This window comes from Neobacillus sp. 204 (assembly GCF_046562815.1).
In the GTDB taxonomy this organism is placed as follows: Bacteria; Bacillota; Bacilli; order Bacillales; family Cytobacillaceae; genus Neobacillus.
In genome coordinates, this window is sequence record NZ_JBJORY010000026.1 from 1 (window position 1) to 49006 (window position 49006).

Consider the following 49006-nt stretch of genomic DNA (forward strand, 5'->3'; position numbering starts at 1 on the left):
AATGACTATTGGGCAGTTTTTTTTATACTTTTTTTGGGTATCAGACAACATAACCTTTTAATGTTATTTATTTATTATGGACAGAGCCCGTCCTCATCTAAAACATTTTGGCGAACCTCATTTACTTATGGTACGGTTCACCATGAATAATCAAAATGAGGTATAAAAACCCTTTTTTAGATTTTTATAAACCGCCTTGGTTCATAAGTATTTCTTTAATATAGGAAGCAGGCAATCCATCTTGTAGCAGTTGCTTCATTATTTTCATGTACGGAGTAATATGTGTAAAATATTTTTTATAGGATGCGCATAAATAATTTAATCCTGGTTCATTTTGATCTGAAATGAGAAATCTATGTTTAGGACATTCCCCCTGACAAGCAAAACGAACTTGGCAGCTTCTACACACGGAGGGAAGTGTGTCCCTTTTCTTTCGGCCAAAGGCAAGCTGCGCTGGATGATTTATACTATTTAATAAGCCGTCAGTAATATTTCCTAATCGATATTCAGGATACACGTAATGATCACAGGAAAACAGCTCCCCATTGTGTTCCATCGCTACTGCTCGGCCACACTCTTCTGCAAAAATACAAATTGGTGACGGAATTCCGATCCAAGCAGCTAACGCCCATTCAAAATTCATGACAAAAACGGAACCTGCGTCCTTCAGAACCCACTCATTAAATATTTGAATGAGGAAGTCTCCATACATTTCAGGTTCTACCGTCCAAGGAGTGACTGTTTGTATTGCTTCTTCTACTAAAAAAGAAGGCGGGGCCGCATGTCTTAGAGACAGCTCTGCCGTTCCTTCATTCACTTCTCTTTCTACAATAGGGATAAACTGGATATATTGAATTTCTTGCTGCTTAAAGAAATGATATATTTCCAGAGCTTTATAAGCAGAATGTCTCGTGACACAGGTTAGGACGTTAAATTCGACGTGATGTTTTTTTAACAGGGATATGCCCTTCATGACCAATTCAAACGTAGGTTTTCCCCCACGATCAATCCGGTACTTATCATGAATAGGCTCGGGTCCATCCAAGCTTATACCTACCAGAAAACGTTCGGCCGAAAAGAATTCACACCAGCGATCATTTAATAATGTTCCATTTGTTTGAATCGTATTAGTGATTGGCTTCCCGTTAGCATACTTTTTTTGCAGCGCAACTGCTTTTAGGAAGAAATCTAAGCCAATTAATGTTGGCTCCCCTCCTTGCCAGGCAAAGATAATTTCTCGTGTATCCTGTGAGTCAATATATTGTTTAATATACGACTCTAGAACATCATCAGGCATTCGGAATGAATGATTTTTCGGATAATACACTTCCTTTTCTGTGTAAAAACAGTATTTGCAATCAAGGTTACAGATTGGACCTGTCGGCTTAGCAAGAATGTGAAAACTCCCCAATTGTCTACCTCCTTTCTCTAAAGATAAGAAATTGAACCATTTATATTAATGGAGATTGGATCTCTTTTTTTCTTTTTAAAAAACATCGGGTCATTATACAGTTCAATAACCGCTTTCTGTATTTGCCCGGTAAACGGAAATTCCGGAACTGGGTAGTTAGCGCTCACAGAAGTTAATCGATCCCGGCCTATATCCATTCCCTCAATAGAAATAAGAAATGGTAATGTACGAGGCATGTACCGTGTGCCAACTTGCAGTCCACTGATAGAAAGCTTACCCGTTCCACTCGTTTCTTGACCTCGTTTAAAATCAAATCTTACAGTCGAAGACCCAGTAGGTACTTGTACGGACGATTGAATCATATAGACGGAGCCAACATAATTATATTCATAGAATAGGTAGTTATCTTTAATATATAATGTATAGCCGCTTGAATGATTTCCATGAGCAAGTAAGACTCCTTCTTCTGAAGGATTGGAACGAAAGATTGGAATGGTGATGGAATAAGAAGAAAGGGTTAGTTGTGGAGCAGCAGTTGATGGCAAATGAGCCATTCCAGGATAGAATGTGAACGTTGTTCTTCCCTCCTGCAAGCCGTAATAACCTTTTATAAACGGATTGTCATTTAAAGGAAGAACACCGTACTTCTTCGCTTCTTCCCACCAAATTGCTTGAAGCTCCTTTAATTTATCTGGATACTTATTTGCTAAATTATACTTTTGGGAAAAATCCTGGTTTACATGGTATAACTCCCATTGATCCTCCTGGAAAGGGACTCCTCTTTCATGATAGGTAACAGCCACCCATCCATTCTGCCAAATAGCACGGTGTCCGAGCATTTCAAAGTACTGAGTTTTTCTCTTTGATGGGGCAAGCGGTTCTGTAAATGTATCCAACATACTCACACCATGGAGCGGCATTTGTGGAACACCTTCGTATAGTTTAGGTGCTTCAATGTTTAGGAGTTCTAGTATAGTAGGAGTAATATCAATCGCATGATAAAATTGTGAACGAATGGAACCAGGATCTAGAATACTTTGAGGGCATTGGATGATTAGGGGAACGTGAGTCCCTCCATAAAACGTATTCTGCTTATAATATTTAAAAGGTGTATTACTAACCTGCGCCCAACCTTTAGGATAATTGGGGGTTGTGAACGGACCTCCTATTTCATTTACTTGAGTAAACATCTGATCTACACTTTCTTCAATCCCATTGAAGTAGGCAGAATCGTTAATAGAACCGTTCCAGCCTCCTTCCTGGCTTCCTCCATTATCAGAAAGTAACACAATAATGGTATCACCCATCTTGTTTTTTGAATTCAAGAAATCGAGTAATCTCCCTATTTGCTGATCTGTGTGAGTAAGAAATCCAGCATACGTCTGTTGGAATTTGGTAAACAATAATTTTTCTTTCTTTGTCAGTTCATCCCATGGCTTAATTCCTGGATTACGTTCTACGAGTTCGGTGTACGGCGGGATGATTCCCATTTGCTTTTGCACGTTGAATCTCTCTTCCCTGATTTGATCCCAGCCTTTATCGTATACCCCTTCATATTTTTCGATCAATTCCTTTGGTACCTGATGGGGCTCATGCGTGGCCCCGAAGGCTAAGTAAAGAAAGAAGGGACGGTCAGGTGTAACAGAGAGATGATCCGTCAAAAATTCGAGCGACTTATCAACCAGGTCCTCTGATAAATGGTAATTAGATTTATCAGGTTTGTCTACACGATGATTATCAAAAACTAAATCTGGCGCATACTGATCCGTATTCGCTAATAAAAAGCCATAATACCGCTCAAAGCCTTTTGAGAGCGGCCAGTTTTCAAATGGCCCGCTCGATGCAGCTTCATGACCTGGAACCAGATGCCACTTTCCAACCATATAAGTAGCCATCCCATTCCACTTTAAAATTTCAGCCAAGGTGGCAGCCGAGTTTGAAATTCTTCCTCGTTTATTAGGATATTGAGGCCCCCAATCTATATCCGTTATGATTCCCACCCCCACCGAGTGGCAGTTACGGCCTGTTAGTAGACAAGCACGGGTAGGTGAACACAAAGGGGTTACATTAAAGTTATTGTACCTTAGACCGTTTTCTGCTAATGAATTAATATTAGGTGTTTCAATCTCAGAACCATAACAGCCTAATGCTGAATAACCCACGTCATCCAGAACGATATAGATGACATTAAGATCAGATTTCTTATCTGAGCTCTCGGGCAATCTCCTCATCTCCTTCATACTGCAATATTCAAGGACTACCAAAAAATCGACAAGTATATATTAAGTACTATATTAAAGGGACAATTTAAATATGAAAAAACACTTATAAAAAGAAGCCTTTTTCGGCTCCTTAAAAAACCTCATTTACTTATGATACGGTTCCCCCCGATTAATCCGAAACGCGCGGTATACCTGTTCTACCAATATCAACCTCATCAACTGATGGGGAAAGGTCATCCGCGAAAACGACAGCTGCTCATTCGATCGTTTAATGACTTCTTCACTCAAGCCCAATGATCCGCCAATGACAAAGGCAATTTTACTTTTTCCATAGGTTGCAAGTTTATCTAATGAATCTGCTAGTTCTTCGGACGACTCTAATTTCCCTTGGATCGCTAAGGCAATGACATATGTATCTTGGCTTATCTTTGCTAAAATCCGTTCGCCTTCCTTTTGTTTCACTTGTACCATTTCCAACTCACTTAATATTTCTGGTGCCTTTTCATCAGCCACTTCAATCACATCGACCTTCGCATAGGCCGTCAGTCGTTTTAAATATTCATCAATACCCTGCTTTAAATATTTCTCTTTTAATTTACCAACCGTAATAATTGAGATATTCACAATCCACAGCCCTTTTCAACTTGATTACAAACAGTTTACAAACAAGATATCCACAGAAGTTATCCACATATTCACATTTTTTATCCACATCTTGTATGGAATCACTTGTTCGCCACAACATATGTCGCTAGATTTTGACAATATTCACAGTGTGTTGATAAGTTATCCCCATCTATTTTTGATAATACCGGAAATGTCTCAAATTCATCCACAATCTCATCTAAGGCAATATCCACATGTTCTTCACAGCTATAAATCATTTTTATCGTCAACCTTTCCTTCATTTACTATTTAATGTTATTGTTTGTTTAATAATCGACTGTCATACGAGATACCTCACCAACTTATACATAATAACATAAATAAAAAAAGGAAAGTGACATCTCACTTTCCCGTTTTTTCTGGAGCTTTATTGAGTTGTATCTCCTGTTAATGTTAAGGTAGTTTGTTTCAGTTTCCCATCACGGTAAAATTTAATTTTCATCTGTTCACCAATTTTCTTTTTCTGGTACAAATGCTTCCGGAGATCGATGACATCATTAATTTTTTCCCCATCCATCTCAACGATGACATCCAACTCTTGTAATCCTGCTTGTGCTGCCGGCGAGTTCGGAACGACTTGTCGTAAGGCTACCCCATAATTGATGTTTCGAGGTAGTTTCAGGGCCTCTTCTTGGTAGTATGCAGGAATTTCAGAGACTGATTTTAAATCAACACCCATATATGGACGTTTGACCGTGCCAAACTTTTCAAGGTCGTCAATGATTGGTCGTGCGGAGTTAATCGGAATCGATAAACCAATTCCTTCTACTGCATTTTGTGCAATCTTCATCGAGTTAATTCCAATAAGCTGACCCGCAATATTAATCAAAGCCCCGCCGCTGTTACCAGGATTGATCGCCGCATCAGTTTGCAGTACTTCCGCATTCCAGTCAATTAACCCGTCCTGATTAATATCAACGGGAATCGTCCGCTTTAGTCCAGATATAATTCCTTGTGTGACGGAACCTGAGAAGGTCGCGCCGAGCGGGTTACCAATCGCGATGACCGGTTCGCCTATTTTTAATTTATCAGAATCACCAAACTCAGCAACTTTTTTAATCTTGTCCGCATCGACCTCGAGCACAGCTAAATCAGTCCAGACATCACTGCCGAGCAGTTTAGCTGGAATCTTTGTGCCATCACTAAAGCTTACCTCTAGCTTTGCGGCTCCTTCAACCACGTGATGATTCGTCACAACATAGGCTTTATTTCCTGCTTTCTTATAAACCACTCCTGAGCCCGTTCCGGCTGCTTCTTCCCCTGAATCCGCTTCTTCGTCAGACCAAAAGCTGGTAGACTGGATATTATTGATTCCAACAACTGCATCTGCAGCCTTGTCAACCGCTTTCGTTGTATTGGTAGTCACGTCATAGGCAATCTGTTTTTGAATGACATTCTGGTTATTATTATTGGTAGTCGATTCTACGGCTTTGTTTTCATTTGTTTCAATTTGATAGGGAAGAATCCCCCGATTTGATAGGGCAGGGATGGCAATGATAACTAAAATGGCCCCAAGGATGGCACCAACGACGCTGGCAAGGAAAACCCCACCTCGATTTCCTTTCTGTTCCCTGAAGCGGTTTTGTGAATGATCATCATAGTAACCCACTTTACACCATTCCTCACTTTCCGAAAAGATTGCTATCGTTTATTTTGGCTTATAATAACAATTATACTCGCTCTGCGTTAAATTACTTAAAAATTACCTTGTATTAATAAAAACTTACGACTTTGTTCATAGTTTTTTAATATCTAAAAATGTTAACTTATTTTCATGAGGACAGAATTCCAATTCTGACGGCTGGTCTTGTCCTCATTGAGTGTCAATACCACGAAAAGTGGCATCAAAGTGTTTCCTAGTATATTTAACATCCAGTCACATATAAAAAAAGCGGAGATCTATTGAAGATCTCCACTCACTACTTTGTTTATAAACAACTATACAGCTGTTAAAGCCGTCGGTATTTTCGGGTCGGTATCATAGATTCCGAATTGTTCCCCTACAATCAGACCACGTTCTTGAAGGGTCTGGGTTACCGCCATTTTGGCTAAATCCTTCATGTTATTATCCATACTTAAATGAGCAAGGTAAATTCGTTTCGTTTGATCGCCAACCACATCACTCATCGCTAGAGCCGCGTCCTCATTAGAAACATGGCCCACATCACTTAAAATTCTTCGCTTAATGTTCCAAGGATACCTGCCCATCCGCAGCATTTGCACATCATGGTTCGATTCAAATATATACACATCGGCATTCGAAATAGTTCCCTTCATTCTGTCGCTAACATAGCCCGTATCCGTGATAAGGACAAGTTTTTTCCCTGAATGATGAAACACGTAAAACATTGGCTCGGCCGCATCATGTGAAACCCCGAATGACTCAATATCCACCGATCCAAAACTTTTCACGGTTTCCATATTAAAAACAAACTTTTGCTCGGTTGGAATAGCGCCCACTGAACTTTCCATAGCCCGCCACGTTTTTTCATTAGCATATACAGGCAAATGGTATTTACGGGCAAGAACGCCAATTCCTTTAATATGATCACTGTGTTCATGCGTGACAAATATTCCGGAAAGCTTACTAATATCACGATCAATTTGTCCAAAAAGAGCCTCCATTTGCTTGCCGCTAAACCCCGCATCAACAAGAAACGAATGCTCATCAGACTCCACATAAAGGGCGTTTCCTGTGCTCCCGCTTGCAAGAATGCTATAACTTAAAGACATACGATTTCACTCCACTTTACTTTTTTCATCGCTGTTAAATTGAATAATCTGCCCTTCAAATGCATTCACAAATAGGCTCTCCTTGCCATCGACCTCAAAGCGCCAAGTGGGCGCTAATACTTGGGAGGCAGCCAACTGAATGAGCGTAGAATAACCAAGTTCAATCGCGGTTATATTGCTCTTTGACTTCAACATTCCCTTCTGGTGCAAGGTTTCAATCGCCTTTAACGGCTTCAAAATTTCTTCCTTGTCCGTTAATTTTTCCATTTCCACCAGGTAGGTCTGATCATAGGAGACAATTTGATTCCCTTCACCAATTTTAAAGGTAATCATTCCATTAATATTTTTAAATAAAGGGACATTCCCTGAGATCTGAAAGTAAGTGATAGATTGATCCTTTTCACTTTTCTCCCCAAATTGATAATCCTCGCCAAAAAGGACATTGTCATTTAAAAAAGCAGACAGCTCGGCTGGTTCAAACTTTGCAGTGATCTTCAACGGCTTTTCTAATGTAACATGGAGCGTGGTACTTCCGGTTCCCCTTATCACCACTGACTGTCCCTTCAGCTTATCAACATCCTCCTGATTAAACACTTTCGGTTTGGCACTAAGATACTGGGCTTGAATGGGATCCTTGGGAAGGTCCACATATTTGATTTCATCTGCTTTTAACTTTTCTTCAAACGAGGCTTCCGTAATGAACTCATATTTATTAGCATCACGGATTTTCATGAATTGATATAAGAGATAAACATCTAAGATTAAGAAGGTGATAATAAAAATAGTCTTTATCTTACTCCAATCCATGCTGCGTACCTCCCAGGTCTTCCATCGTAATTTCTCCCCATGATTGATCATAGCGATAGAACCAGGTAGGTTCTAAGACGATTAGTTTATTCTCCTTTGAATCCCGTTCCATCCGATAGCCCAAGATCATTTCTTCAAGAAGGCCTGGTTTAAAATTCTTTTTGTTTTGTAAATATTTCAAGGCGTCGTGTCCTGAAGGACGGGTCACCTTTACCATCTCCGTTGTTAATGGTAGCTCTAAGGCAATATTGGGCCGAATATACTTATTGATTTCATCGCGCCCCCACACCTCACTAATCTCAGAAATGCCATTTCCATTAAAAACAGGATAGCCATCCATGCTATATAAACGAAAGGTTACAGAGTGGGTATATTCATTTTTATAAACATAGCGATAGGGATCTGTCCAACCGCCATGTTCATTGACAAAATCAATGCTTCGTTTCACTAAATCATAGGAACTGTTGACATAGTTCTCTTCTACAGTCGGATTGACATAGCGAAGGAGATTGCTTTCAAAATTGACCGTCATTTTACTAGAATCGTTTGTGTACTCTTCTCCTGAAGGAACAAAGCTTTTTTGAACAAAACTAGGGTCGCTAAAAAGGGCCTCTTTGAATTCTTCAGAATCCAGGGTAACAGGTAAATATTTATAGGTCGTCATCTCAGTGACCGTTTCCGGAAGAAAAATGGTCCGCTTATCGGATGCTTCAAAAGCAAAATGACGTGGATATTTTTCTGCCTTCATATAAAAATCACGTTTAAATTCACTTAAATTAGCTGAAGATATGTGACTAATATAAACTTGCTGGCTCTCTGTGGAAACAAAGTAAACAATTCCATTTTCCTTTGCCGAATTCTCCACATTGATAATAATCCGATTGAAGTTGAAGGAAGGTATTTTTTTGCCCTCGATCGTTAATACACTTCGATATAACTCAATCGGCACGTCACCTGGAAAAATAATTTCCGTATTGCCGCTGCCAGAGATTAATTGCTTGATATTTTTAACTTCGCTCGTATATTTTTTTACATCAAAGAAGGACCAACCGCTGATTTCCTTAATTACCTTTTCAATTTCACCTGTGTTGTTAGTCCCGTAATGCTGACCTTTCATATGGTAAAATAGCTGATCAGGTCTGACGATTTTTTGGACCTCTTGTTTTTCACTTAAAGTGACCTCTTCTACATACTTGTTACTTTCCATCGTTTCGTAGTTCGGTTGGTAGGTCCAAAGGTTCCAAGTTAACAAAATACTAACCAATACTAATACAATCAAAATCCCTGATTTAATATTTTCGTATCTCATGACCATTCATCCTCTTCAGAACGTTCATACGGGAGTGAAAAGGAGATTTTCGTTCCTTTCCCTTCCTCACTTGTTACCCAGATTGCCCCGCCATGAGCATTAACCATTTCCTTTGCAATCGCCAGACCAAGGCCTGTACCGCCTAATTTTCGAGTTCTCGCTTTATCGACACGATAAAAGCGGTCAAAAATCTTTCCAATATTCTCTTTTGGAATTCCCACCCCTTGGTCTGAAATGCTGACTATAATTTGCTCATCCTTTTCTTTCATTGAAAAAGTGACTTGTCCGCCTTCTGGTGAGTACTTTAGGGCATTGGAAATAATATTGTATAAAACCTGTGTCATTTTATCTTCATCAACTTCAACAAAGATCGCATGCTTAGGGAGCTTTCGTTTAAAGGTAACATTTTGTTCCTTAGACATTTCAAACCTGTCAATGATGCGATCGAAGAAATCAACAAAGTTAACCCACTCAATGGTAAGTCTATAATCAGTACTATCCATCTTGGAAAGTTGGAGGAGGTCATTCACCAGGCGAATCATTCGCTCTGTTTCAGTCCGCGTCACCTCTAAAAAGTTCGGGGCAATCTCCTCATCCCGCCAGGCTCCATCTGCCAAGGCCTCTAAGTAACTCCTCATCGTTGTCAGAGGTGTTCTTAGTTCATGGGATACATTGGCGACAAACTCTCTCCGTTCCGCATCAATTTTTTCTTGGTCGGTTATATCATGTAGAACGGCAATTAATCCATTGACAAAGCCTGTCTCCTTTTGAATAACAGAGAAGTTTGCGCGCAAGAAATACCGCTCTTTATTGGTACTATAATCTAAAATGATGGAATCCTTTTCTTCCAATAAATCCTCAAAGGAATTGGTATCATCTAAATCTAGTAACTCTACGATCGGCTGTGTCAGCACTGTTTCACGTGAAACATTCAGCATTTCTGCCGCTGGTTCATTGATCAAAATCACACGGCCTTTCCGGTCCGTTGCAATTACTCCATCGGTCATATAAGACAAAACAGAGGAAAGTTTTCTACGTTCCCCTTCAGTCATGGCCTGTGCTTCTTGCAGCTTCTTCGTTAAATTGTTAAATGTAATCGCCAGAGTACCAATTTCATCATTGCCATAGACCTTTACTTTTCTTGAAAAATTACCCTTGGTCATCGCTAATGCCTGCTTCTTCATATCAGCAATTGGCCTAGTGATGGTTTGAGCTAACAAAATGCCCAACAAAGCGGTAATAGATAAGGCAATCGCTGTACCCGTGGCAAAAATCCGATTGATCGTTTTCATTTGTTCAAAGACATTCTCAATTTTAGCCACCAAATAAATAGCACCGATGACCTTTTTCCCAGACTTAATCGGTGTAGAGAGGACCCATATCCGATGTCCAGTTTGTTTATCGATATTAATGACACTTTGGTCCTCTTCTAATACCATTGATTGTTTCACCTGAAGTTTCGTGGTCCGTTGGCCAACTACCCCTTGGTTACTCGGATGGGAGGTACCTAGAATTTTAAGGGACCTGTTTTCAATCACCTGAACTTCTGAAATGTCACCTGCATCAAAGTCTCTTAAGATTTTTTTGATATCTTCTTCGAGTGTTGGATCTTCAGGCGTTCTCTCCTTCTCCATTTCCTCAACAATGTTATACGCAAGCAAATCAACCCGTTGTTTTAACGATGTTTGGAAGTTTGTCCGTAATGTTTCTTCCAGTTGTTTGACAAAATAAACACCGATAATTTGCATGGCCACTAATATAAGGAGGACATAGATGATAACAAATTTTACGTGTATAGAGCGAAAGAAACCAACCTTTCTCATTCTTTTTACTCCTGTTCAGGATTGCGCAAATAGTATCCTACCCCGCGCCTTGTAACAATCCATGTTGGATGGCTAGGGCTGTCCTCAATTTTTTCCCGCAATCTTCTAACTGTAACATCCACTGTCCGTACATCGCCGTAGTAATCGTAACCCCAAACCGTTTGTAAGAGGTGTTCCCTCGTCATCACTTGACCGATATGCTTGGCCAAATAGTAAAGTAATTCAAATTCACGGTGCGTCAATTCAATCGTCTCACCGCGTTTGGAAACGATATAGGCATCTGGATGGATCGTCAGTGAGCCAACTTCAATTTCATTCGTTTCATTTTCCGCATCTGGCGGTGTCAGCACTTGTTGGTGACGGCGTAAATTAGCCTTTACGCGGGCAATTAATTCCCTAGTACTAAACGGTTTCGTCACATAATCATCAGCACCCAACTCAAGTCCTAAAACTTTGTCAATTTCAGAATCCTTCGCCGTCAGCATAATAATAGGCATTTCATACTTCTTACGAATTTCACGGCAGACTTCCATTCCGTCACGTAAGGGAAGCATAATATCTAAAAGGATTAGGTCTGGCTGTATTTCCTCAACCAACTCGATTGCTTCGTTCCCGTCATAAGCACAATAGACCACGTATCCTTCTTTCTTTAGGTTAAATTGGAGTATATCAGCAATTGGCTTTTCATCATCGACAACAAGAATTTTCTTTTCCATACCATCGCTCCTTTTCATTTTGTTGTTTCAATCTATTTAATCAAATATTACTAGAAGTCATAACTATACTATTTTACTGTATCATGTTATTCGCATAAATTCACCTATAACCATTTGGTAAGACTGGTATTACAATTTTTTCCTTTCACAAAAATAGGAAAAGTCCCTAGTCATAACTAGAGACTCACCTTTTATCTTAAATAAGAAAGTGGATTTACCAAGCTGCCGTTTTTATACACTTCAAAGTGCAAATGTACGCCTGTAGCATCTCCTGTAGCTCCCATTACTCCTATCGCGGATCCTTTTGATACCGTCTGGCCTGCTCTAACCTTAAGCGATGACATATGGCCATATAGCGTACGGAAACCATTTCGATGGTCAATCACAATTTTATTACCATAACCGCCGCCCCAGCCTGCAGAAACAATCACGCCATTATCAGCTGCCTTGATTGTTCTGTTACTTGGCCCGGCAATATCAATCCCTTTATGCATTTTGCCCCATCTAGGACCTTGCTTACTGGATACATATCCACCAACGGTTGGCCAGGCAAAGGTACCATCACCGCGCGAAGGGATTACCTTTGTTCCTTTAATAATAATCTCATTAACTGGCTGTTCAAGGATCGTTTCATTTACCTCATCCTTGTTTAAGGTTACACCATTTTGTTCAGAGATTTTATAGGTAACTGTGCGTGCTCCAATTTTACCTTCTTGTTTTACCTTTGTTTTTCCTTTTAAAAGGGATTTGTCCTCAACCACTTTCTTTTTAAAAGGAATTTCTTCTTTTTTGTTTACTTCTTTTTCAACAATCACTTCAATAAATGGTTTTGGAACGGTCATATTAATTTTTTGACCAATCTTAATTAGTTTATCCCCGGTTAGTCCAGGATTCATCGCTAAGATGTCCGCCAGCTTCATATGATGATCATGGGCAATGGTTTCGAGCACATCGCCTTTTTGAATGACATATTTCTTTTCCTCTAGCGTCCCTTTTTGTAAGAAAGTAACTGCCTCTTCAGCAGACATAATTTTTCTTGGAGCAGTATCCTCATTTGAAAATGAAACATTTTTAGATAGTCGTAGGTCTAATAAACGAGTCTCATTTTCTTTCAAGGCTGGTAATGTCGAATTACCTGAATCTTTTCTGGCCTTAAGTTCAGCTAATTGATCCTCTGGCACGTATTGATGGATCAACTTCTTCATGACTTCTTCCGCCGATGTTTGATTATCTACATAAGCGACTGATTTCCCGTCAATCATGATAGCTGTTGCCTCCGTTTGGAGCTGGAAGATATTTCTGATGGTACGAACGGTTTCTGTCTCGTCTTCAGCAATTGGAAATACTTGATAAGGAATGTTTTTCACCTGCTGAGCGATAGTAAGATCAGTGTCGCTTACTTTTTCAGCAATTATTTTATTCACTACATCCTTATCCGTAACATTGCCTATATATGTACCTTCAAGGTATACATGATAATCCTCCGCTGATTTGGTTGAATCAGCAAACGCGACAGGACCATAACTCAAGGCAATCAGCGCTGATGCCATGGTGGTCACAATGGTCGTTTTGAGTAATAACTTTTTTGTTTGTGATATCTTATCTAAAAATAACATTTTTCCTCCCTAAACCACGGTAAAACCCTCTTAATCTATGTTTATACTATTAAAGAATTTCCCAGAATTTTAGACCGTATTTACTTTACCATAATTTTTTGAAAATAGATTAATAGTCTCTATAATGTAACAAAAATGTATAATTGCTGATATTTCCCTACTTTTGCTTGAAACATTTTTCTGTTTTCATTTTAAAAACCAGGGGGGAAATCCTATTAAATCAGGGTTTTTTATAGTCCGGAAGGAGGAGCTTAATTATTACAATTTTCGACAGGAATCTATTGTTTTTTGGTAAATTGAGGATTGTTTTTTACAACAAGGTTACAAATGCATAAAAAAAAGAAACCTGCATCTGCAAGCTTCTTTTTTTTATGGCTCAGGACGGAATCGAACCGCCGACACAAGGATTTTCAGTCCTTTGCTCTACCGACTGAGCTACTGAGCCACTTTATATGGCGGTCTGGACGGGACTCGAACCCGCGACCTCCTGCGTGACAGGCAGGCATTCTAACCAACTGAACTACCAGACCAAAATTTAATTGATTGTCAGCAAGGAAACCGTCCTTGCCAGCCTTTTGCTGACAACCAAAAGCCATGACCCCTACGGGATTCGAACCCGTGTTACCTCCGTGAAAGGGAGGTGTCTTAACCACTTGACCAAGGGGCCATATATTGAAAGTTATTTTGCTAAGGCAAAAAACTATGGTGAGCCATGAAGGACTCGAACCTTCGACCCTCTGATTAAAAGTCAGATGCTCTACCAACTGAGCTAATGGCTCGTACAAAAATAATACTCTAACCTATTGCTACGCCGGATGCCCACGCCTCAGAAAGCTAATTCAAGCAGCAACTCGGCGTGTGCCCTGATGCTGTTTCAATGAAGCTTATTCGGTCGTGCTCTACCAACTGAGCTAATGGCTCGTACTTGTTGTCGTATCGTGACGACGCTTTTTATAATATCACGGACTATCAACTAAACGCAATACTTTTTTAAAAAAAGTTTCTAAAAAGTTTGAAGCCCTCAAAAATGAGGGCTTCATTTGCTAAGTTAAGCATTAAATTTGTCTCCATGGGCTGCGGACGACATTTGTTTGATTACGATCTGGTCCCACTGAGAATGTAGTTAATGGAATTCCAGTTAGTTGGGTCACACGTTCCACATAATGACGTGCATTTGCAGGCAATTCGTCTAATGTTTTAACTCCCGTAATATCTTCTGTCCAACCTGGAAGCTCTTCATAAACAGGTTCGCACTGTGCTAATACCTTCAAACTTGCAGGATATTCAGTAATTAGCTCACCGTTGTAACTATAGGCAGTACAGATTCTCAACGTTTCAATCCCTGTTAAGACATCAATCGAATTAAGCGACAGATCGGTTAACCCGCTCACACGGCGAGCATGGCGAACAACAACGCTATCAAACCAACCAACACGACGAGGACGACCTGTTGTGGTGCCATATTCACGGCCAACTTCACGGATACGATTGCCAATTTCATCATTTAATTCTGTCGGGAATGGCCCGTCACCAACACGAGAGGTGTAAGCCTTGCACACTCCAACAACATGGGTAATTTTAGATGGTCCCACCCCGGAACCAATTGTAACGCCACCAGCAACCGGATTAGACGAGGTTACAAATGGGTAGGTACCTTGGTCGATATCAAGCATGACCCCTTGTGCCCCTTCAAAAAGAACCCGTTTGCCTTCATCCAATGCATCATTTAAGACAACGGATGTATCACAAACATATTGTTTAATTTGTTGACCATATTCATAATACTCGTCGAGGATTTCTTCCTTCGTAAATCCAGTTGTTTCATAAATACGCTCAAACAAACGGTTTTTCTCTTCCAAATTACGTTCAAGCTTTTCTTCGAAGACATCGCGTTCAAGCAAGTCAGAAATTCGAATCCCAACGCGAGCTGCTTTATCCATATAAGCTGGACCAATACCTTTTTTGGTTGTCCCAATTTTATTTGCGCCCTTACTTTCTTCTTCGACCGCATCTAGTTTTAAGTGATATGGAAGGATCACATGTGCACGGTTACTAATACGAAGATTATCGGTTGTAATGCCCTTTTCATGTAAATAAGCAAGTTCTGTAACAAGTGCCTTTGGATCAACAACCATTCCATTTCCAATAACACAGATTTTTTCTTTATAAAAAATTCCAGATGGAATTAGGTGCAATTTGTACGTTTCTCCGTTGAACTGTATGGTGTGGCCTGCATTATTTCCTCCCTGATAACGGGCAATTGTCTCGGCATTTTCAGAAAGGAAATCTGTGATTTTCCCCTTACCTTCGTCTCCCCATTGCGTCCCAACAACTACTACTGATGACATATAAGGCACCTCCAAATTAAATACGTTTTTCTTTTTTCCATACACAAGTTTACCAAGTTTTATGGCTAAAAGCAAACTAAACACGAACATTTATATAAATATATAATATTATGTTCGTAAAATATTAATTTATGACTCTATCTTGTAAACTTTGATATTTTTCCATAAAATAGAATTATAGTTTCTTAAAATAATGAATAGGATGTGGAATATGCTCATTAAGCCTCGTTTAGAACCACTGAAAATTATCCTTTTGAGATCTTTAAATGCGCGAATGCATTTGACAGATAAGGACGTCAGTAATTATACAATCCTTAAAAAGGGCTTTGAAGGGGAGCAAAAGAGTGATGTATGGTTAGAAGGGCTATCAGAGGGATGGTTGGTCCTCCATGATTTATTACTGGAGTATAACAATTCTAAATTCCAAATTGATACGTTACTTATATCTCAAGATAAGATTTACCCTCTGGATGTCAAGAATTTTGAAGGCGACTACTATGTTGAAGGTGATAAATGGTATACGAGTGCTAAAAAAGATATGAAGAATCCTGTACACCAGCAGGATCGTTGTGTGATCTTACTTCGTTCATTACTCCGAGAACTTGGCTATCCTTATCCGCTTGAACCGTATCTCATCTTCAATAACCCTGAATTTCACTTATATCTAACCTCAATCAATCCATCACTTGTTTTTCACTCTCAATTGAACCGTTTTTTGAAAAAGCTAAATGCAAGGCCTGTGAATCTAAATAAAAGACACTACAAATTGGCTGAACAATTAGTTGCTATCCATAAAGTAGAGCCACCTTATCCGTACTTACCAGGCTACCATTATGAAGAACAGGAAAAAGGAATTCTATGTCCACGATGTTACTTCTTTTTTTCTGGGATGCAAGGATTGATATTGATGTGTGGCCATTGCGGATGCACAGAAGGAGTGGAGTCAGCTGTTTTGCGCAGTGTAACTGAATTGATGCTTCTATTTCCTGATCAAAAAATTACCACAAAGATCGTTCAGGATTGGTGTAAGATTATTAAGTCAGAGAAAACTATTAGGAGGATCCTTTTAAAGAACTATAAACTAAATAGGAATGGCAGGTCATCTTATTATAGTCAATCCTAAGTCGGTGATTATACTCTATTCGTTACCGATAATTCTATTTTTCGACCATGACGGGCACGATTACACTCTATTCGTTACCGGTGACTCTCTTTTTCGACCATGAACGGGCACGATTACACTCTATTCGTTACCGGCGACTCTCTTTTTCGACCATGAACGGGCACAATTAACTCTATTCGTTACCAGTGACTCTCTTTTTCGACCATGACGGGCACGATTACACTCTATTCGTTACCGGCGACTCTCTTTTTCGACCATGAACGGCACAATTAACTCTATTCGTTACCAGTGACTCTCTTTTTCGACCATGACGGGCACGATTAGCTTCTTCTATTTCATCCTCAACCCACAAAAAAAAGGCCAGCCAATTAATTTTGGCTAACCTAAATAAATCTACGCACCCGGAGCATCATTATACCGGGTCTCGAGGTTGACGAACTTATTGTATTCTTTTACGAAGGCCAACGAAACGGTTCCGGTTGGGCCATTACGCTGCTTAGCAATAATGATTTCGATAATATTCTTATTCTCGGATTCCTTATCATAGTAGTCATCACGATACAAGAAAGCAACAATATCGGCATCCTGCTCGATACTACCTGATTCACGAATATCGGACATCATCGGGCGCTTATCTTGACGCTGCTCCACACCACGGGAAAGCTGAGAAAGGGCAATAACAGGGACTTTCAGTTCACGGGCTAACTGCTTTAGGGAACGAGAAATCTCGGAAACTTCCTGCTGACGGTTCTCACCAGAACGGCCGCTTCCTAAGATTAACTGCAAGTAGTCAATTAAAATCATTCCAAGCCCATGCTCTTGCTGCAACCGACGGCATTTGGAACGGATATCACTGATGCGAACGCCAGGCGTATCGTCGATAAAAATCCCTGAATTAGAGAGACTTCCCATCGCCATGGTCAGCTTGCCCCAGTCTTCGTCGGTAAGAGAACCGGTACGAAGCCGCTGGGCATCGATGTTGCCTTCCGAACAAAGCATACGCATAACCAGCTGTTCAGCACCCATCTCGAGACTGAAAATCGCGACATTTTCACCCGTTTTTGTCGCTACATTGGCAGCGATATTTAAGGCGAAGGCCGTTTTACCCACAGAAGGACGGGCTCCGACAATGATTAAATCATTTCGCTGGAATCCCGCTGTCATGCGGTCTAGTTCAGCAAATCCAGTTGAAATCCCGGTAATGTCCCCGACGCGGTTGTGCATTTCCTCAATATTATCATACGTACGAACCAGCACATCTTTGATATTATGGAAGGCACCAGCATTCTTTCGCTGGGCTACAGCCATAATATTTTTCTCGGCTTCACTTAACAGAGCCTCAACTTCATCTTCACGGGAATACCCGTCGGAGGCAATGCTGGTTGCGGTGCGAATTAATCTTCTAAGTAATGATTTTTCTTCTACTATTCTCGCATAATACTCAATATTTGCGGCCGTCGGAACAGAGGCGGCCAATTCCCCTAAATAACTAACCCCGCCTGTATCCTCGATCAGTTTGGCAGCTGAAAGTTCCTCTGTTACCGTGACGAGGTCAACTGCTTTTCCTTGATCATTCAGATTAAGCATAACGTTAAATATTTTTTGGTGGGAAGCACGATAAAAATCCTCAGGAATTAATATTTCTGAAGCTAATACTAGAGAGGAAGGCTCTAAGAAAATAGCCCCTAAGACAGCCTGCTCAGCCTCAATATTTTGCGGCGGCATGCGATCTGCATATAAGTCATTCATATATCAAAAAACCTCCTATCATGAAGAGGATGAGTTATTATTAAGGCTCTTTTCGTAAACTTTGTTATTTTGGAGCTATATAAGAGTCATTTACTTTAGGCAATTTTCGCATATGTTCTTACGAAAAGATGGCACGATGCATCTAGTTATACGGGTTAATGAACTTATACGAAAAACAACAATCTATGCGAAAATAGCCATATTAAAGTTGTAAACTAGCATATCCAAAAAACAAAAAGAAAAAAGTGACCAGTTAAAACCGATCACATCGTGTTGATTACTTTTCTATTCTATCATGTTCCTGAACAATTCACATTGGAAAAATTTTTATTTTACTTCGGTAACAGAAACAGTTAAGGTTGCAACCACATCGTGATGAAGTTTAACCGGAACCTTCGTGTGGCCAAGCGTGCGAATCGCATCGGCTAATTCCATCTTACGTTTATCGATTTTGATTCCATGTTTCTTTTGTAATTCTTCCGCAATTTGCTTTGTCGTGATGGAGCCAAATAAGCGGCCGCCTTCACCGGCTTTAGCTGTTAATTGAACTGTGACTTGATCCAATACTTCTTTTAATTTTTTTGCTTCCGCTAATTCTTCCGCAGCTGCCTTTTCTTCTTTCTTCTTTTGGGCATCGAGCGTACTAATGTTAGCATTATTTGCTTCCTTCGCTAAACCTTGTTTAAGTAAAAAATTATGGGCATAACCGTCAGCTACATTCTTGACTTCACCCTTTTTTCCTTTACCTTTAACGTCTTTTAAGAAAATTACTTTCATTCCTTTTTCACTCCTTCAAAATAATCATCAATTGCTAGCTTTAATTTGCTTTCCGTTTCTTCCACCGATAAACCCGTAAGTTGTGTGGCTGCGTTCGTCAGGTGCCCGCCGCCTTTGAGGCTTTCCATGATGATTTGGACGTTGATGTTTCCAAGGGACCGTGCACTGATGCCAATCACCCCTTCACTGCGTGCTGAGATGACAAAGGAAGCAATCACACTATCCATCGTTAACAAGGTATCCGCTGCTTGGGCAATAATCACTTGATCGTTAAACTCATTTTCAGTTCCTTTTGCAATGGCAATCCCATCGCGGTAAAAGGTAACAGACTCAATTAACTTGGATCTCTTAATATATGTATTCACATCTTCCTTCAAAAACTTTTGAACGAGGATCGTATCTGCTCCATGCGCTCTTAGATAGGAGGCCGCATCAAACGTCCTTGAGCCTGTTCGTAATGTAAAGCTTTTGGTATCGACGATGATTCCCGCTAAGAGGGCGGTCGCCTCAATCATTTCAATTTTACCCCGTTTTGGCTGATATTCAAGAAACTCTGTCACTAGTTCTGAAGTCGACGAGGCATAAGGCTCCATGTAAACAAGGAGTGGATTGGCAATAAAGTCTTCGCCGCGGCGATGGTGATCAATGACAACCTTATTGTCAATTTTATTGAGAAGCTTTTCTTCGATGACCATGGACGGTTTATGCGTATCAACGACAACGAGCAAGGTTTTTTCAGTAGCGATTTCAAGCGCCTCTTCTGGTCCAATAAAGCGGGAAAACAATTGCTCTTGCTGGCGAATTTCCGTCATTAGCCGTTTAACAGCATTGTCAATTTCCTGTAGGTTAACAACGATATAGGCATCTTTCTGATTCATTTGTGCGACTTTATAGATACCAATGCTCGCACCAATCGAATCCATGTCTGGGTTTTTATGCCCCATGATGATCACTTTATCACTTGCCATAATTAAATCCCTTAAGGCGTGCGAAATCACTCGTGCTCTAACTCTCGTACGCTTTTCGATTGGATTAGTTTTGCCGCCATAAAACTTCACTTTGCCATTTGGCAATTTAATCGCTACTTGGTCGCCTCCTCTGCCTAAGGCTAAGTCCAAGCTCGATTGCGCTAATCCTCCCAATTCTGGCAGAGAAGTCACACCTGTTCCGACACCAATACTTAAGGTAAACGATACATTTTGCTTAGCAGTCATTTCTCTTACTTCATCAAGAATCGTAAATTTACCTTTTTCCAGCTTTTGAAGAATCCCTTCACTGAACACAGCAATAAATCGTTCCGAAGTAATTCTTTTTAAAAATATCCCATTATCCTGCGCCCATTTATTTAGGATAGAGGTCACCAAATTATTGATGCTCCCGCGCATTTGATCATCCATACCCTGGGTAAGGTCATCATAATTATCTAAAAAGATAATCGAAATAACCGTCCGGTCATTTTGGTACATTCTCTCGATTTCTTTTTGTTCGGTGACATCGAAAAAGTATAAAAGCCGTTCCTCGCGTTTATGGATGACACGAAATTTCCGGTCATGAAGGGTAATGATTTCTGTTTCTACTTCCTGTTTAATTAACGGTATCAAGGTATCGGCCACATCATACAGCGATCTCCCCACCAAGGTATCTTCATCAAAACAAGAGGCTAGAAATGGATTTGTCCATTCAATATAATACTCTTCATTAATGAGCATAATCCCGATTGGCATTTCCATCAATGCCTCTTCGCCTACTCGTTTAACGCGGTAGGAGAGGGTCGAGATGTACTCTTCCATTTCCTTTCGTTGGCGGCGATCGACCACAAACATATAGTAAATAGGAAATAGCATTAATAATAGCCCTGCTACACTTAATATCCGGTTATATAGATACAGGACAATGAGCAGTACCACTGTGACAGCAATTAACCCATAAAAAGGGTAACGAATGGACCGCTTTTCTAAAAATGCAGGCAAAATTTTCAGCTCCTAGTCGTGAATCTTACTCTTTCTTTTCAAATTGCTTTCGAAAATTAAAGCCTAAATCCGTAATGCCTAATAACATTATTATATAACGGACCAGCGGAATCATGAAAGTAAGAATTACAACAAACACACCTAGCCCCTTAGCAACGGACTTTTGGTGGAAAAGATAAAATAAAAGCGAGACACCCTGCAGGAGGATAAACGTCTCTAATATCGACCTCGCATTAATTAAAACAGAGTATATGTAGGTACCCTCTTGCGGATGAAATAAGAGCATCGCCCCTAAGGAAATTAAATAATACCATAATAGGCTTTTGGGGAGGGCAAGATTGCGAAAATGGCCCCATGGCTGAACATTGACTCCAAACCTCTTCGCAATAGGAAAACAAAGCCATTGGATAATAAAGGTAAGCATAATAGAAGCCATAATTAAGGCACTTGGCGCAAGCGTCACGATTTGCTTAAGTATGAGGGCATTTCGCTCTTTCAACCGTTCTATTTGGTCTTCTCTGCCCATTGCTTTCAGCATTTCCTCAGAGCTTTTAACTGATTCATTTAAGGCCACTGTTAGTTCATGGATAATATCTATTTTCATAAAAGCGACCACGACTGCATACATAATCACTAGTCCAGCCATAATGGTGAGCGAACTGGCAATCAATATAAAAGTTCGACTCTTGCCTTTTTGGAGCAAATAACCAATAACTACACCGGCGGATCCGTAAATAAGCATGATGCCTAAACCCATTAAAGAGCCGGCAATAAATGAAATAAATATTGCTGCTAAAACGAATGCGGCAATCAGTTTCAGACTATTTTTATAAGAAAAGATAATAAACGGAAGCGGCAATACCAGATTGACAATCGCCCCTACGATGGGTACATATATGGTTATTAATAGCAGTGCAGCAAATGCTGCCAAGAGGATCGCACCCTCCGTTAGCTTGCGTACGTCTTTCACACTTTCACCCCTATACATTTCGACACTATTCTTTATTTTATCGAGATAATCGGTTCTACACAAGTTTATGAGGATAAGAAAAAGGCAGCAGGGAGAACCCTTACTGCCTTTTCCGTCTATTTATTATTCACCTGCAACAAATGGAAGTAATGCCATTTGACGTGAACGTTTGATTGCAACTGTTAATTTACGTTGGTATTTAGCGCTAGTACCAGTTACACGACGTGGTAAAATCTTTCCACGCTCAGAGATAAATTTCTTAAGTAGATCTACATCTTTATAATCGATTTTAGTGATACCATTTGATGTGAAATAGCACACTTTACGACGTTTTGCGCGACCGCCTTTGCGTCCTCCTGCCATGAAAATTCCCTCCTTTTTTCTTATTTTTATGATCGTTCATTTAAGGTTGGTTTAGAATGGAAGGTCGTCATCGGAAATATCAATTTGACCATTACCTGCAAACGGATCTTCATCCATTCTTGTATAACCTTTATTTGAATTTTGATTTGGACGTTGATTCTGATTGCCGCCGCCATATGGAGACCCTTGTGGTTCCCTTGGAGGAGCACCGAATTGATCGTTATCGCCTCTTCCACCGCCACCACCAGATGCGTTTCTAGGTTCTAAGAACTGAACACTTTCTGCTTGAACTTCAGTAACGTATACACGCTTACCATCTTGTCCTTCATAGTTGCGGGTTTGAATGCGGCCATCTACACCTGCAAGGCTTCCCTTTTTTAAGAAGTTTGCCACATTTTCAGCTGGTTTACGCCAAACAACACAATTAATAAAGTCTGCTTCACGATCACCTGACTGACTAGAAAATGGACGGTTAACTGCTAAAGTAAAGGTAGCAACAGGGACCCCATTTGGTGTATAACGCAAATCAGGGTCTTTTGTTAAACGGCCAACAAGTACGACACGATTCATCATCAGAATCAACTCCTTTTCTTCCAGAAAATGTTTCATGTGAAACATAAACACTAGAAAAATTTATAATCTATATTATGCGTCTTCTCTAATTACTAAGTGGCGAATGATATCTTCGCTGATTTTTGCAAGACGAGAAAATTCTTGAACTGCAGCAGCTGAAGTTGTTGTTTTAGTGATTTCGTAGTATCCGTCGCGGAAATCGTTAATTTCATATGCTAAACGACGCTTACCCCAATCCTTTGTTTCAGCAGTTTCCGCTCCGTTTTCAAGAAGAATAGAATTAAAACGCTCAACAAGAGCTTTCTTAGCTTCATCTTCAATATTTGGGCGGATGATGTACATGATTTCGTACTTATTCATCACAGTCACCTCCTTTTGGTCTAAACGGCCCATTTGGGCAAGGAGCAATTATTAATTACTCACAAGTTGAAATTATAGCATAAGAATAAAAGAAATGCAATGTCATTCACAGGAATGAGTTATTTCCATTAATAAAAGCTCTGCAAACTTTGCAGAGCCGATGATTCTAGACGTTAAAACGGAAATGAATGACATCGCCGTCTTTAACTTCATATTCTTTTCCCTCTAATCGAACCTTGCCAGCTTCCTTGGCGGCAGTGTGACTGCCGGCAGCTAGTAAATCATCATAGGAAACTGTTTCCGCACGAATAAAGCCGCGTTCAAAATCAGAGTGAATAATCCCGGCACATTGTGGAGCTTTCATTCCTTTTATGAATGTCCAGGCCCGAACTTCTTGAACACCTGCAGTAAAATAAGTTGCTAATCCCAGCAAATGATAGGCCGCACGGATTAATTGATCAAGGCCTGATTCTTCAATCCCTAACTCAGACAGGAACATTTGCTTTTCTTCGCCTTCAAGTTCAGCAATTTCCTCTTCAATTTTCGCACAAATTACGATTACTTCTGCGTTATCTGCAGCGGCAAATTCGCGCACCTTTTGAACATATTCATTGTCTGATGGATCGGCAATATCATCTTCACTAACGTTAGCTACATAAAGGACAGGCTTTATCGTTAATAGATGCAATCCTTTAACAAGTTTCATTTGCTCTTCTGTAAAATCAACCGTACGAGCAGGTTTTTCAGCTTCAAAAGCATCACGAAGCATCGAGAGGACTTCGAATTCAGCCGCAGCTTCTTTATCTTTTTGCTTAGCTAATTTCTCAACACGGCCAATTCGCTTTTCTACGGATTCCATGTCAGCAAGAATTAACTCCAGGTTGATGACTTCAATATCATCGATTGGATCCACTTTCCCTGATACATGGGTGATGTTTTCATCTGCAAAGCAGCGAACTACCTGGCAAATTGCATCAACTTGGCGGATGTGTGAAAGGAATTTATTCCCCAGACCTTCCCCTTTACTTGCTCCTTTAACAATCCCAGCAATGTCAGTAAATTCAAAAGCAGTTGGGACTACCTTTTTCGGTTGAACAAGTTCAGTTAATTTTTGTAAACGGTGGTCAGGTACTTCAACGATCCCTACGTTCGGGTCAATCGTACAGAATGGGTAATTGGCTGATTCTGCCCCTGCCTGGGTAATTGCGTTAAATAAAGTAGACTTACCAACGTTCGGTAAACCTACGATACCAGCTGTTAATGCCATTAATTTCACTCCTCAAAAAATAAGATCTATATTAAATAAAAATTAGTTCTAGCTAATTAAAAAGACAAGTCTTTCACAATTATAGAGATTTATATAAAAAAAGACAACTGCCGCTTTAAAAGCGGCAGTTAGTTTATTTTTTCGATATTCACGAGACAATCATAAAGCGTACTGCCAAGACCATTATCTGATGCACGGCTTGACGTCAGGTTATTAACGGACCCGCCTAACTGCTTCCAAATTCCTTCATCGATATTAATCGTGTTCGGATGGGCAGAGGGTAAGATGGAAAGATAGCCTGCAACAAAGCCGCGGTCATTCCACACTCTGACAAAATCACCTTTTTGTAAACCAAGATTGTCAGCAATATTTTGGGCCACTTCAACCTTGAGTTGCAAATTTGCACCTAAAAGATGATAGTTCTGCGAGTGGTTGGAGCGCATTGGATGAATCGTCAGCAGACTGTATGGATATTTTTCCGCAAGCTCGGGATTGGTCCACTTTGACTCCTCTGGCACGGCTAGGGTTAACCGTTCTTGACCCAAACGTGCGGTAAATTCATATTTACCGCTTGGGGTTGTAAACTGCCGGTCCTGCCATGGGACAGCTGTGACCGGCAGTTCTAGGGCATGCTTCTCCATTAATGTTTCGAGGGATACACCCTTTTTTTCCAATGCCTGAAAGGCCATCTGCAAAAATTGTTTTCTGGTAAAATCAAAATCAGCCCCAAAACCAAGCCGTTTCGCTAATTCCGTCCAAATCCATAAGTCAGGTTTTGCCTCACCTGGTGCGGAGACCAACTTCGGACCATAATTCACATAATGATGATACATCGACGAATAATAAATATCCTCTTCCTCAAAAGCTGTGGTTGTCGGTAATACATACTCTGCAAGCTTTGCCGAATCGGTCATGAATTGGTCGATTACCACCAATGTTGGTACAGAAGAGAAGGCTTCTTCCACCACTTGGGTGTCAGGCACCTGGGTCAGCGGGTTGCCACATGTGACAACAATCATCTGAATACCCGGATCTTTTGCCTTTAGGACTTCTTCTGCCTGTTTCATAATTAAAAATTGGCGCTGCTTTTGCCTGCGATTTGGCAAGGTTAATTCTTCAAACACAAAGCTTTGCCCCACTTGAAGGTTGGCATAATTGGCACCGCCGCCTGCAATGCCGACATTTCCGCTGCTTGCCGCAAGGGCATCAATCAAGCGAATCGTATTACCGCCATTTTTATAACGTTGTAAGCCAAGTCCCATAAACGTTGAGGTTGGTTTGTCCGCGTACACCTGAGCTAAATGGGTCATCACTTCACAAGGCACTTCGGCCATCTCACTAATTTCCGCTAACGTAAGGGTACCCAGAAGTTGAACAACATCCTCAAATCCCAAGGTTGATTGCTCAATAAACGCACGATCCTCTAGCCCTAAGCGAAGCATCTCTTTGATAATTCCCGCCGCCAATAATCCGTCCATCCCAGGTTTAATCGATATATATTCATCGGCGATTTTAGCCGTGGCATTATAGATCGGATCTATGACAATCAATTTCGCCCCGCGTTTTTTCGCCTCTAGTAGTTTTTCGTAAAAGTGCATGTTGGTGCGAGCGACATTTCGTCCCCAGATGATAATATTTTTGCTATGGTAAAGATCATTGGGGTTATGGCTGTAGGCAGCGCCAAAATCCCACTTTTGTGCTTCAATGCCTGCTCCCCAACAGAGTGAACCGTAAAGTTCAGTTACACCTCCATAGCAGTTGAAAAAACGCTGGTCAAGGTTTTTCAATAACCCATTATTGGCATAGTCATGGCTGTGTAAAACGGCCGTCGACCCGTAGGTTTCTTTTATATCTATGAGCTTTTCAGCAATCTCATGCAGTGCCTGTTCCCAGGATATTTGCTCGAATTGGCCGTTTATTTTTTTTAATGGATGCAACAAACGTTGCGAGGAGTTTGTTCTTGTTTCAAGCATCCGCCCCCGTCCACAAATTTTTCCTTGTGTGATTGGATGGGAGGGGTCTCCTGCTACTTTTGTGACACGATCATTTTCGACTGTTACATGAAATCCGCAGCTATCCCAGCAATTTAACGGACATGCTGCTTGACGGATTTGTGCCTGTGTCAATATTCCCACCCCCTATGCGTAAAACTCTATATCTACTTTTCTAATAAGAATAATATAGTTTGCCACTAAAAAAAAGCATAAGGTTATTCCTCATGCTTCACCAAAATTTTCTTCATTTTCCTTGAAAATTCCCTTCTTGGAATAAGGACACTATGACCGCAGCCCTCACATTTGATCCGAACGTCCATCCCCATGCGGATGACTTTCCATCGATTTGTTCCACAAGGATGCTGTTTCTTCATCTCTACCACATCATTTAGAGCAAATTCTTTTTCTTCCATGCCATATCCTCCCCTTATTTAGGTTGTCCAGAGCCATACATGAACACTTTGGGTTCAGGAGCCTTAATGCCATTTTCATCTAACTGAAGCTTAATATCTCTCCGAATCATTCGAGAAACGCCTGCCTGCTTCATTGGTTGTGTTTCTGCGACAACGCGTAAAACGATTTCTGTTGCACCCATTGTTTGAATTCCTAATAACTCAGGGGGTTTGACTAATTCTTCATATTGAGCTGGCATATACTGAATAGCATCCTCGATCACCTTTTCTGCCCTAGCGATGTCCTCACCATAGGCGATGGCAATATCAACAACCGCAATACTATTATTAATGGAGAAGTTTGTTACTTCGATGATACTGCCATTTGGTAAAATATGCAGTTCTCCGGTCCAGCTTTTAATTTTTGTTGTTCTTAATCCTATTGTTTCGACATTCCCTTCATATTGTCCTATGCGAACATGGTCACCAACAGAAAATTGATCCTCAAAAATGATAAAAAATCCGGATATTACATCCTTCACTAAACTTTGCGCCCCGAAACCAACAGCTAAACCAACCACCCCAGCCCCGGCGATTAGTGCTTTTACATCAATTCCTAATACAGAAAGAATCATCATAAAGGCAATAAAATAAACCACGTATGAAAGAACATTATCAAGTAGCTTCGAAAGTGTCTCTTCACGTCGTTCTGATGTACTAAGCGGAGAGAGATTTCTAATTTTAAAAATATTATGGATCATTAATTTTCCAAGGCGAATCAAGATATTTGTAATGATTATGATCGCAATAATTTTTAAAAGGGCTTCGCCTAGATTCAACCATGTATCTTCATTTTGAAATTTATCAAGTAATTTTTGCATACCCTTTTGTGTAAGAGTCATTTAAACACCATCCTCTCCCTTTTTACCATTTCTATTTTAACAATTATTCTTCGCAGTTAATAGCATTATGAATTTTCCTTTTTCTGCCCGCTCGATGTATAGATTTACTGAATTTTCCGTATAATAGTAAGACTATTTACGGTTAGGGAGTGACTTAATGAATCTGAAGACCGGTTTTTTTGACAGGAGGGCTAAGACACGGATCAGCCATGATGATTTGCATGCTGCTGAAAATCTCGCTGAAGAGTTACTTGCTAGTATTCCTCATGTGACAAGCCGCCCGATTGTCTTTGTTTGTATTGGTACGGACCGCTCCACGGGAGATTCATTAGGGCCACTAGTAGGGACACTACTGGAAGAAAAGGACCTGCGTACGTTCAATGTGTACGGGACATTAGATGATCCGATTCATGCGGTTAATCTTGCTGATAAAATAAAGGAAATCCAGGCAAAACATGATGACCCCTATATTATTGGCATTGATGCTTGCTTGGGAAGAGTGAAAAATGTCGGAGTCATTCAAGTGGGGAATGGCCCTGTCAAACCAGGGGCAGGCGTAAACAAGGAGCTGCCGGCGGTCGGAGACATACATATCACTGGCATCGTCAATGTCAGCGGGTTTATGGAGTTTTTTGTTTTACAAAACACCCGCTTAAATCTGGTGATGAGGATGGCCAAAACCATTGCCAATGGCATCTATCAGGCAAGCCTGCTATATCCTAAGCAAAATTGGACGGAATTAAACTTAAACTGGCTGGAAGAAGAAAAGTCAAATTAAAAAGAGCAAACGAATTTGCTCTTTTTTTCTACGTTTATTGGATATACAAATGATAATTATAAAGAATTGTTACGATTAGTCCAGTGACAACGATACTCGGCAGGAAATTAGCTGCTTTTATTTTTACTATTCCTGTTAAATTTAAGCCAATAGCAAAAATCATGATTCCGCCTGTTGCCGTCATTTCAACAATAAACTGATCCATTAAGGCTTGCGGAACAAACCGGTCAATCTGGGTCGCAAAAAGGGCAATGCCCCCTTCATAAAGGACAACCGGAATCGCTGAAAAAATAACCCCAATCCCCAACGTCGTCGTTAAGATTAATGCGGTAAATCCATCGATTAGCGATTTGGTGTACAACACATCATGATCACCGCGGATGCCGCTATCAAGCGCACCAATAATCGCCATTGCCCCAATGACAAAGATTAATGTAGCAGTGACAAACCCTTCTGAGATACTGCCTTTTCCATTGGTAGAGCCGACTTTCTTCTCCAGCCATAATCCTAAATCATTTAATTTATCCTCTAATTTCAGCGCCTCGCCAGTCACCGCTCCAACGACCAGGCTAATGATAACAATAAGGAAATTTTCACTCTTCAAGCCCATTTGTAATCCTAATACCATTACGGATAGGCCAATGGCATACATGACCGTGACTTTCATTCCTTCTGGAATCCGATTTAACAACTTTCCAAGAAGTGTGCCGACAACAATTAACAGACCATTTACAAGCGTTCCTAATAAAAACATCTTACATCCACCTTTTTTCGACCTTCGAAATATATACCTTTTAAACTATCATATTAGTAAAAAAAAATAAACCATCGATTGATGGCTTATAAGGAGGAATCTTCTTGATGGAGCATCTCCAAAATTCGTTCTAGATCCTCTTTGGAGAAGAACTCAATTTCAATTTTTCCTTTATTCTTGTTCTGCCTAATATTGACCGTCGTCCCAAAGCGTTCACGAAGGAAATGTTCCCGCTCCTTGATAAAGACATCTTTTTTCTTTTCAGGCTTTTTTGTTTCACGTGGAACATTTTCATTTAATTGTTGAATTAATTTTTCTAACTGACGAACATTTAGTGCCTCTTTGGTTACTTTCTCGACTAAACTTGGCAGCTTTTCTTTTTGACGAAGACCTAATAAGGCTCGTCCATGTCCCATCGTTATTTTCCCGCCTGAAATTAATTCCTGAATCTTTTGAGGGAGGGAAAGGAGACGAATGTGGTTGGCGATATGCGGCCGGCTTTTCCCCAGACGTTTCGCTACCTCTTCTTGTGTCAGCTTTAACTTTTCCATTAACATTTGGTAGGCTAGTCCCTCTTCAATCGGGTTTAAATCTTCCCTTTGTAGGTTTTCAAGAACTGCCAACTCCATCATTTGCTGCTCTGATAGTGTACGGACTACAGCGGGAATCGTTTCAAGCTTTGCCTCTTTCGCCGCGCGGAAACGCCGCTCACCCACAACAATTTCATAACCGCGAATACTTTTTCTGACCACGAGCGGCTGTAAGATGCCATGCTCGATGATTGACTCCTTTAATTCATCGATTGTCTCTTGTTGGAAGGTTTTACGAGGCTGGTACGGATTTGGACGCAATTCGTTCAGTTTGATTTCTTGAACTACTTCCTCATTACTAACATCCGCAAAAAATGCATTAAGGCCTTTACCTAAACCTTTAGCCATTCGAGACCACTTCCTTTGCTAAATCTAAATACACCTCAGCCCCACGGGATTTCGCATCATAGGTAATGATTGGCTCCCCATGACTTGGTGCTTCGCTTAGACGTACATTCCTTGGAATAATGGTTTTATATACTTTATCTTGAAAATACTTTTTCACTTCTTCTATCACTTGAATGCCAAGGTTGGTTCGTGCATCAAGCATCGTTAATAAAACGCCTTCAATTTTCAAATCCTGATTTAAATGTTTTTGAACAAGTCTTACTGTACTTAATAATTGACTTAGGCCTTCCAGCGCATAATATTCGCATTGAACAGGGATTATTACGGAATCGGAAGCCGTTAAGGCATTAAGGGTTAATAAGCCTAAGGATGGCGGACAATCAATAATAATATAATCAAATTGATCCCTCACTTCTGCAAGCGCTCGTTTCAAACGAACTTCTCTTGAAATGGTCGGTACCAATTCAATTTCTGCCCCGGCAAGTTGAATGGTGGCCGGAATCGCAAACAAGTTTTCCACCGATGTGGGCTTAATTACACTTTTTGCTTCTACATCATCTACTAAAACATCATATATGCATTGGTCAACTTCTGCCTTTTCAATACCAATCCCGCTGGTTGCGTTTCCCTGTGGGTCCGTGTCTACAAGCAGGACACGTTTTCCAATATATGCTAAGCAGGCACCTAGGTTGACAGAGGTAGTCGTTTTACCGACCCCGCCTTTTTGATTCGCGATTGCAAGAATTTTGCCCACGATGTCACCTACCCTTTTATTCTCTCAAAGTTTTATTCTCGTATTCTATTAAATTTTATAAAAATATTGTTCAAATGGCTAATGTAACCTGAATTTCTGAAAGGAAAATTCCATTCCTTTATTTTATCATGAAAAAGATAGGTTGTTGGAATTTTTCTTAAAATATTCAAGTGTCTAAATCGTGGATATGTCTCTTACTAAGCGAGTAGAGGACATCCTTTATCCAAACATTACCATTTCAAATGAAGCAAACTCAAATAAAAAGAACCAGACATTGGGAGCGTCTGGTTCTTGCATCTATTGGTCTATTTAACTGTTACTTCTTCTTTGGTATTCGGATGGTAAATTGGTAGAATTCGTCAAATTCTTCTTCCTCAGCATCGAGATTAATCCCGCTGTCAGATACCATAGTTAAGGATTGGCGAATTGTATTTACAGCGATTCGCATATCTTTACTGAAAGCCTTCCGTTTCGGTTTAGGCTTTTCATTTTTTTGTTCCAACAGTTTAACGACACGATCCTCTGTTTGCTTAACATTAAAGTTCTTTTCAATAACCTCTGCTAACAGTGCTACTTGTTTTTCCGGATCTTTTAGAGGGATAAGAGCACGCGCATGGCGCTCTGTAATAATTTTTGATAATAATGCCTCTTGAATTGGCTGCGGCAATTTAAGAAGACGTAATTTGTTGGCAACTGTTGACTGCCCTTTCCCCAGGCGTTGTGCTAACGCTTCTTGGGTCAAGTTGTGCAATTCTAACAATTTACCATAAGCCATCGCTTCTTCAATTGGGGACAGCTCTTCCCGTTGTAAATTCTCAATTAGTGCAACGGAGGCCGTTTCGGTATCCGATAAATTTTTTATAATCGCCGGCGCTTCGGTCCATCCGAGCTTTTTCATCGCACGAAAACGGCGTTCCCCGGCAATAATTTCAAATTGTCCAATAGCAAATTCTCTCACAACAATCGGTTGAATAATACCATGTATGTGAATGGTGCGCGCTAATTCTTCGATTTTCTCGTCATCAAAAACCGTCCGAGGCTGAAAGCGGTTCGGAACTATATGATCAATTGGAATTTTATTAATTTCCTCATTTTTTTCCGTAATTAACTCTTTTTCAAGTTCAACCTCTTGTTCTCCCTTATCGCCGAGGCCAAAAAAGCGTGTAAATGATTGTTTCATCCCCAACACCACCTTTACGAAACTCCCTATTACTTATTCTCTACCTAAATAAATTCTTCCTGCCTAGAATAACATGTTTATTGAAAAATTGTTAGTTCCCTCAAAACTGTTTTTCTTACTCAATCGGTGTCTTTCCTGGAGTCCCAGGCTTGCGCGGATATTTCTTTGGTGTATGCTTTTCTTTTTTGATGATGAGAATATTCCGTTCACTTTCTTCCAGTGGCAGCGTGAACGTAAACATTTCCTCAAGTCTGCCGCCAAGAGTGGTAATAGCTTTTTGACCCATTCCTAACTCATCCTTCGCATGGGCAGCTTTCATGGCAATAAAGTGACCGCCTACTTTCACGAGTGGTAAACAAAATTCACTCAACACGGACATTCTTGCTACCGCTCTTGCCGTTACAACATCAAAGTTTTCACGAAACTCCGGATTTACCCCGAAGGTTTCCGCACGATCATGAATAAAATGAACATTTTCCAATTCCAATACATTAGCTAGATGATTTAAAAAAGAAATCCGCTTGTTTAATGAATCAACAATCGTCACCTCAATATGAGGAAAAACAATTTTTAAAGGGATACTTGGGAACCCTGCACCCGCACCGACATCACAAAGATGAAAGGACTTCGTAAAATCAAAATAGAACGAAGCTGTAATCGAATCATAAAAGTGCTTTAAATAAACTTCCGCTTTATCTGTAATCGCGGTAAGGTTCATTTTTTCATTCCACTCAACCAATGTTTCAAAATACTTCTCAAACTGTTCGAGCTGCGCACTTGAAAGGGTAATCCCTTTTTCCCGTAAATTTGCTTCAAATTGTTCGATGATCATTCCGTTATCTTCCTCACATAATTATTCATTCGAAACCCTTGCGATCTTGCCTTGTTCAAGGTAGACAAGCAAGATGGAAATATCAGCTGGATTTACCCCTGATATCCGGGATGCCTGGGCAATGGACAATGGTTTAACTAGTTTTAATTTCTGCCTAGCTTCCGTTGCCAGTCCCGAGATGGCATCATAATCAATATTCTCTGGGATTTTCTTATCTTCCATTTTCTTTAATCGTTCAACCTGCTGCAGGGACTTTGTAATATATCCCTCATATTTTAGTTGAATTTCCACCTGTTCCTTTACTTCTTCATCTAAAGCAGTCTCACTAGGGAAAATGGTTTCAAGCTGATGATAAGACATTTCTGGTCTTTTTAATAAATCAGAGGCACGGATTCCGTCCTTTAATTCACTGCCGCCAATGCTTCTAATCATTTCTTGAACCTCAGCTGTCGGTTTCAGGAAGGTCGACTCTAACCGCAGCTTTTCAGCCTCAATCGCAGCTTTTTTGGTCATGAACTTTTCATAGCGGTCGTCACGAATCAACCCGATTTGATGACCTATTTCAGTTAAGCGTAAATCGGCATTATCATGGCGTAAAAGAAGGCGATACTCTGCTCGTGATGTTAACAAACGATAAGGTTCATTCGTCCCTTTTGTGATTAAATCATCAATTAACACCCCAATATAGGCATCGGAACGACTTAAGACTAACTGGTCACGGCCAAGTGCATTTAAGCCTGCATTGATTCCAGCCATTAAACCTTGACCTGCGGCTTCTTCATAGCCAGAGGTCCCATTAATTTGACCGGCAGTATATAAATTTTTAACAACCTTAGTTTCAAGTGTTGGCCATAATTGTGTAGGAACAATTGCATCATACTCAATCGCATAACCAGAACGCATCATTTGTACATTTTCAAGTCCGGATATAGATTTTAAAATTTGCTGCTGAACATCTTCTGGTAAGCTGGTTGAGAGCCCCTGCACGTATACTTCCTGTGTATACCTGCCTTCAGGCTCAAGGAAAATTTGATGACGCGGCTTGTCATTAAAGCGGACCACTTTATCCTCAATCGATGGACAATAACGCGGACCTGTGCCCTTGATCATTCCTGAAAACATAGGTGAGCGGTGGAGGTTTTGATCAATGATTTGATGCGTTTCTTCGTTTGTATAGGTTAACCAGCATGGCAGTTGGTCGGTAATATATTTTGTTGTTTCATAAGAAAACGCTCTTGGTGTATCATCACCCGGTTGAATTTCGGTTTTACTGTAATCAATCGTATTACTATTCACTCGCGGTGGCGTTCCCGTCTTGAAACGAACGAGGTCAAATCCTAGTGCTTCTAGATGCTCAGATAATTTAATGGATGGCTGTTGATTATTCGGACCGCTGGAATACTTTAAGTCACCAATAATAATTTCACCACGTAAGAATGTACCCGTTGTAATAACGACTGAATTTGAACGATAAACGGCTCCTGTTTTAGTAATGACGCCAGTACAAACCCCATCCTCAACGATTAATTGTTCGACCATCCCTTGGATTAAGGTCATATTTTCTTCTTCTTCAATCGTTTTTTTCATTTCATGTTGATAGGCAAATTTATCGGCCTGCGCGCGTAATGCTCGCACTGCCGGCCCTTTACCAGTGTTCAGCATTCTCATTTGGATATAGGTTTTATCAATATTTCTTCCCATTTCTCCGCCGAGGGCATCAATTTCACGAACGACAATTCCCTTAGCTGGTCCTCCAACCGATGGGTTACATGGCATAAAGGCAACCATATCGAGATTAATGGTAATCATTAATGTCTTTGCGCCAATTCTAGCGGCAGCAAGGCCAGCTTCACAACCGGCATGTCCTGCACCGATGACAATGACGTCATAACTTCCTGCTTCGTATTGCATGTTGTTCCTCCTTTTCCGTATCGTACGGAAACAATGCTTTTTACTTAGATTATTGTCTAGCTTCCGCTTTTCTATTTCCCTAAACAAAATTGGGAGAATAGTTGGTCGATCAGGCTTTCATGAACACTTTCACCAATAATTTCGCCAAGTATTTCCCATGTTCTCGTTAAATCGATTTGAATAATATCGATCGGAGTGCCCATTTCTACTCCCTCAATCGCTTCTTCAATCGAATGTAAGCTTTGGCTTAATAAACCGATATGGCGGCTGTTGGAAACATAGGTCATATCACCGGCATCAATCGAGCCTGCAAAAAATAACGAAGCGATTGCTTCCTCTAACTCATCGACACCACGGTCTTCAAGAAGTGAGGTGGTGACAACTTTATGCTCTTTCGCTAACTTGTTTACTTTGTCAAACTCAATTTTTTGCTCCAAGTCTGTTTTATTAACGATGACGATGACATCCATTCCATTAACCACTTCAAAAAGCTTTTCATCTTCCGCGCTCAATTTTTCCGCATAATTTAAAACCAGCAAAATTAAATCTGCCTCTTGTAAAACCTGACGGGACCGCTCAACCCCGATTCGTTCGACAATATCCTCTGTTTCTCTTATCCCCGCTGTGTCCAAGAGCCGGAGTGGGACACCGCGTACATTCACGTATTCTTCAATGACATCCCTTGTTGTACCAGGAATATCAGTTACAATCGCTTTGTTTTCATGAACAAGGCTGTTTAAGAGCGAAGATTTCCCTACATTTGGGCGGCCAACAATGGCTGTCGACAATCCTTCTCGTAAAATTTTTCCTTGTTCCGACGTTTGTAGCAATTTTTTTAGTTCTTCCCGAACAAAATGGGCTTTTTCTGACAACATTTTATGGGTCATTTCTTCAACATCGTCATATTCGGGATAATCTATATTAACCTCTACATGCGCAAGGATTTCTAAAATTTCCTGCCTTAGTCTCTTAATCAACTTCGATAAGCGCCCTTCCATTTGCCCTAGCGCTACATTCATGGCCCGATCGGTTTTTGCTCTGATTAAGTCCATTACTGCTTCTGCTTGCGATAAATCAATCCGTCCATTTAAAAAAGCTCTTTTTGTAAATTCTCCTGGTTCAGCAAGTCTTGCTCCGTTGGTTAGAACCAGCTGTAGAACTCGATTCACAGAAACAATTCCGCCATGGCAGTTTATTTCAACAACATCCTCTTTTGTAAAAGTTTTCGGACCCTTCATCACGGATACCATAACTTCTTCGACCACTTGTTTCGACTTCGGATCAAGCAAATGTCCATAATGAATCGTATGGGTTGCTGCTTCTGTCAGCTTCTTCCCCCCAATGCTTTTAAAAAGCTTGTCTGCAAGTGGGATCGCCTCATCACCACTCAATCGGACAATCGCAATGGCACCTTCCCCCATCGGAGTCGATATGGCCGCAATCGTATCAAATTCCATTTCCTTCACCTCACACTAAAAACTGTTCATCTATATAAAAAATGATTTTTTTCTCCAAAACATTAGAATACCACATCATTATCTGTTGAAAAAGAAAACCCTCTTACTAACCAATTATCCACAGTTCACTTTTATCCCATTATTATTTTAACTTATCCACATGTGAATAACAATAAAACGAAAAATGAGAAAAGATTCATGTTATCAACAACTTCTTTTTCGACATTTTTTGCGTGGACAAAAAAAGACACCCTATCATTCGATAGGATGTCTTAAACTTCATACGATTTCTAAAATTATCTTTTCGCTGGAGAAATCACGATAAAGCGATGTGGTTCCGATCCATCGGAAAATGTCTTTACACGTCTGTTATCTGATAAAGCAGCATGAATAACTTTACGCTCATAAGAAGGCATCGGTTCTAAGGTTACATCTTTTCCTGACTTCAGTGCCTTCCCGGCAAGTCGATGGGCTAATTGAACAAGCGTTTCATTTCTTCTTTTTCGATAATCTTCAGCGTCCAGAATCACAGTTAAATACTGATTCGAAAAACGATTGAGGACTAATTGAGTCAAATATTGAAGTGAATTTAACGTTTGCCCTCTTTTTCCAATCAATAAGGCAATCTTTTCGCCAGTCATAATAAAATGAACATGTTTCCCCTCACGTTTGATTTCTATTTCGGCTGGGGCCCCCATTTGTTCACTTACTTGAGTGAGAAATTTCTTTGCTTCCTCAATGGGATCAATGACGACTGTTACTTTAACCACAGCCGGACGTGAACCAAAAATACCGAAAATCCCTTTTTTACCTTTATCAATAATGTCAATATCTGTGCGGTCTTTGCTGATTTGTAATTGAGCTAAAGCTGATTTTACTGCTTCTTCGACAGTTTGTCCTGTAGCAGTTACCTGTTTCACTTTTTTGCTCCTCCCGCATTACCGGATGCTTTTGCCGTTTTTAGATCCGGTCCTTTAATAAAGTACGTTTGTACAATCATAAAAATATTTCCGACTACCCAATACAAGGATAGCGCAGCAGGGAAATTAAAGGCAAAAACAACAATCATGATTGGCATCATCCAAAGCATCATCGCCATTTGCGGGTTCTGCTCTTGACCTGCCATCATCAATTTTTGCTGAATAAAGGTAGTGATACCTGCAATAATTGGCAAAATATAGTACGGATCCTTAGCACCTAGGTCAAACCATAGGAAATTATCTGAAGCAATTTCCCTCGTCCGTGAGATTGCATGATAAAAACCAATCAAAATTGGCATTTGTACGATTAATGGAAAACAGCCAGCCATAGGATTGACGCCATGTTTTGAAAAAAGGGCCATTGTTTCCTGTTGCAGCTTTTGCTGAGTTTTTTGATCTTTAGAGCTATATTTTTCACGAAGTGCCTTCATTTCTGGCTGCAAGGCCTGCATCGCTTTCGAACTTCTTGTTTGCTTGATCATCAACGGCAAAATGGCGAGGCGAACCAGAATGGTTACGACAATAATCGATAACCCAAAGCTTCCCCCGAGAATAAATGCCCCTTCTTTGATCAACCAGGATAATGGATAGACAATGTACTCATTCCAAAAGCCTGTGCTCTCCGATGTAATTGGTTGCTTTATTTCACTACATCCCGTCAGCAGGACAAAGACAGAAAGTAAGCCAACTACTAGTAATATTCGTCTTTTCAACCAAAATTTCCTCCTTACAATAAAGATAGTAGAACCACTCTATGTATTATTTTATTTTGTAAGATATCAAAGGTATTTTATCACTTACGCAAAGGAATTGTCTTCAAAAGGATGCAAATTTTCAGGCGAATTCCTTCGCATTTATGTCCTTACCGTCACTTTTTCAAAACTTTCCCGACTTTAAGAACATGGGTCAAACTTTTTTTCACCTCAAAAAAATCCATTTCGGCTGCTGGTTTCCTGGCAATAATGACATAATCATTTCCTTTCGCCAATTGTTCATTCAGCTCAAAAATAGATTGTCTTACATAACGTTTGATCCGATTCCTGGTTACAGCATTTCCTATTTTCTTACTCACAGACAGCCCGATCCGAAAACAGTCTTGTCCCTCTTTTGTTAAGGCATAGACAACAAACTGCCGATTGGCAAAGGATTGACCCTTTTGAAATGCCGCTTGGAATTCTTTATTTTTTTTAATACGTAGCTCTTTTTTCATAAAAAACACCCTCAGTCGGATTAGAAAAAAGACCACTGACTTTTCAGTGGTCTATGCTGATAATACTTTTCTTCCCTTTAGACGACGACGCGCTAAAACCTTACGGCCATTAGCTGAGCTCATACGACTACGGAAACCGTGAACTTTACTATGTTTACGACTATTTGGTTGATATGTTCTTTTCATTATATGACACCTCCCTAAAGGATGCTATCAAGTTAAGTGACAGTCTTACTCATTATAATAACCTCACCATAAAATTGTCAACTGTTCTTCGTATTGTTCTCATTTCCAAATTTTATTGAACATGAATTGGATCATTTCAGAAATTCTATATCTTGTGTGAAAAGATCTGATCAATTAAACGAGAATAATTAATTTTTCCCAATGCTAAGATATTCAACTGCCACACTCAAAAGTCATCATGACCTTGTGGATATTTTTTCGACATTTTTTTCGCTATCCACACAAGATATTGACAGGTTTTGCACAAAATATCTACTTGTGGACAAATACTGCACACATATTGTTACAGTTGTGGATAAACTACGAAAAGGCATTGCGCCGCAGGCAATTATTTGATATTATATTTGTGTTTTCACTCTGAATAACTTTATCCACAGAAATACGTTATCCACAAATTGTGGATATCATGTGGATAGTTTATCCAAGGGTGCTGTAAAAAGTTGTCCACAAGAGGTGGATATTGTCGAAACTCCACTTTACTTCCTTATTATTTATTATCCACATTCACTGATTCGTATATTTATAAATTAATAGGTTGTACTGCAAGTATAAACACCATTTCACAACGGAAAAGGACGCGGTAAGATGCGTTTACTCCGTCATAAACTATTTATTGGAGTTAGACAGTCAATGCCACAAGTGTGCTAGTTTTCATACATTTTTTTATCAAAGCAAAAAAAGGAGGGATATTATTTGGAAAATATTGCGGATCTTTGGCATGCTGCATTGGCCAATATAGAGAAAAAGATTAGCAAACCAAGCTTTGACACCTGGCTAAAGTCTACCAAGGCCCATTCCCTTCAAGGTGATTTGTTGATCATCACGGCTCCCAATGAGTTTGCTCGTGATTGGCTGGAAGAACGTTATTCGCAGTTAATCGCCGGAATTCTATATGAAATTACCGGGGAAGAGCTTTCTGTTAAGTTTATTATTCCGCAAAATCAAAAAGAAGCAGAAAATGATGTGCAATTACCTCCCAAAAAGGTAAAAAAGGACGATGACCATGGGGAATTTCCTCAGGGTATTTTAAATCAAAAATATACCTTCGATACATTTGTAATTGGCTCAGGCAACCGGTTTGCCCATGCTGCCTCGCTCGCTGTAGCCGAAGCACCGGCAAAAGCATACAATCCCCTCTTTATCTATGGAGGAGTGGGATTAGGAAAAACGCACTTAATGCATGCGATTGGCCATTATGTTTTAGATCATAACCCTGCGGCAAAAGTCGTTTATTTATCATCTGAAAAATTTACTAACGAATTTATTAACTCGATTCGTGACAATAAAGCGGAGAATTTCCGCAATAAATATCGAAATGTTGACATTTTACTTATAGATGATATTCAATTCTTAGCTGGAAAAGAATCAACCCAGGAAGAATTTTTTCATACGTTTAATGCACTCCATGAGGAAAGTAAACAAATTATTATCTCAAGCGACCGCCCGCCAAGAGAAATTCCAACGCTAGAGGACAGGCTTCGCTCTCGGTTTGAATGGGGATTAATTACGGATATTACACCGCCCGATTTAGAAACGCGGATTGCCATCCTTAGAAAGAAGGCAAAGGCAGAAGGTCTCGATATTCCGAACGAAGTCATGCTGTATATTGCCAATCAAATTGACTCGAACATTCGTGAACTTGAGGGTGCGCTAATCCGTGTCGTTGCCTATTCATCTTTAATCAATAAAGATATCAATGCCGATCTCGCTGCTGAAGCATTAAAGGATATTATCCCTAGTTCCAAACCTAAAGTGATAACAATCCTGGATATTCAGAAGACGGTTGGAGAACTCTTTAGTATTAAATTAGAGGATTTTAAGGCAAAAAAGCGGACAAAGTCACTTGCATTTCCGCGACAAATTGCCATGTACTTATCACGTGAATTAACGGATTATTCTTTGCCAAAAATAGGAGAAGAGTTTGGCGGGCGTGATCATACGACAGTGATCCATGCTCATGAAAAAATTTCTAAACTTCTTCAATCCGATGCCCAATTGCAAAGACAAGTGAAAGAACTTCATGAACTTTTGAAGGTTTAAATAAGGGTGAATTATGTGCATAACTTCTTCGTATTTACACACAGTCTGTCCACATGTGGATAGGCTGTGTTTCCGTTGAAATTATGAGTTATCCACATACTAACAGGGCCTACTAGTACTTCTATTCTTTTTTTTAAAAAATATATTATGTTTTTAATAACAAAAATATGCTTAAAACGGAGGAATACATGCGATGAAATTTATCATCCAAAGAGATCGATTAGTCCAGAGTGTTCAAGATGTTATGAAGGCTGTTACTTCAAGAACGACAATTCCTATCTTAACCGGGATTAAAATCACTGCTACAACAGAAGGCGTTACCCTTACAGGAAGTGATTCCGATATTTCAATTGAATCCTTTATTCCAAAAGAGGATGCTGGTAACGAAATTATTGAATTGAAACAAGCAGGAGCTATCGTTCTCCAAGCAAAAGTATTTAGTGAAATTGTCAAAAAGCTTCCGACTGATTCGGTTGAAATTGAGGTCTTAGGCTCCCTACAAACGGTCATTCGTTCTGGAAAATCTGAATTTAACTTGATTGGTCTAGATGCTGAAGAGTATCCTCACCTTCCACAGATCGAAGAAAATAATAAATTTCATATAGCAACAGATCTGTTAAAAGCGATGATCCGGCAAACGCATTTTGCAGTGTCCACCTCAGAAACACGCCCCATCTTGACAGGTGTCAACTGGAAAGTTGAAAATGGGGAATTAAACTGTATTGCAACAGATAGTCATCGTCTCGCACTCAGAAAGGCAAAAATCGAAACGCCTACTAACGAAAACTATAATGTGGTCATTCCAGGAAAAAGCTTAAATGAGCTTAGTAAAATTATTGATGACAGTAATGAACTAATTGATATTGTCATTACTGAGAATCAAATCTTGTTTAAAGCGAAGCACTTATTATTCTTCTCAAGATTGTTAGAAGGAAATTATCCAGACACTTCGAGATTAATTCCGAGTGAAAGTAAAACGGATGTAACAGTCAATACCAAGGAATTTTTACATGCCATTGATCGTGCGTCCTTACTAGCAAGAGAAGGAAGAAATAATGTTGTTAAGCTTTCAACTATAGAAGGCGGGCTTATTGAAATTTCCTCCAATACACCTGAGGTTGGGAAAGTAGTCGAAGAGATTCAAAGTGAAGCGATTGAAGGAGAGGAATTAAAGATTTCCTTTAGTGCAAAATATATGATGGATGCCCTTAAAGCACTGGAAGGGTCAGACATTAGGGTAAGTTTTACTGGGGCAATGCGTCCTTTCGTTATCCGGCCGCTTCATGATGAAACCATCCTGCAGTTAATTTTACCAGTTCGAACATACTAAATTTATACAAGTAAAAACTCAATGCCACCAACTAAAGGTGGCTTTCTTTTAGTTTCCTTTGTATCTCTGTCGATTATTTAGTAAAATAAAGTATTGAGACCATTTTAGAAACGAGGGTGAAGATTTGCCTGAAAAAATAATGATTGATACAGAATTTATTACATTGGGTCAATTCTTAAAACTGGCTGACGTAATACAAACTGGCGGCATGGCCAAATGGTTTTTAAGTGAACATGAGATATTTATTAACGGCGAACAAGATCAAAGAAGAGGAAGAAAGCTGCGCTCCGGTGACAAAATCAGAATTCCTGGCTTTGGAGAGTTTGTAATTACCGAATAAATTACAGTGGAATTTACTCGGTAATTACAATGTAATTTACCGAATAGCAAAGCTAAAGGATGCGTTTCCTATGTATATCGAAAAATTAGCGCTCACCAATTATCGAAATTACGAAGAGTTGTTCGTAGAGTTTGAAAATAAAGTAAATGTTATCCTAGGCGAAAACGCCCAAGGAAAAACAAATGTGATGGAATCCATTTATGTTCTAGCAATGGCGAAATCACATCGGACTTCTAATGACAAAGAACTTATTCGCTGGGACGAAGAATATGCTAAAATAGAGGGTAGGGTTCAAAAACAACACAGTTCATTGCCTTTGCAATTAATTATTTCAAAAAAAGGAAAAAAGGCGAAATGCAACCATATTGAGCAGCAAAAGTTAAGTCAATATGTAGGAAATATGAATGTGGTTATGTTTGCCCCTGAGGACCTTAACTTAGTAAAAGGCAGCCCGCAAGTCCGCAGGCGATTTATTGATATGGAAATTGGACAGGTTTCGCCAATTTATTTACATGATATGAGTCAATATCAAAAAATACTTCAGCAGCGCAATCATTATCTAAAAATGCTGCAGATAAAAAAACAGACAGATCAAACGATGCTGGAGATCTTAACGGAACAATTTATCGCTATGGCTGTGAAAATTGTCACAAAACGGTTTGAATTCCTGCGTCTCCTTCAAAATTGGGCCAAACCCATCCATCAAGGAATTTCAAGAGGATTAGAAACACTCGAAATTACCTATAAACCGTCGGTAGAGGTATTAGAAGAGCAAGATTTGTCGAAGATGATAGCATGCTTTGAAGAAAAATTCAGCAAGGTTAGAACAAGGGAAATTGAGCGGGGTACCACGCTTTTTGGCCCCCATCGTGATGATCTCATTTTTACTGTCAACGGCAGAGATGTGCAAACGTATGGTTCACAAGGGCAGCAGCGTACCACCGCATTATCCGTGAAACTTGCTGAAATTGAATTAATTTATGCGGAGATCGGAGAATATCCTATTTTACTATTAGACGATGTGTTATCGGAATTAGACGATTACCGGCAGTCTCACTTACTTAATACGATCCAAGGGAAGGTCCAGACCTTTGTGACAACCACAAGTGTCGAGGGCATTGATCATCAAACATTAAAGGAAGCCTCAACATTTATCGTTGAAGCTGGTGTGATAAAGAAAGTTAATTGAGGTGAACTCATGTATATCCATATCGGGGAAGATATTAATATTAGAGCTAGAGATATTATTTCTATCTTGGATAAGGAGAGTGTAAATAACTCGCCGCTGGTTGAAGAATTCCTCAAGGCACGTAAGGAAAAAGTAATTAATCTATCCAAAAACCCCTTTAAATCAGTCATTGTGACATTTGACAATGTTTACTTATCCCCGATTTCTTCAGGAACTTTAAAGAAACGTTCAAATCAAATGAGTATACATGAATTTTAAAGTTTTACTTATTTTTAATTGATATAGATATATTTTTGTCAGAAGGTGCAGGTGAACAAGCATGACTTTGGAACAAAAAGCAGTCGAAGAAGCATATGGTGCCGAGCAAATACAGGTTCTTGAAGGACTTGAGGCTGTTCGAAAAAGACCCGGTATGTATATTGGTTCAACAAGTGGTAAAGGGCTTCATCATCTTGTTTGGGAAATTGTTGATAACAGTATTGACGAGGCTTTGGCAGGTTTCTGTGATGAAATTAATGTCATTATTGAAGAAGACAACAGCATTACAGTAAAGGATAATGGCCGTGGGATTCCAGTCGGAATTCAGGAAAAAATGGGCAGACCAGCAGTTGAAGTTATTATGACTGTTCTGCACGCCGGTGGAAAATTCGGCGGCGGAGGATATAAGGTATCCGGAGGACTACATGGTGTTGGTGCCTCTGTAGTTAATGCCCTTTCCACGGAACTTGAGGTTTATGTCCACCGTGAAGGTAAAATTCACTCAATCAAATTTGAACGAGGTGTGGTAGTTCAAGAATTAGAGGTCATTGGAACGACTGATATTACTGGAACCATTACGCACTTTAAACCAGATGGTGAGATTTTTACTGAAACATTGGTTTATGAATATGATATTCTAGCTACTCGTCTTCGTGAACTTGCCTTCCTAAACAGGGGAATAAAAATCACGATTGAAGATAAGCGCGTTGAAAATAAACGTAATGAATACTACTACGAAGGCGGAATTAAATCCTATGTGGAACATTTAAACCGCACAAAAGAAGTTATTCATGAAGAACCAATTTACATGGAAGGCGAACGAGACGGCATTAGTGTTGAAGTTGCACTCCAATATAACGAGGGGTATACAGATAACATTTACTCTTTCGCAAATAATATCCACACATATGAAGGCGGTACGCACGAATCCGGCTTCAAAACAGCTTTAACAAGGGTCATCAATGATTACGCGCGTAAAAATGGCTTAATCAAAGAAAATGATACCAATCTTTCTGGTGAGGATGTTCGTGAAGGTATAACAGCTATTGTCTCAATTAAACACCCTGACCCCCAATTTGAAGGGCAAACAAAGACAAAGCTTGGAAACTCTGAAGTCAGAGCGATCACCGATACCGTTTTTGCCAGCACATTTGATAAGTTTCTGTTAGAAAACCCAACCGTCGCTAGAAAAATAGTCGATAAGGGTTTAATGGCCGCAAGAGCAAGGCTGGCTGCTAAAAAAGCAAGGGAATTAACACGCCGCAAAAGTGCGCTAGAGGTTTCTAGCTTACCTGGGAAATTAGCTGACTGTTCATCAAAGGATCCATCAGAAAGCGAAATTTATATCGTTGAGGGTGACTCTGCGGGCGGATCAGCCAAGCAAGGCCGAGACCGTCATTTCCAAGCGATTTTGCCATTAAAAGGAAAAATCCTTAATGTCGAGAAAGCACGTCTTGATAAAATTCTTTCTAACAATGAAGTTAGGGCAATGATCACGGCAATTGGAACTGGAATTGGAGAAGAATTTGATATTTCAAAGGCTCGTTATCATAAAGTCGTTATTATGACGGATGCCGATGTTGATGGTGCACATATTAGGACACTGATTTTAACGTTCTTTTATCGGTATATGAGACAATTATTAGAGGCTGGTTATATCTATATTGCTCAGCCGCCTCTTTATAAAATCCAACAAGGTAAACGAATCGAGTATGCCTATGATGAAAAAGAACTTGAGCGGATATTTGCGGAGCTGCCAAATGCACCGAAGCCTAATATACAGCGTTATAAAGGTTTGGGAGAGATGAATCCTGAACAATTATGGGAAACAACCATGGATCCTGCGAAACGAAGTATGCTTCAGGTTAATCTTGAAGACGCCATTGAAGCGGATGAAACGTTTGACATGTTAATGGGTGAGAAAGTAGAACCACGCCGTAATTTCATTGAGGCAAATGCCCAATACGTGAAGAATTTAGATATATAAATAAAAGGTGAAAGGAGGAAATAAGTATGGCTGACACACCAAATTCTCAAGTAACAGAGATCAATATTAGTAAGGAAATGAAAACTTCCTTTCTTGACTATGCGATGAGTGTTATCGTTTCTCGTGCCCTTCCAGATGTACGAGATGGGTTAAAACCAGTTCATCGACGTATTCTATATGCTATGCATGATCTTGGTATGCATTCAGACAAACCATATAAAAAGTCTGCCCGTATCGTTGGGGATGTAATCGGTAAATATCACCCGCATGGTGACTCTGCCGTTTATGAAACAATGGTTCGAATGGCACAGGACTTCAACTATCGGTATATGCTTGTCGATGGACATGGAAACTTCGGTTCTGTCGATGGTGACTCGGCGGCAGCAATGCGTTATACAGAATCGAGAATGTCTAAAATCTCGATGGAATTATTAAGAGATATCAACAAAGATACGATAGATTATCAAGATAACTACGATGGTGAGGAAAGAGAGCCCGTTGTTCTACCGGCCCGATTCCCTAACCTCTTAGTAAACGGGACAACTGGAATCGCTGTTGGTATGGCAACCAATATCCCGCCACATCAACTTGGTGAAGTGATTGATGGAGTGTTAGCGATTAGTCGCGACCCTGAAATTACGACGCAAGAACTCATGGAAATTATTCCTGGTCCAGATTTTCCAACAGGTGGTATTATCTTAGGCCGGAGTGGTATCCGTAAAGCCTATGAAACAGGCAGAGGATCAATAACTGTTCGTGCCAAAGTAGTAATTGAACAAAAATCAAATGGTAAAGAAGTTATTATTGTTAATGAATTACCATACCAAGTCAATAAAGCGAGATTAGTTGAAAAAATCGCTGAATTAGCGCGGGATAAAAAAATTGAAGGCATTACAGACCTAAGAGATGAATCCGACCGTAAAGGTATGCGGATTGTTATTGAAGTTCGTAAAGATGCGAATGCCAGCGTCCTTTTAAATAATTTATATAAACATACAGCACTACAAACTAGCTTTGGAATTAACACACTGGCCCTTGTTAATGGACATCCAAAGGTGTTGACTCTGAAGCAATGCTTAGTGCATTACTTAGATCATCAAGTAGTAGTCATCCGCAGAAGAACAGAGTTTGAACTACGTAAAGCAGAAGCACGTGCCCATATTTTAGAAGGGTTAAGAATAGCTTTAGACAATTTAGACGCAGTTATTACCCTTATTCGAAACTCACAAACCACAGATATTGCCCGCGAAGGTTTAATGACAGAGTTTAACTTGTCTGAAAAACAAGCTCAGGCTATCCTTGATATGCGCCTGCAGCGTTTAACAGGTTTGGAACGAGAAAAGATTGAGGACGAATATCAAAGTCTTATGAAGCTCATTGCAGAATTAAAAGCAATTTTAGCTGATGAGGAAAAAGTTTTTGAAATTATCCGCGAAGAATTGACTGAGATTAAAGAGCGATTCAATGATAAGCGCCGTACAGAAATCGTAACTGGTGGAATTGAAAATATTGAAGATGAAGATTTAATTCCTCGTGAGAATATCGTTATTTCGTTAACGCATAATGGCTATGTTAAGCGTCTCCCTGTTTCTACCTATCGTGCCCAACGTCGAGGCGGCCGTGGAATTCAAGGAATGGGAACCAATGAGGATGATTTTGTTGAACACTTAATTACCACATCAACACACGATACAATCCTTTTCTTTACAAACAAAGGGAAGGTATACCGTTCTAAGGGTTATGAAATACCTGAATTCAGCAGAACGGCTAAAGGGATCCCAATTATTAATCTCCTTGGTGTCGAAAAAGGAGAATGGGTCAATGCAATCATTCCAATTGAGGAATTTGTGGATGACTGGTTCTTATTCTTTACAACCAAAGAAGGGATTTCTAAGCGATCTCCGTTAACATCGTTTGCCCATATCCGCAATAATGGCTTAATTGCGTTAAGTTTGCGTGAGGGGGATGAACTGATCTCTGTCCGTCTAACCGATGGCACAAAACATATGATTATCGGTACGAAGAAGGGTATGCTTATTCGTTTCCCTGAAACAGATGTGCGATCAATGGGACGAACAGCTACTGGAGTGAAAGGCATAACGCTCGATAGTGACGATGAAGTTGTTGGAATGGAAGTTTTAGAGGAAACCAATGATGTGTTAATTGTAACGAAAAATGGTTACGGTAAACGGACCAAAGCAGAAGAATACCGAGTCCAAGGTAGAGGTGGTAAAGGAATTAAAACCTGCCATGTTACCGAGAAAAATGGCGATCTTGTTTCTATGCGTGCTGTTACAGGCGAAGAGGATCTCATGCTCATTACCACTGGTGGTGTCCTGATCCGGATGGATGTAGGCGGTATTTCTAAGATGGGCCGAAACACACAAGGTGTGAAGCTCATAAGTATGAAGGAAAGCGAAGATGAATTTGTAGCTACAGTAGCTAAGGTTGAAAAAGAAGAGGAAGAAGAAGAAAACCTTGAAAATTCTCCTGATGCTGTGGAAAATGCTGTAGAAGATCATTCTGATGTGTCTTCGACAGAGGATGAAGAATAAATAACAGGGGGAGCACACGAGATGTGTTCCCTTTTTTTTGCACTTCTCTTACTGGTGGAGCCAATGTTATTGGAACAAAATGTTTTTATAATGATTATAGTAAAAAAAGATAGAAATATCGTTGACTTTCATTTTGACAGATGGTATATTAATTAAGTCGCTTACGGGTGACAGAG

Annotated in this window: 43 protein-coding genes and 4 tRNA genes; 9 read left to right on the forward strand and 38 right to left on the reverse strand. The window is 40.0% G+C overall.

Translation table 11 applies throughout. The features are described 5' to 3' along the window. Nucleotides 1-184: 184 nt before the first annotated feature. The 16 genes from ACJ004_RS28745 to ACJ004_RS28820 all read right to left on the reverse strand — a co-directional run bounded on the left by ACJ004_RS28745 (nt 185) and on the right by ACJ004_RS28820 (nt 15651). On the reverse strand, nt 185-1411 hold the full coding sequence (locus tag ACJ004_RS28745; protein ID WP_410896505.1) for an anaerobic sulfatase maturase: 1227 nt from the start codon (nt 1409-1411) through the stop codon (nt 185-187). A 17-nt stretch (nt 1412-1428) separates the two neighbouring features. Further along, the gene (locus ACJ004_RS28750) at nt 1429-3642 is read right to left on the reverse strand and encodes an arylsulfatase (RefSeq protein ID WP_410896543.1); all 2214 of its coding nucleotides are present in this window, start codon (nt 3640-3642) and stop codon (nt 1429-1431) included. 135 nt (nt 3643-3777) lie between these two features. Next, nucleotides 3778-4257: a 23S rRNA (pseudouridine(1915)-N(3))-methyltransferase RlmH gene (gene rlmH / locus ACJ004_RS28755; protein WP_410896506.1), complete on the reverse strand. Its 480-nt coding sequence runs from the start codon at nt 4255-4257 to the stop codon at nt 3778-3780. A gap of 101 nt (nt 4258-4358) precedes the next feature. Further along, nucleotides 4359-4517, reverse strand: coding sequence for a CxxH/CxxC protein (locus tag ACJ004_RS28760; RefSeq protein ID WP_410896507.1), 159 nt, complete (start codon nt 4515-4517; stop codon nt 4359-4361). Nucleotides 4518-4666: 149 nt separating this feature from the next. Then, nucleotides 4667-5908, reverse strand: coding sequence for a S1C family serine protease (locus tag ACJ004_RS28765; RefSeq protein WP_410896508.1), 1242 nt, complete (start codon nt 5906-5908; stop codon nt 4667-4669). A 329-nt stretch (nt 5909-6237) separates the two neighbouring features. Next, a complete protein-coding gene (locus ACJ004_RS28770) occupies nt 6238-7032 on the reverse strand; it encodes an MBL fold metallo-hydrolase (RefSeq protein WP_410896509.1) in 795 nt (264 codons plus the stop codon). A 6-nt stretch (nt 7033-7038) separates the two neighbouring features. Then, complete coding sequence (locus ACJ004_RS28775) at nt 7039-7839, reverse strand: two-component system regulatory protein YycI (RefSeq protein WP_410896510.1); 801 nt, start codon at nt 7837-7839, stop codon at nt 7039-7041. After that, nucleotides 7826-9148 (reverse strand): YycH family regulatory protein, encoded by a 1323-nt coding sequence (locus ACJ004_RS28780; protein WP_410896511.1) that lies wholly within the window; start codon nt 9146-9148, stop codon nt 7826-7828. Before ACJ004_RS28780 ends, ACJ004_RS28775 begins: the two co-directional genes overlap by 14 nt. Then, on the reverse strand, nt 9145-10971 hold the full coding sequence (walK, locus tag ACJ004_RS28785; RefSeq protein ID WP_410896512.1) for a cell wall metabolism sensor histidine kinase WalK: 1827 nt from the start codon (nt 10969-10971) through the stop codon (nt 9145-9147). Before walK ends, ACJ004_RS28780 begins: the two co-directional genes overlap by 4 nt. Nucleotides 10972-10976: 5 nt before the next feature. Next, on the reverse strand, nt 10977-11687 hold the full coding sequence (yycF, locus tag ACJ004_RS28790; RefSeq protein WP_410896513.1) for a response regulator YycF: 711 nt from the start codon (nt 11685-11687) through the stop codon (nt 10977-10979). 191 nt (nt 11688-11878) lie between these two features. Continuing rightward, complete coding sequence (locus tag ACJ004_RS28795) at nt 11879-13303, reverse strand: peptidoglycan DD-metalloendopeptidase family protein (protein ID WP_410896514.1); 1425 nt, start codon at nt 13301-13303, stop codon at nt 11879-11881. 372 nt (nt 13304-13675) lie between these two features. Continuing rightward, nucleotides 13676-13748 (reverse strand) — tRNA-Phe (locus ACJ004_RS28800). Between the two features lie 8 nt (nt 13749-13756). Further along, nucleotides 13757-13833, reverse strand: a tRNA-Asp gene (locus tag ACJ004_RS28805). A gap of 65 nt (nt 13834-13898) precedes the next feature. Next, nucleotides 13899-13970 (reverse strand) — tRNA-Glu (locus ACJ004_RS28810). Between the two features lie 36 nt (nt 13971-14006). Further along, nucleotides 14007-14082: transfer RNA gene (locus ACJ004_RS28815), tRNA-Lys, on the reverse strand. 276 nt (nt 14083-14358) lie between these two features. Continuing rightward, nucleotides 14359-15651 carry an adenylosuccinate synthase gene (locus ACJ004_RS28820; protein ID WP_410896515.1) on the reverse strand — a complete coding sequence of 431 codons (1293 nt, stop codon included), beginning with the start codon at nt 15649-15651 and terminating at the stop codon, nt 14359-14361. Nucleotides 15652-15844: 193 nt separating this feature from the next. On the opposite strand from ACJ004_RS28820, the gene ACJ004_RS28825 reads away from it, so the two are divergent. Continuing rightward, nucleotides 15845-16774 (forward strand): nuclease-related domain-containing protein, encoded by a 930-nt coding sequence (locus ACJ004_RS28825; RefSeq protein WP_410896516.1) that lies wholly within the window; start codon nt 15845-15847, stop codon nt 16772-16774. 393 nt (nt 16775-17167) lie between these two features. On the opposite strand, the gene dnaB is transcribed toward ACJ004_RS28825, so the two are convergent. The 11 genes from dnaB to ACJ004_RS28880 form a co-directional block, all read right to left on the reverse strand. Next, nucleotides 17168-18523 (reverse strand): replicative DNA helicase, encoded by a 1356-nt coding sequence (gene dnaB, locus ACJ004_RS28830; RefSeq protein ID WP_410896517.1) that lies wholly within the window; start codon nt 18521-18523, stop codon nt 17168-17170. Nucleotides 18524-18850: 327 nt separating this feature from the next. Beyond that, nucleotides 18851-19300, reverse strand: a complete 450-nt coding sequence (gene rplI, locus ACJ004_RS28835; protein ID WP_410896518.1) for a 50S ribosomal protein L9 — start codon at nt 19298-19300, stop codon at nt 18851-18853. Then, a complete protein-coding gene (locus tag ACJ004_RS28840; RefSeq protein WP_410896519.1) occupies nt 19297-21270 on the reverse strand; it encodes a DHH family phosphoesterase in 1974 nt (657 codons plus the stop codon). Before ACJ004_RS28840 ends, rplI begins: the two co-directional genes overlap by 4 nt. A gap of 25 nt (nt 21271-21295) precedes the next feature. Beyond that, nucleotides 21296-22240 carry a YybS family protein gene (locus ACJ004_RS28845; protein ID WP_410896520.1) on the reverse strand — a complete coding sequence of 315 codons (945 nt, stop codon included), beginning with the start codon at nt 22238-22240 and terminating at the stop codon, nt 21296-21298. Between the two features lie 123 nt (nt 22241-22363). Continuing rightward, nucleotides 22364-22603 carry a 30S ribosomal protein S18 gene (gene rpsR, locus ACJ004_RS28850; protein WP_098577061.1) on the reverse strand — a complete coding sequence of 80 codons (240 nt, stop codon included), beginning with the start codon at nt 22601-22603 and terminating at the stop codon, nt 22364-22366. Between the two features lie 51 nt (nt 22604-22654). Continuing rightward, entirely contained in the window at nt 22655-23176 is a 522-nt protein-coding gene (gene ssb, locus ACJ004_RS28855) for a single-stranded DNA-binding protein (RefSeq protein ID WP_410896521.1), read from the reverse strand. A 72-nt stretch (nt 23177-23248) separates the two neighbouring features. Next, on the reverse strand, nt 23249-23536 hold the full coding sequence (rpsF, locus tag ACJ004_RS28860) for a 30S ribosomal protein S6 (RefSeq protein ID WP_410896522.1): 288 nt from the start codon (nt 23534-23536) through the stop codon (nt 23249-23251). Between the two features lie 166 nt (nt 23537-23702). Further along, nucleotides 23703-24803 (reverse strand): redox-regulated ATPase YchF, encoded by a 1101-nt coding sequence (ychF, locus tag ACJ004_RS28865; protein ID WP_410896523.1) that lies wholly within the window; start codon nt 24801-24803, stop codon nt 23703-23705. Nucleotides 24804-24931: 128 nt separating this feature from the next. Beyond that, entirely contained in the window at nt 24932-26929 is a 1998-nt protein-coding gene (locus tag ACJ004_RS28870) for a molybdopterin-dependent oxidoreductase (protein WP_410896524.1), read from the reverse strand. Nucleotides 26930-27012: 83 nt separating this feature from the next. Next, complete coding sequence (locus tag ACJ004_RS28875; RefSeq protein ID WP_026568062.1) at nt 27013-27210, reverse strand: DUF951 domain-containing protein; 198 nt, start codon at nt 27208-27210, stop codon at nt 27013-27015. Between the two features lie 14 nt (nt 27211-27224). Then, nucleotides 27225-28091 (reverse strand): mechanosensitive ion channel family protein, encoded by an 867-nt coding sequence (locus ACJ004_RS28880; RefSeq protein WP_410896525.1) that lies wholly within the window; start codon nt 28089-28091, stop codon nt 27225-27227. Between the two features lie 157 nt (nt 28092-28248). On the opposite strand from ACJ004_RS28880, the gene yyaC reads away from it, so the two are divergent. Further along, a complete protein-coding gene (yyaC, locus tag ACJ004_RS28885) occupies nt 28249-28869 on the forward strand; it encodes a spore protease YyaC (RefSeq protein WP_410896526.1) in 621 nt (206 codons plus the stop codon). Between the two features lie 34 nt (nt 28870-28903). Here yyaC and ACJ004_RS28890 read toward each other — a convergent pair whose 3' ends face one another. From ACJ004_RS28890 to rpmH, 11 genes are all read right to left on the reverse strand, one after another. Continuing rightward, on the reverse strand, nt 28904-29623 hold the full coding sequence (locus tag ACJ004_RS28890; RefSeq protein WP_410896527.1) for a DUF554 domain-containing protein: 720 nt from the start codon (nt 29621-29623) through the stop codon (nt 28904-28906). 86 nt (nt 29624-29709) lie between these two features. Next, a complete protein-coding gene (locus tag ACJ004_RS28895) occupies nt 29710-30561 on the reverse strand; it encodes a ParB/RepB/Spo0J family partition protein (RefSeq protein WP_410896528.1) in 852 nt (283 codons plus the stop codon). After that, complete coding sequence (locus ACJ004_RS28900; RefSeq protein WP_410896529.1) at nt 30554-31315, reverse strand: ParA family protein; 762 nt, start codon at nt 31313-31315, stop codon at nt 30554-30556. Before ACJ004_RS28900 ends, ACJ004_RS28895 begins: the two co-directional genes overlap by 8 nt. Nucleotides 31316-31631: 316 nt before the next feature. Further along, nucleotides 31632-32495 (reverse strand): nucleoid occlusion protein, encoded by an 864-nt coding sequence (gene noc, locus ACJ004_RS28905; protein ID WP_410896530.1) that lies wholly within the window; start codon nt 32493-32495, stop codon nt 31632-31634. 115 nt (nt 32496-32610) lie between these two features. After that, the gene (gene rsmG / locus ACJ004_RS28910) at nt 32611-33327 is read right to left on the reverse strand and encodes a 16S rRNA (guanine(527)-N(7))-methyltransferase RsmG (protein WP_410896531.1); all 717 of its coding nucleotides are present in this window, start codon (nt 33325-33327) and stop codon (nt 32611-32613) included. Between the two features lie 21 nt (nt 33328-33348). Continuing rightward, the gene (gene mnmG / locus ACJ004_RS28915) at nt 33349-35238 is read right to left on the reverse strand and encodes a tRNA uridine-5-carboxymethylaminomethyl(34) synthesis enzyme MnmG (RefSeq protein WP_410896532.1); all 1890 of its coding nucleotides are present in this window, start codon (nt 35236-35238) and stop codon (nt 33349-33351) included. 71 nt (nt 35239-35309) lie between these two features. Next, the gene (gene mnmE, locus ACJ004_RS28920; RefSeq protein WP_410896533.1) at nt 35310-36695 is read right to left on the reverse strand and encodes a tRNA uridine-5-carboxymethylaminomethyl(34) synthesis GTPase MnmE; all 1386 of its coding nucleotides are present in this window, start codon (nt 36693-36695) and stop codon (nt 35310-35312) included. Nucleotides 36696-36991: 296 nt separating this feature from the next. Beyond that, entirely contained in the window at nt 36992-37615 is a 624-nt protein-coding gene (jag, locus tag ACJ004_RS28925; RefSeq protein ID WP_410896534.1) for an RNA-binding cell elongation regulator Jag/EloR, read from the reverse strand. Continuing rightward, on the reverse strand, nt 37612-38388 hold the full coding sequence (gene spoIIIJ, locus ACJ004_RS28930; RefSeq protein ID WP_410896535.1) for a YidC family membrane integrase SpoIIIJ: 777 nt from the start codon (nt 38386-38388) through the stop codon (nt 37612-37614). Before spoIIIJ ends, jag begins: the two co-directional genes overlap by 4 nt. Nucleotides 38389-38543: 155 nt before the next feature. Then, a complete protein-coding gene (rnpA, locus tag ACJ004_RS28935) occupies nt 38544-38885 on the reverse strand; it encodes a ribonuclease P protein component (RefSeq protein ID WP_410896536.1) in 342 nt (113 codons plus the stop codon). A gap of 51 nt (nt 38886-38936) precedes the next feature. Continuing rightward, the gene (gene rpmH, locus ACJ004_RS28940; RefSeq protein WP_035446353.1) at nt 38937-39071 is read right to left on the reverse strand and encodes a 50S ribosomal protein L34; all 135 of its coding nucleotides are present in this window, start codon (nt 39069-39071) and stop codon (nt 38937-38939) included. Nucleotides 39072-39824: 753 nt separating this feature from the next. Here rpmH and dnaA point away from each other — a divergent pair. The 7 genes from dnaA to gyrA all read left to right on the forward strand — a co-directional run bounded on the left by dnaA (nt 39825) and on the right by gyrA (nt 48830). Further along, nucleotides 39825-41171: a chromosomal replication initiator protein DnaA gene (dnaA, locus tag ACJ004_RS28945; protein WP_410896537.1), complete on the forward strand. Its 1347-nt coding sequence runs from the start codon at nt 39825-39827 to the stop codon at nt 41169-41171. Nucleotides 41172-41364: 193 nt separating this feature from the next. Beyond that, nucleotides 41365-42501, forward strand: a complete 1137-nt coding sequence (dnaN, locus tag ACJ004_RS28950) for a DNA polymerase III subunit beta (RefSeq protein ID WP_410896538.1) — start codon at nt 41365-41367, stop codon at nt 42499-42501. 139 nt (nt 42502-42640) lie between these two features. Next, on the forward strand, nt 42641-42841 hold the full coding sequence (yaaA, locus tag ACJ004_RS28955) for a S4 domain-containing protein YaaA (protein WP_410896539.1): 201 nt from the start codon (nt 42641-42643) through the stop codon (nt 42839-42841). Between the two features lie 70 nt (nt 42842-42911). After that, entirely contained in the window at nt 42912-44030 is a 1119-nt protein-coding gene (gene recF / locus ACJ004_RS28960) for a DNA replication/repair protein RecF (RefSeq protein ID WP_410896540.1), read from the forward strand. Nucleotides 44031-44039: 9 nt separating this feature from the next. Beyond that, nucleotides 44040-44288 carry an extracellular matrix regulator RemB gene (remB, locus tag ACJ004_RS28965; protein WP_410896541.1) on the forward strand — a complete coding sequence of 83 codons (249 nt, stop codon included), beginning with the start codon at nt 44040-44042 and terminating at the stop codon, nt 44286-44288. Between the two features lie 67 nt (nt 44289-44355). Continuing rightward, on the forward strand, nt 44356-46275 hold the full coding sequence (gene gyrB, locus ACJ004_RS28970; RefSeq protein ID WP_410896544.1) for a DNA topoisomerase (ATP-hydrolyzing) subunit B: 1920 nt from the start codon (nt 44356-44358) through the stop codon (nt 46273-46275). 26 nt (nt 46276-46301) lie between these two features. Then, nucleotides 46302-48830 carry a DNA gyrase subunit A gene (gyrA, locus tag ACJ004_RS28975; RefSeq protein WP_410896542.1) on the forward strand — a complete coding sequence of 843 codons (2529 nt, stop codon included), beginning with the start codon at nt 46302-46304 and terminating at the stop codon, nt 48828-48830. The last annotated feature ends 176 nt before the right edge of the window (nt 48831-49006 follow it).

What these genes read in the sequence shown, in the direction of transcription:
- noc (WP_410896530.1), bottom strand. Translation starts at nt 32,495, where the DNA reads ATGAAACAATCATTTACACGCTTTTTTGGCCTCGGCGATAAGGGAGAA.
- remB (WP_410896541.1), top strand. Translation starts at nt 44,040, where the DNA reads ATGTATATCCATATCGGGGAAGATATTAATATTAGAGCTAGAGATATT.
- ACJ004_RS28780 (WP_410896511.1), bottom strand. Translation starts at nt 9,148, where the DNA reads ATGAGATACGAAAATATTAAATCAGGGATTTTGATTGTATTAGTATTG.
- walK (WP_410896512.1), bottom strand. Translation starts at nt 10,971, where the DNA reads ATGAGAAAGGTTGGTTTCTTTCGCTCTATACACGTAAAATTTGTTATC.
- ACJ004_RS28760 (WP_410896507.1), bottom strand. Translation starts at nt 4,517, where the DNA reads ATGATTTATAGCTGTGAAGAACATGTGGATATTGCCTTAGATGAGATT.
- ychF (WP_410896523.1), bottom strand. Translation starts at nt 24,803, where the DNA reads ATGGCATTAACAGCTGGTATCGTAGGTTTACCGAACGTTGGTAAGTCT.
- rnpA (WP_410896536.1), bottom strand. Translation starts at nt 38,885, where the DNA reads ATGAAAAAAGAGCTACGTATTAAAAAAAATAAAGAATTCCAAGCGGCA.
- ACJ004_RS28880 (WP_410896525.1), bottom strand. Translation starts at nt 28,091, where the DNA reads ATGACTCTTACACAAAAGGGTATGCAAAAATTACTTGATAAATTTCAA.
- dnaB (WP_410896517.1), bottom strand. Translation starts at nt 18,523, where the DNA reads ATGAATGACTTATATGCAGATCGCATGCCGCCGCAAAATATTGAGGCT.
- yyaC (WP_410896526.1), top strand. Translation starts at nt 28,249, where the DNA reads ATGAATCTGAAGACCGGTTTTTTTGACAGGAGGGCTAAGACACGGATC.
- ACJ004_RS28750 (WP_410896543.1), bottom strand. Translation starts at nt 3,642, where the DNA reads ATGAGGAGATTGCCCGAGAGCTCAGATAAGAAATCTGATCTTAATGTC.
- mnmE (WP_410896533.1), bottom strand. Translation starts at nt 36,695, where the DNA reads ATGGAATTTGATACGATTGCGGCCATATCGACTCCGATGGGGGAAGGT.
- dnaN (WP_410896538.1), top strand. Translation starts at nt 41,365, where the DNA reads ATGAAATTTATCATCCAAAGAGATCGATTAGTCCAGAGTGTTCAAGAT.
- ACJ004_RS28895 (WP_410896528.1), bottom strand. Translation starts at nt 30,561, where the DNA reads ATGGCTAAAGGTTTAGGTAAAGGCCTTAATGCATTTTTTGCGGATGTT.
- ACJ004_RS28795 (WP_410896514.1), bottom strand. Translation starts at nt 13,303, where the DNA reads ATGTTATTTTTAGATAAGATATCACAAACAAAAAAGTTATTACTCAAA.
- yycF (WP_410896513.1), bottom strand. Translation starts at nt 11,687, where the DNA reads ATGGAAAAGAAAATTCTTGTTGTCGATGATGAAAAGCCAATTGCTGAT.
- rsmG (WP_410896531.1), bottom strand. Translation starts at nt 33,327, where the DNA reads ATGATCATCGAACAATTTGAAGCAAATTTACGGGAAAAAGGGATTACC.
- yaaA (WP_410896539.1), top strand. Translation starts at nt 42,641, where the DNA reads ATGATTGATACAGAATTTATTACATTGGGTCAATTCTTAAAACTGGCT.
- rpsF (WP_410896522.1), bottom strand. Translation starts at nt 23,536, where the DNA reads ATGAATAAGTACGAAATCATGTACATCATCCGCCCAAATATTGAAGAT.
- mnmG (WP_410896532.1), bottom strand. Translation starts at nt 35,238, where the DNA reads ATGCAATACGAAGCAGGAAGTTATGACGTCATTGTCATCGGTGCAGGA.
- rpsR (WP_098577061.1), bottom strand. Translation starts at nt 22,603, where the DNA reads ATGGCAGGAGGACGCAAAGGCGGTCGCGCAAAACGTCGTAAAGTGTGC.
- rpmH (WP_035446353.1), bottom strand. Translation starts at nt 39,071, where the DNA reads ATGAAAAGAACATATCAACCAAATAGTCGTAAACATAGTAAAGTTCAC.
- ACJ004_RS28820 (WP_410896515.1), bottom strand. Translation starts at nt 15,651, where the DNA reads ATGTCATCAGTAGTAGTTGTTGGGACGCAATGGGGAGACGAAGGTAAG.
- rplI (WP_410896518.1), bottom strand. Translation starts at nt 19,300, where the DNA reads ATGAAAGTAATTTTCTTAAAAGACGTTAAAGGTAAAGGAAAAAAGGGT.
- ACJ004_RS28875 (WP_026568062.1), bottom strand. Translation starts at nt 27,210, where the DNA reads ATGGAAGAAAAAGAATTTGCTCTAAATGATGTGGTAGAGATGAAGAAA.
- ssb (WP_410896521.1), bottom strand. Translation starts at nt 23,176, where the DNA reads ATGATGAATCGTGTCGTACTTGTTGGCCGTTTAACAAAAGACCCTGAT.
- ACJ004_RS28770 (WP_410896509.1), bottom strand. Translation starts at nt 7,032, where the DNA reads ATGTCTTTAAGTTATAGCATTCTTGCAAGCGGGAGCACAGGAAACGCC.
- ACJ004_RS28825 (WP_410896516.1), top strand. Translation starts at nt 15,845, where the DNA reads ATGAATAGGATGTGGAATATGCTCATTAAGCCTCGTTTAGAACCACTG.
- ACJ004_RS28890 (WP_410896527.1), bottom strand. Translation starts at nt 29,623, where the DNA reads ATGTTTTTATTAGGAACGCTTGTAAATGGTCTGTTAATTGTTGTCGGC.
- ACJ004_RS28775 (WP_410896510.1), bottom strand. Translation starts at nt 7,839, where the DNA reads ATGGATTGGAGTAAGATAAAGACTATTTTTATTATCACCTTCTTAATC.
- gyrA (WP_410896542.1), top strand. Translation starts at nt 46,302, where the DNA reads ATGGCTGACACACCAAATTCTCAAGTAACAGAGATCAATATTAGTAAG.
- recF (WP_410896540.1), top strand. Translation starts at nt 42,912, where the DNA reads ATGTATATCGAAAAATTAGCGCTCACCAATTATCGAAATTACGAAGAG.